The sequence below is a fragment of the Streptomyces pactum genome (assembly GCF_002005225.1).
Lineage (GTDB): Bacteria > Actinomycetota > Actinomycetes > Streptomycetales > Streptomycetaceae > Streptomyces > Streptomyces pactum_A.
In genome coordinates this window covers 8,129,231-8,185,638 of record NZ_CP019724.1, presented here as the reverse complement: position 1 = coordinate 8,185,638, position 56,408 = coordinate 8,129,231, and the positions used below count along the sequence as shown (strand labels likewise).

Here is a 56,408-nt window from a genome sequence, read left to right as displayed (position 1 = left end):
CAGCAGGCGTTCCCGTACCGCACGGTCGGTCGCGGCCGTCAGTTCTCGCGAGTCGAGTGCGAGGGGCAACGCGAAGGCGCTGTTGGGGTGGTTGCCGTGGCGTACGGGATACGTCGCCTTGGGCAGCCAGTCGGCCAGCAGCCGGTCGACGGCTGCGACGGCCGGTGCCAGGGCCGCGGTCCAGCGCGCACCCGCCTCGCCCGCGAAGGCCCTGCGCGCACCCGCCTCGCCCGCGAGGGCCCGGCACTCGGCGGCGAGCGCGAGCAGCCAGGCCCAGCCGTAGGGCCGCTCGAACGAGGGGTGGTCACGGAGGTAGGCGGCTTCCGCGGCGAGTTTGGCGGGGGTCAGGTGCCGGTCGAGTACGTCGACGGCCGGCCCGGTGTCCGGCAGGGCGGGTGTTCCGCCGTGGCGGCGGAGCAGCCGGACCAGGAGCCAGTGCATGTGGACGGAGGAATGCCAGTCGTAGGCACCGTAGAAGGCCGGGTGGAGGGCGCGGGGAGCGCGTGGCTCGTCGGGAGAGGCGATCAGGTGGGCGGGGAAGTTGGGGTACTCGCGGGTGATGTTGGCGAGGGCGAGCCCGGCGAAGGGGGCCGCGTAGGTACCGAGCGGCATCAGTGGGTGGCTCCTTCGGTGACCTTCAGGTCCTGGTCCGCCGGTGTGCGGGCGGCGGTGGCCAGCAGGGCGCGCAGGCCGTGGGCGACGGTGGCGGGCGGCAGGGACGGCGCGGTGCCGTCGGTGACCTGTTCCGGGGCCCAGGGGACGTGCGCGAAGCCGCCTCGTGTGTGCGGGAACTCGGTGGCGATGAGATGGCCGAGGCCGTAGGCCACGTGGTTGCAGACGAAGGTGCCGGCGGTGTTGGAGAGGGCGGCGGGGACTCCGGCCTCGCGCATCGCGGCGACACAAGCCTTGACGGGGAGGGTGGAGAAGTACGCGGCGGGGCCGCCGGGGACCACCGGTTCGTCGACGGGCCGCCGGCCGGCGTTGTCGGGGATGCGAGCGTCGTCGACGTTGAGGCCGACGCGTTCGACGGTGACGCCGGGGCGTCCGCCCGCCTGGCCGAGGCACAGCACCAGGTCGGGGCCTTCGGCGCGGACGGCGTCGCGCAGTACGTCGAGGGACTGCCCGAAGACGCAGGGGAGTTCGGTGGCGGTGACGCTGAGTCCGGTCGGCGGTTCGGCGGCGACCAGAGAGGCCGCCTGCCAGGACGGGTTCACGCTCGCGCCGCCGAAGGGCGCGAAGCCGGTGATGAGGACACGGGTCATGGACATTCCTTGCGGGTCGGGCGTACGCCGGTGCGGAGGAGGGGGCCGCGGTGGCGGCTCAGAAGGCGAAGAGCGACATGATGACGGTGCAGCAGCCCAGTAGCGCGATGCCCGTCGGGAGCTGTGCCTTGATCGGCCCGTACTGGTCCTTGAGCTCGAGCAGGGTGGCCGGGACGATGTTGAAGTTGGCGGCCATCGGGGTGCAGAGCGTGCCGCTGAACCCGGCCAGCATGCCGATCGCGAGGACGGCGGGCTCGTTGCCGTGCATCTGCTGGATGAGCACGGGCCAGCCGATCGCCGCCGTCATCACGGGGAAGGCGGCGAAGGCGTTGCCCATGATGACGGTGAACAGGAACATGCCGACGCAGTACGTGATGACGGCGAGGTACTTGGAGTCGTCCGGCAGGACGTCGTTCACGATGTCGCCGACCTGGGTGCCGACTCCGGCGGCGGCGAAGATCGAGCCGAGTACGGCCAGGAGCTGCGGCAGCACCAGGGCGGAGCCCATCGCCTCCAGCATGGAGCGGCCGGAGTGGATCGGGACGGAGAGCCTCTTCTCACCGGTGACCAGCATGCCGACGACGAGTGCGACGACGCATCCGAGGCCGAGCCCGAGCAGCGTGGCCTTGCCCGACTCGAACAGGCCGGACTCGTCGAGCACGGAGGCGCAGACGATGGCGACGAGCGGGATGGTGAGGGCGGGAACGAAGATCTTGCTCCCGAGCCTTTTGGCGGAGGCGTCGCGCTGCTCGGCGGTCGTGGTGACCGGGACGCCCTTGCCGAGGAAGTTGAACCCGGCGAGTCCGATCAGGGCGAGGACCGCGACGCCGAGCGGTTCGGCGGGCAGGGTCCAGTCGCCGTTGTGGGCCGTGGCGTTGGCGACACCGGTGCCGTAGGGGAAGGTGAGCCCGAGCAGGCCCCAGAACGCGGCGGACGTCCACCGCTTGGGGTTGCTGCGGTCGGCGGCCATCTGCACGGCCATGACGACGAAGACGAGGCCTATCAGCCAGTACAGCCATTCGACCTTGATCACTTGTCGGCCCCCTCGGGAAGCGGCAGGTCGTGCTCGGCGGCGGCGAGCGCCATCTCGCGCTCCAGTTGCCTGTCCAGGAGCAGCAGCCGGGCACCGTGGATGACGAAGGCGCAGACGGCGAGCGGGATCGCCCACAGGGCGAGCTGGGTCGGTTCGATGTGCTGCTGGTAGGTGGAGTTCACGAAGCCGGTGATCAGCAGGATGGAGCCGATCGCGATGAAGCAGTCCTCGCCGAAGAAGACGCCCACGGTGTCGGCCGACGCCGAGTAGGAGCGCACCTTCTCGCGCAGGCGGTCGGGCAGCTTGGCCCCCGCGGAGCGTTCGGCGGCGGCCTCGGCCATGGGGGCCACCAGGGGCCGTACGGTCTGTGCCGGGCCGCCGATGCTGTTCAGACCGAAGGCCGCGGTGACCTGCCGGACCAGCAGGTAGACGGTGAGGAACCGGCCGGCGCTGAGCCTGCCCAGGCGGCCGATGAGGTGGCGGGCCTGTTCGCGCAGTCCGTAGCGCTCCAGCAGGCCGATCACCGGGAGCACGATGGCGAAGACGGTGACCGAGCGGCTGTCGGCGAAGGACCGGCCGAAGGCCGCGAGGACCTCCGGCGGGCTCATCTTGCCGAGCAGTCCGGTGACGATACCGGCGACACCCACCACGAGGACGGGGTTGCGGCGCGTGACGAATCCGAGGATCACCACGACCACACCGAGGAGAACGATCATTCGGTGGCCTTCTTCAGGCAGGAGGGGGCAGGGCACGGATCCGGGAGCTTCGGAGCCGTGACCTCACAGGTCCCGGGACCATAGCTCCAGATGCGTGACAGATGCATGGCAGATGCACGGACCCTAGCGATCGTTGAACGATCTAACAAGGGGTGGATTTCCGGGCGCCGCCGTGACCCGAGAACACGACCTCTTGTCGGATCGTTCAACAATCGTCTACGTTCAGGATGTGATCGACCTCAACGCAGATCTCGGTGAGGGCTTCGGCCGCTGGACCCTCACCGACGACGACGCCCTGCTCGCCGTCGTCACCAGCGCCAACGTCGCCTGCGGTTTCCACGCGGGCGACCCCTCGGTGATGCGTCGCGTCTGCGAGCTCGCCGCCGAGCGCGGGGTGCGGATCGGGGCGCAGGTGTCCTACCGCGACCTGGCGGGCTTCGGACGGCGGGCCATGGACGTGCCCGCCGGTGAACTGGCGGCCGAGGTGGCGTACCAGATCGGCGCGCTGCGGGTGTTCGCCGAGGCCGCCGGGGCCGAGGTGGCCTACGTGAAGCCGCACGGCGCGCTCTACAACCGCACCGTCCACGATGCCGAGCAGGCCCGTGCCGTCGTGGCCGGGGTGCGGCTCGCGGGCGGTGCGCTGCCCGTGCTCGGCCTTCCCGGCTCGCGGCTGCTCGACGCCGCCGGGGAGGCGGGGCTCACCGGGGTTCCCGAGGCCTTCGCGGACCGCGCCTACACCGCGCGGGGCACCCTCGTCCCCCGCCGCGAGGCGAACTCCGTGGTGACGGACGAGGACGCGGTGGTACGGCAGGCACTGGCGTTCGCCGTGCGGGGCGCGGTCGAGGCCGTGGACGGTACGACCGTCACGGTCGCCGCCCGTTCCCTCTGCGTGCACGGCGACACCCCCGGCGCAGCCGGGATCGCGGCGCGGGTGCGTGCGGCGCTGGAGGCGTCGGGGGTCGGGATCGGGGCGTTCGCGTGACGCGGAGCCGGTCCCTCACGGTCCGTCCCGCCGGCCGCCGCGCGCTCCTCGTCGAACTTCCCGACGCCGAGCGCACCGCGGCCTTCCACGCCGAAGTGCTGCGCCGGCGCGCCGCCGGGACCATGCCGCCCGTGGAGGAGATCGTGCCGGGAGCCCGGACCGTCCTACTGGACGGCGTGCCGGACCCGCAGGCCCTGGCCCGCGGGCTCACCGAATGGGAGGTACCGCGGGGAGCCCCCGACGACGGGGAGGTCGTGGACATCGCGGTGCGCTACGACGGGCCGGACCTGGAACACGTGGCGGCACTGTGGGGGATCGCCCCGGAAGAGGTCGCCGCACGCCACACCTCCCGCACCTACCGTGTCGGGTTCTGCGGTTTCGCACCCGGCTTCGCCTACCTCACCGGACTTCCCGCGGAGTTGCACGTGCCCCGCAGGACCACGCCGAGGACCCGGGTCCCGGCCGGCGCGGTCGCACTCGCCGGCCCCTACAGCGCCGTCTATCCCCGCGCCACGCCGGGCGGCTGGCAACTGATCGGCACCATGCCGGACCCGGGACCGCTGTGGGACCCCACCCGGGAGCGGGCGGCGCTCCTCACCCCGGGGGCGCGCGTGCGCTTCGTGACGGCGGACGCCCTGACCGCGGCGGGGGGCACGACATGACGGCCAAGCTCACGACCGTGCGGGCCGGCGCGCTCACCACGGTGCAGGACTCGGGCCGGCGCGGCCACGCACACCTGGGAGTGCCGCGCTCCGGGGCACTGGACGCGACCGCGATGCGGCTCGCCAACCGGCTGCTCGGCAACGATCCGGACGCCGCCGTCCTGGAGACCACCCTGACCGGCTGCGCGCTGCGGCCCGACCACCCCGTCACCGCCGTGGTCGGCGGTGCGCACTGCCCGGTGACCGTCGACGGGCGGCCGGTGGCCTGGGGCGCTCCGGTGCGGGTACCGGCGGGCGCGGTCCTGAACGTGGGCACGGCTACCGCGGGCGTGCGCTCGTACGTGGCGGTGGCGGGGGGCATCACCACCGAACCCGTCCTCGGCAGCCGCTCGACGGACCTGCTCTCGGGGCTGGGCCCCGGGCCCCTGCGGGCCGGGCACGTCGTCCGGGTGGGCACCCCGGCACGGCCGGTGGCGCCGGCCGTCGCCGTCCCCTGGCCCGGACCGCCCGGCGAACTGGTCCTGCCGGTACGCCTGGGCCCCCGTGCCGACTGGTTCACCCCGTCCGCACTGCGCACCCTCACCTCGGTCACCTACCGGGTCTCCCCGCACAGCAACCGCATCGGGCTGCGCACCGAGGGACCGCCACTGGAACGGGCGACGACGGGGGAACTGCCCAGTGAGGGCATCGTCCTGGGAGCCGTGCAGGTTCCGCCGGACGGGCGCCCCGTGATCTTCCTGCACGACCATCCGACGACGGGGGGTTACCCGGTCGTCGCGGTCGTCGCGGAACCCGCCCTGGCGGCGGCCGCCCAGGCCACGGCCGGGACACCGGTGCGCTTCACACCAGGCTGACGCCGCGGGGAGGACCGGGGACGCCGCACGCGCCGCTGCAGGTCACCGGGAACTCCAGGCGTGATCACCCCACCCGTCGGTACGCCGGCCGCCCCACCCGGGCACACACGCCGGAACGCACCCAGAGAGTCGCCCAGGAGTCGGACCTGCTGCTCTTGGACGAGCCGACCACGACGCTCGGCCCAGAGGCCAGGGATTGCACAGCGACGCTGCTGACCGAACCGGCGGGCGAGGGCGTGACCGTCGTCCACGCCACGCACGACCTCGACGCCGCCCGCTCGGCCGACGCCTGCCTCCCGCTGCGCGAGGGCCGACCGGTGCGCCAGGGGCACCCCGGGCACCTCCCCACCCCCTCGACGCTCGCCAGGGTCCGGCAACCGGCCTGAGGCGCCGTCGGTGACGGCCGTCCGTCCGGCCCGCTGGAGACGGAAACCGTCATCGCACATGAAAACCGTTATCGTATGCTGGTGTCCCGCCCTCCCGTCGGCGGCGCACATCGCGCCGCGTGACGTGACAACCGAGAGGAACGACCCATGGCCGTGCCCAAGCGCAAGATGTCCCGCAGCAACACCCGCCACCGCCGCGCCCAGTGGAAGGCGAGCACCCCGAACCTGGTGCCGGTCACGGTCGACGGAGTGACCTACCGGGTGCCGCAGCACCTCGTGCCCGCCTACCGGCGCGGCCTCATGCGTCCGGAGGGCTGACCCCGATGCCCTCGCAGCGCCTGCCCGTCACCGTGCTGTCGGGCTTCCTCGGCGCCGGCAAGACGACGCTCCTCAACCATGTCCTCACCAACCGCGAGGGCCTGCGGGTGGCGGTGATCGTCAACGACATGAGCGAGATCAACATCGACGCCACCCTCGTACGCGGGGGCGAGGCGGCGCTCTCCCGGACCGAGGAACGTCTGGTGGAGATGACCAACGGCTGCATCTGCTGCACGCTGCGGGACGACCTGCTGGAAGAGGTCGACCGTCTCGCCCGGGACGGCCGCTTCGACTACCTGCTCATCGAGTCGAGCGGTATCTCGGAGCCGATGCCCGTGGCCGCCACCTTCGCCTTCGCCCGCGACGACGGGGCCACGCTGGACGCGGTGGCCCGGCTGGACACCATGGTCACGGTGGTGGACGCCGCGAACTTCCTCGACGAACTGGGCACCGGCGACGACCTGGCCGAGCGGGGGCTGGCTCCCTACGAGGACGACGAGCGCACCGTGAGCGACCTGCTGATCGACCAGGTCGAGTTCGCCGACGTGCTCGTGCTGAACAAGCTGGACCTGGTCCGCGAAGCCGACGCCGACCGGGTGCGCGGGGTGCTGGCACGTCTCAATCCGACGGCCCGCCTGGTCCCCTCGGTGCACGGCCGGGTCGGCGTCCGCGAGGTCCTGGAAACCGGCCGGTTCGACCTGGAGCGCGCGCAGCAGGCGCCGGGCTGGGTCCGGGAACTCAACGGCGACCGTGTTCCGGAGACCGAGGAGTACGGCATTTCGTCCCTGGTCTTCCGGTCCTCCGCTCCGTTCCATCCCGGACGTCTGTGGGACTTCGTCACCGAGGACCTGGACAGCGGAACGTACGGCCACGTGCTGCGTTCCAAGGGTTTCTTCACGCTCGCCGGCCGCGCGGGCGTGACCGGCCTGTGGTCGCAGGCCGGGTCCGTGGCCCGCTTCGAGCCCTCCGGGATCAGGGACTCCGACGCCTCCCACGCACAGGAGTTGGTGTTCATCGGTGTCGGCCTGCGGGAGCCGGGGCTGCGCACCGCCCTCGCCGCATGCCTGCTGACCGAGGGCGAACAGGTACCCGTCGAGGACCCCTTCCCCGCCTGGGACACGGGGCGGGTGTGCGAGCTGGAGCACGACCACCGGAGCCCGGCGGCGGTCGTCTAGCCGCAGCGCCGGGGCGTCCGGGCCTGCCGAGCGGGCCCGGACGGCCTTCCGGACGCGAGACGAGGAGTGTTCCCGTCCGCGTCCCCGAGAAGCGGGGCCGGGCTCTCGGCTCTCCCTCCCCCGCGGAGTCAGTCCACCACCAGCACGACCTCCAGAGTGCGAGGCCCGTGGACTCCTTCCACCCGGTCGAGTTCGATGTCGCTCGTGGCGGAGGGCCCGGAGATCCAGGTGGTCGGGCGAGCCGGGTCGAGGCGCGGCAGGGCCCGCGGCAGGGAGGCGACCACCTGCCCGGGGACGTCGACTACGCAGATGTGCAGGTCGGGGATGAGAGTGAGGGCACGCCTGCCCTGCCCCGGGCCGGCGTCGAGTACGACGGTGCCGGTCTCGGCCACGGCGAGGGCGCAGCCGGTCACCACGGCGTCGGCGGAGTCGAGCTCGTGCGGGGTCAGGGGGACGTCGTCGAGTCGTTGCCGGGCGTCCGAGTCGGCGAGCCAGGCTCCGGGAAGGCCGGGCGGTACGACGACGGTGGCCGCGTCGTGGGCGGCGAGAAGCTTCCCGATGAGTGCCGGAAGGCCGTCCCGGGTGCTGCGGTGCACGCCCGCCCGGTAGTCGGCCAGGTTCTCGTGGAGGAGGTCGACCACCGCGGCGGGGTCGTCGGGGGTGTGGCTCACGAGGTAGTCGCGCGTGACCTCGGAGGGCTCGGGCGCCTCGGCGAGGGCCGCGCGCACTCGGCCCAGAACACGGTCGCGGGAGGAGGACGGAGACGTCATGCGTGATTCTTCTTCCACCAGTCACGGAACGGCTCGGCCGGCAGGTCCGGCAGGTCACGGCTGTTGGTCCACTGGCGAGCTCCGGGCCCGGGGAGCCGCTTGGGATGCAGCTTCCGCGTGCTGGAGGCGAGTCGTTCAGCGGCGTTGAGGGCGGCCGGGTGGTCGAGGAGCCAGGTCGCCGTCCGCATCGCGGCCCGTTCCAGGCGGTGCCCTGCGCCGCCCTGGTCGGCCACCTTCTCGCGCAGGTGGACCAGGACTTCCGGGATGTCGATGGCGACGGGGCACACCTCGTAGCAGGCGCCGCACAGCGAGGACGCGTACGGCAGGGAGGCGTCGATCTCGCTGCCCGTGCCCCGCAGTTGGGGGCTGAGGATGGCGCCGATCGGGCCCGGGTAGACCGAACCGTAGGCGTGTCCGCCCGCCCGCTCGTAGACGGGGCAGACGTTCAGGCACGCCGAGCAGCGGATGCAGCGCAGCGCCTGGCGGCCGACCTCGTCGGCGAGGGTGTCGGTACGGCCGTTGTCGAGCAGCACCAGGTGGAAGGCGCGCGGGCCGTCGCCGTCGGTGGTGCCGGTCCACATGGACGTGTAGGGGTTCATCCGCTCGGCCGTCGAGGAGCGGGGCAGGAGCTGGAGGAACACCTCGAGGTCGCGCCAGGTGGGGATCACCTTCTCGATGCCGACGACCGAGATCAGGGTCTCGGGCAGGGTCAGGCACATCCGGCCGTTGCCCTCGGACTCCACGACGACGAGGGTGCCGGTCTCGGCGACCATGAAGTTGGCGCCGGAGATGCCGACCTTGGCGCGCAGGAACTTCTCCCGCAGGTGCAGCCGGGCCGCCTCGGCGAGTTCGGCGGGCGTGTCGGTCAGGCCCTCGGGTGCCGGGCGGCCCCACTCGCCCATCTCGGAGCGGAAGATGTCCCGGATCTCGCCGCGGTTGCGGTGGATCGCCGGGACCAGGATGTGCGAGGGCCGGTCCTTGCCCAACTGCACGATCAGCTCGGCGAGATCGGTCTCGTAGGCGCGGATGCCCTCCGCCTCCAGCGCCTCGTTGAGACCGGTCTCCTGCGTCGCCATCGACTTGACCTTGACGACCTCGGACTCGCCTGTCGCCTTCACCAGGTCCGCGACGATCCGGTTGGCCTCCTCGGCGTCGGCGGCCCAGTGCACCGTCCCGCCGGCCGCCGTGACCGCCTCCTCCACCCGTACCAGATACCGGTCCAGATGACGCAGCGTGTGGTCCTTGATCCGCTTCCCCGCCTCGCGCAGCGCCGCCCAGTCGTCCAGCTCCGCCACCGCGCGGGCCCGCTTGTCCCGGATGGTGTGCGTGGCGTGCCGCAGATTCCCGCGCAGCGTCGTGTCCCGCACGGCGTCCCGTGCCGCCCGGGGGAAGGCCGGCATGCCCAGATACGTCCCGCTCATCGCAGCGGCTCCTCTTCCGTGCTCGCGAGGATCTCCGCGAGGTGCAGTGCCCGCTGTGGTGCGTCCTGGCGGCGCAGCATGCCGCCGATGTGCATGAGGCACGAGTTGTCGGCGCCGCACAGCACGTCCGCGCCCGTGGACATGGCGTTGCGGATCTTGTCTTCGCCCATCGCCTCGGACACGTCGGCGTTCTTCACGGCGAACGTTCCGCCGAAGCCGCAGCACTCCTCGGCGCCCGGCAGCTCGACGAGTTCCAGACCTCTGACCGCTTCCAGCAGCCGGCGGGGCCGGTCACCCAGGCCGAGCATGCGCAGCCCGTGGCAGGAGGGGTGGTAGGTGACGGTGTGGGGGAAGCAGGCGCCCACGTCCGTCACTCCGAGCACGTCGACGAGGAACTCGGTCAGCTCGTAGACGTGCGGAACGAGGGACGCGGCGGCGCCGGCCAGTTCCCGGCCCCGGCCCTCGGCCACCGCCTTGGCGCCGATCCGGGGGTAGTTGTCGCGGACCATGGCGACGCAGGAGCCGGAGGGCGTGACGACGTGGTCGTAACCCTCGAAGGCGCGGGCCGTGCGGAGTACCAGTGGTTCGGTCGCGCGGCGGTAGCCGGTGTTGTACTGCGGCTGGCCGCAGCAGGTCTGGGCGGCGGGGAAGTCCACCTCGACCCCGAGGCGCTCGAGCACCTTGACGGTCGCGATCGCCGTCGACGGGTAGAGGGCGTCGTTGACGCAGGTGGCGAAGAGGGCTACGCGCATCAGGGCTCCGTTCGGGCAGGGGTGAGCCTGGCGGCTGCCGCGTCCCAGGCGGCGCTGTCGCCACGTGGGGTGTAGCGCCTGAGGTGTTGGGTCGAGGCGACGAGCCGGCGCATCGCCGCCAGGTCGGCGACCAGCCCGGCGGCTCTGGCCTGGACGAGGATGTTGCCGAGGGCGGTGGCCTCGGTGGGCCCGGCGATGACGGGCAGCCCGGTGGCGTCGGCGGTGAGCTGGCAGAGCAGGTCGTTGCGGGAACCGCCGCCGACGAGGTGGATGTGGGTGATGTCGCGCCCGGCCAGTTCGGCCGCCTGCCGCAGGGTGCGGCGGTGGGCCAGTGCCAGGCTCTCCAGGATGCAGCGGACGACGGCACCCCGGCCGTCGGGGACCGGCTGGTCCGTACGGCGGCAGTGCTCGCGGATCCGTTCCGGCATGTCGCCCGGGGCGAGGAACACGGGGTCGTCCGGGTCGATGACCGCGCCGAACGCCGTGGACCGGGCGGCCTCGGCGAGGAGTACGGGGATGTGTGCGGGCAGCCCCCGCGCTTCCCAGATCCGGCGGCACTCCTCCAGCAGCCACATGCCCATGATGTTGCGGAGGTAGCGGACGGTGCCGTCCACGCCGAGTTCGTTGGTGAAGTTCGCGGCCCGGGAGTCCTCGGTCAGCACCGGGGCGTCCAGTTCGAGGCCGGCCAGGGACCAGGTGCCGCACGAGATGTAGGCGAAGTGCGGTTCGGTGGCCGGGACGGCGGCGACGGCGGAGGCGGTGTCGTGCGAGGCGACGGTGATGACCGGGGTGCTCGCGTCGAGACCGGTGTGGGCGGCGACGTGCGGCAGGAGGGTTCCCGCCGGGTCGCCGGGGTGGCGCAGGGGTGGCAGCAGGGCCGGGTCGATGGAGAGCCGGTCGAGGAGTGCGCCGGCCCAGGTGCCCGTGCGGGCGTCGAAGAGGCCGGTGGTGGAGGCGTTGGTCGCTTCCGTGCCGATGGTTCCGGTCAGCCAGTGGACCAGCAGGTCCGGAATCAGCAGCAGGGTGCGGGCGGCGTCCGACTGGCTGCTGCCCGCTGCCGAGGCCAGTTGGAAGACGGTGTTGAACGACAGGTGCTGCAGCCCGGTGATCCGGTACAGCTCCTCGGGTCCGACGCGCGGCCAGACCCGCTGGGCGGCGTCGTCGGTGCGGCTGTCCCGGTAGTGGTACGGGGTGCCGAGGAGTACGCCGTCGGCGTCGAGGAGCCCGTAGTCCACCGCCCACGTGTCCACTCCGATGGAGGCGACCGATCCGGTCCGGGCGGCCTCCCGCAGACCATCGAGCGTCTCCTGGAAGAGCGCGAGCATGTTCCAGTGCAGTCCGTCGGGCAGGCGTACGGGAGTGTTGGCGAACCGGTGGGCCTCGGTCAGGTCGAGGTTGTCCGGCCCTACCCGGCCGAGGATCACCCGGCCGCTGGTGGCCCCGAGGTCGACCGCGGCGAACGCCGAGGGGAAGGCCGAGGAGGCCGGGGTGGTGGTCACGTGGTGTTACCTCCGCTGTGCGCGGCGAGGAGTGGTGAGGGTCGAGGTGATGAGGGCGGCGGTGATGCGGGCGGCGGTGAAGAGGGGTGAGCTGACGAGAGGTGAGCTGACGAGGGGTGAGGTGATGAGGGGCCGGGCGGTTGATAAGTGCGGCGACGGCCGGTGGTGCGAACGGGCGCCAGAGCGCGGTCGGCGGGCGGGCCGGCTCGCGCCGGCGCGCACGCGCCCGCGGCGCCGGGTCACCGGCGGCCACGCTCGCCGACGCGCTCGGCGCGGTGCGCGAGCGGCACCCCGGCCAACTGGCGACGCGCCCTGACGCCGCCGCGCGGGTGGCACCGGCATCAGGGCGGGCTCGCGGTCAGCGCAGGAAGGCGGCGGCGACACCCGCGTCCACCGGGACGTGCAGGCCGGTGGTGTGGGTCAGGTCGCCGCCGGTGAGCGCGAAGACGGCGTTGGCCACGTGCTCGGGCAGCACCTCGCGCTTGAGCAGCGTGCGCTGGGCGTAGAACTCGCCGAGCTTCTCCTCCGCCACGCCGTACACGGCGGCCCGCTTGGCGCCCCAGCCGCCGGCGAAGATGCCGGAACCGCGCACGACTCCGTCGGGGTTGACGCCGTTGACGCGGATGCCGTGCTCACCGAGCTCGGCCGCCAGCAGCCGTACCTGGTGGGCCTGGTCGGCCTTGGTCGCACCGTAGGCGATGTTGTTGGGGCCCGCGAAGACACCGTTCTTGGAAGCGATGTAGACGATGTCGCCGCCGAGCTTCTGCGCGGTCATCACCCGGGCGGCCTCGCGGGAGACCAGGAAGGAGCCCCGGGCCATGATGTCGTGCTGGAGGTCCCAGTCCTTGGCCGTCGTCTCCAGCAGCGGCTTGGAGATGGAGATGCCGGCGTTGTTGACGACGAGGTCGACGCCTCCGAAGGCGAGGACGGCCGCGGCGAACGCGGCGGCGATCTGCTCCTCGCTGGTGACGTCCACGGCCACGGCCACGGCCCGGTCCGGGCCGCCGAGTTCCTCGGCGACGGCCGCCGCGTTCGTGGCGTCGAGGTCGGCGACCACGACGCAGGCACCCTCGGCGGCGAGCCGGTGGGCGATGGCCTTGCCGATGCCGGAGCCGGCGCCCGTGACGAGCGCGACCCGGGTGGCCAGCGGCTTGGGCGCGGGCATCCGCCGCAGCTTGGCCTCCTCCAGCTCCCAGTACTCGATGCGGAACTTCTCCGACTCCTCGATGGGGCTGTAGGAGGAGACGGCCTCGGCACCGCGCATCACGTTGATCGCGTTGACGTAGAACTCGCCGGCGACCCGGGCGGTCTGCTTGTCCTTGCCGAAGGAGAACATGCCCACGCCCGGCACCAGGACGATCGCCGGGTCGGCCCCGCGCATGGCCGGCGAGTCCGGGACGGCGTGCCGCTCGTAGTACGCCTGGTACTCGGCGCGGTACTCGGTGTGCAGCTCCGTCAGCCGGGCGATCGCCCGCTCCAGCGGCGTGCCGGCCGGCAGGTCCAGGACCAGCGGGCGGACCTTGGTGCGCAGGAAGTGGTCGGGGCAGGACGTGCCGAGGGCCGCGAGACGCGGGTGCTCGGTGCGGGAGAGGAAGTCCAGCACCGCCTCGGAGTCCGTGAAGTGGCCGACCTGCGGCAGGTCGGCGGACGCGATCGCGCGGACGTGCGGGGCGAGCGCGGCGGCACGGGCGCGCCGCTCCTCGTCGGGCAGCGGCTCGTAGCCGTCCCGCACCGGGCCGAACGGTTCGGGGCGGCCCTTCTCGGCGAGGAAGGCCTCGGCGGTGCGGATGATGTGCAGCGAGTTGGCCTCGCACTCCTCGGAGGTGGCGCCCCACGCGGTGACACCGTGGCCGCCGAGGACGCAGCCGACGGCCTGCGGGTTGTCCTGCTTGATCGCGGCGATGTCCAGCCCGAGCTGGAACCCGGGCCGCCGCCACGGCACCCACACGACCTTGTCACCGAAGCATTCGGCGGTCAGTTTCTCGCCGTCGGCCGCGCAGGCCAGCGCGATACCGGAGTCGGGGTGCAGGTGGTCCACATGCGCCGCGTCGACCAGGGCGTGCATGGCCGTGTCGATGGACGGCGCGGCGCCGCCCTTGCCGTGCAGGCAGTAGTCGAACGCGGCGACCATCTCGTCCTCGCGCTCCACGCCCGGGTAGACGCCCTTCAGGGCGTGCAGCCGGTCCAGGCGCAGCGCCGCCAGCCCGCCGGCCTTCAGCGTGCCCAGGTCCCCGCCTGAGCCCTTGACCCACAGCAGCTCCAGCTCACCACCGGTGACGGGGTCGGTGGTGGTGCCCTTGGCGGACGTGTTCCCGCCCGCGTAATTGGTGTTGCGCGGGTCCGAGCCCAGCCGGTGCGAGCGCGCCAGGAGCCCGGCGACTTCGGGGTGAATGGCGGAGGCCATGGTGATCTTTCCTTCGGGATGAGTTGACGACGGAGGATGCCCGAGGCCGCGCGGCGCCCCGGAACGGCAGGTCCCGGGTCGTGTCGGCCTAGGTCGTGTCCTTCGCGGACACGGCCTAGGCGCCCCAGCCGGCCTGCTCGCCGCCCACGCGTTCGGCGGTGATCCGCTCCTGCCAGCCGCTGGCGCGGTAGGCGGCGACCGGGTCGGGGTTCAGGCCCTTCTCCTCGCGGACCTGAGCCAGCAGCGGCCGGACGTCGGTGTTGTACGCGTCCATCAGGACGGCGTTGGCCGCCAGGACGTCGCCCTCCTCCTGGGCCGCGGCCAGCGCCTCGTCATCGACCAGCAGCGCCTTGGCGGTGGCTTCCTGGACGTTCATCACCGAACGGATGATCGCCGGGATCTTCGCCTCGATGTTGTGGCACTGGTCGAGCATGAAGGCCACGCCGGCGGCGGGATCCAGGCCGCCGTTCTTGACGACCTCGCGGAGGATCCGGAAGAGCTGGAAGGGATCGGCGGCGCCGACCATCAGGTCGTCGTCCGCGTAGAAGCGGGAGTTGAAGTCGAACCCGCCGAGCTTTCCCTCGCGGAGCAGGACGGCCACGATGAACTCGATGTTGGTGCCGGGCGCGTGATGGCCGGTGTCCACGACGACCTGCGCCTTGTCACCGAGCTTGAGACAGTGCGCGTAGGCCGTGCCCCAGTCGGGGACGTCGGTCGTGTAGAACGCGGGCTCGAAGAACTTGTACTCCAGGAGCATCCGCTGGCCCTCGCCCAGGCGCTCGTAGACGGCCCCGAGGGCCTCGGCGAGCCGGTCCTGGCGGGCCGTGATGTCGTCCTGGCCGGGATAGTTGGTGCCGTCGGCGAACCACAGCTTCAGGTCGCGGGAACCGGTGGCGTCCATGATGTCGACGCACTCCATGAGGTGCGCGAGCGCCTTGCGCCGCACCGCCGCGTCCGGGTGGCAGACACTGCCGAGCCGGTAGTCGTCCTCCTGGAAGACGTTGGCGTTGATGGCGCCCAGTTCCAGGCCCCGGTCCTTGGCGTGCGCGGCCAGCGCGGCGTAGTCGTCCACCCTGTCCCAGGGGATGTGCAGCGCGACCCGGGGGGTGACACCGGTGAACTCGTGCACCTTGGCCGCGTCGTCCAGCTTCTCACGCGGGGTCCGCGGCACGCCGGGCTGCGCGAACACCTTGAAACGCGTTCCGGAGTTGCCGTAGCCCCAGGAAGGCGTCTCGACCCGCTGTTCGGCGAGTGCGGTTCTCACGGCAGTAATGTCAGGCATGTCCACCTCTGGATGCGCAAGTTGCCCCGTCACGGGGGACCCGAACGACCTGTCGTATGAATCGATTCAGGCTGCGCCGAAACTAACCCGTGACACCACCCCCGTCAAGGGCCCCGACAGGGCCTGGCTCACCTGTTTCCTGCGCCGCCACCGCGAGATTCCGGCGATCGCGCACGCCCCGGACCCTTGACGCCCCGGACGGGCTGAAGCTAGCTTCCCGGCAACCCCATTTGAAACATTTCACAGCGGGGTTCCGGCTCGGCACACGTACTGGAGAGAACCCATGACCCATCCCGAACCGGGGGCCGCTCCGGTGCTCGCCCTGGAGGGAGTGAGTAAATCCTTCGGCGCCGTCCGGGCCCTGCGTGAGGTCTCCCTGCGGCTGTACGCCGGCGAGGCCCATGCGCTGGCGGGCGAGAACGGCGCCGGCAAGTCCACTCTGATCAAGACTCTCGCGGGCGTGCACCGTCCGGACACCGGCACGGTCCTCCTCGACGGCGAGCCGGTGGACTTCCACAGCCCGGCGGACGCCCGCGACGCGGGGATCGCCGTGATCTACCAGGAGCCGACGCTCTTCCCCGACCTGTCCGTCGCGGAGAACATCTACATCGGACGGCAGCCCCGGCGCTCCCTGGGCAGGGTGGACCACCGTACGGTCAGGACGGCCGCGGCCGAACTCTTCGCCCGCCTCGGTGTCGCCCTCGACCCGGACCAGCCGGCCCGCGGCCTCTCCATCGCCGACCAGCAACTGGTGGAGATCGCCAAGGCTCTGTCCTTCGACGCCCGCGTCCTGATCATGGACGAGCCGACGGCGGCGCTCACCGGCAGCGAGGTGGCCCGGCTGTTCGGCGTGGTCAGGACGCTGCGCGAGCAGGGGTCGGCGGTGCTGTTCATCTCGCACCGCCTGGAGGAGATCTTCGAGTTGTGCCAGCGGGTCACCACCCTCCGGGACGGTGCCTGGATCGCCAGTGAGCCCCTCTCCGACCTCGACGAGGACGGCCTGGTGCGCCGCATGGTCGGCCGCGATCTGGAGGAGCTCTACCCCAAGCAGGAGACCCGGATCGGCGAGGTCGCCCTCAGCGTGCGCCGGCTGACGCGCGAAGGCGTCTTCACCGACGTCTCCTTCGACGTCCGGCGCGGCGAGATCCTCGGCCTCGCCGGTCTGGTCGGGGCGGGGCGCAGCGAGGTGGCCCGGGCCGTCTTCGGCGTCGACGGGTTCGACGGCGGTGAGGTCGAGGTGCTCGGCCGGAAGCTTCCTCCGGGGGCTCCGAGCCTGGCCATGGCCGCCGGTCTCGCCCTGGTGCCCGAGGACCGCCGCGCCCAGGGCCTGGTGATGGACATGTCCATCGAGCGGAACATCGGCCTCACCGGGTTCGCGGCCACCTCCAGGGCCGGGCTGATGAACCGGCGGGCCGAGCGCAGCCGCGCCGTGGACTGGGCGACCAGGCTCCAGGTGAAGTACGCGCGCCTGGGCGATGTCGTGGGGACGCTGTCGGGCGGCAACCAGCAGAAGGTCGTCCTGGCCAAGTGGCTCGCCACGGCTCCCCAGGTGCTGATCGTGGACGAGCCGACCCGCGGTATCGACGTGGGGACGAAGGCGGAGGTGCACCGTCTGCTGTCCTCGCTCGCCGCCGACGGCGTGGCGGTGCTGATGATCTCGTCCGACCTGCCGGAGATCCTCGGTATGGCCGACCGGGTCCTGGTGATGCACGAGGGCCGGCTGACCGCGGAGATCCCCCGGGCGGAAGCGACCGAGGAGACCGTGATGGCAGCCGCCACCGGCCGCGCCGACCGAGAGGGGAAGGCGGCATGACCACGACCGTGGAGCCGGTGCGGCAGGAGGTCCCACCGGAGTCCGTCGCCGCGCGGCGGCTCATGGACAAGATATTCAAGGCCCGCGAACTGGCCGTGATCGCCGTGCTGGTGGTGATGCTCGGCGCGACCCAACTGTCCAACTCCGAGTTCCTGTCGCAGCAGGGCATCAGGGACCTGATGCTGAACGCGACCATTCTCGTGCTGGTCGCGATCGGCCAGGCGATGGTGGTGATCACCCGCAACGTCGACCTGTCGGTCGGTTCCGTGCTGGGCATCTCCGCCTTCGCCGCGGGGCTCTACCTCAAGGACGGCGGCCACCCGCTCGTCGCCGTGCTGCTGGCCGTGGGGGTCGGCGCGCTGTTCGGCGTGGTCAACGGCGCACTGGTGAGTCTGGGCAAGGTGCCCGCGCTGGTGGTGACCCTGGGCACCCTCTACGTCATCCGCGGCATCGACTCGATCTGGGTCGGCTCCCGCCAGATCACGGCGAGCGCCCTGCCCGACGGCTTCGTGGACTTCGGCAGCGACGGCATCTCCGTGGTGCCCTACCTCGCCCTGCTCACCCTGGCCGTCCTGGTCGTCGTGGCCTACTACCTCCGCAGTTACCGCAGCGGACGGGACATGTACGCCCTGGGGTCCAATCCGGAGGCCGCCCGGCTCGCCGGTGTCCCGGTCCGGGCCCGCATCATGACGGCCTACGTGGTCTGCGGAGGGCTCGCCGGGCTCGCCGGCGCCCTGTACCTGGCCAGGTTCGGCAACGTCGACTCCAACACCGGCAACGGGTACGAGCTCATCGTGGTCAGCGCCGTGGTCGTCGGCGGTGTCGCCTTCACCGGCGGATCGGGCACCGTGTACGGCGCCGCGCTCGGCGCCGTACTGCTGACCTCCATCAACGGTGTGCTCCCCGCCCTCGGCGTGAGTTCGGTCTGGGTCACCGCCATCAACGGCTTCCTGCTGCTGCTCGCCATCGCCGTCGACCGGATCCTGGCGCTCAGAGTCTCCGGAGCCCTGCGCAAGAAGGCCGCACAGTCGAGGAGTGCCCGTCATGCCTGACACCTCCGTCAAGTCTCCCGTGCTCTCCCGTCTCGGCGGGGCGGTGCGCTGGGACACCTCGGTCGGCGCTCTGCTGGTCGTCCTGCTGATCTGCTCGTTCTCCTTCGTGGAGAACTTCGGCAACGCCCTGAACGTGTCGTTCCTCATCGGCAACACCCTGCCCATCGCCCTGATCGCCCTGCCCATGGCGATGCTCGTGGTCTCCGGCGAGGTGGACCTCTCGGTGGCCTCCACGGCCGGCCTCTCCAGTGCCGTGATGGGCGCCCTGTGGAACGCCGGCATGGCGATCGAGACGATCATTCCGCTCTGCGTTCTGCTCGGAGTGGTGTGCGGCCTGGTCAACGGCCTGCTCGTCACCCGGCTCGGACTGCCCTCGCTGGCCGTCACCATCGGCACGCTCGGCGCCTACCGGGGCATCGCGCAGATCGTGCTCGGCTCCGACTCCGTGACCGACTTCCCGGCCCAGTACCTGGACTTCGGCGCCGGCCGGTTCGGGGACACGTTCCTCCCGTACGCCGTCGTCCCCTTCGTCATCCTGCTGGCGATCGCCGTCGTCGTCCTGCACGCCACCCGCTTCGGCCGCTCGCTGTTCGCCGTCGGCGCCTCCGAGGAGGCCGCCCGCTTCGCCGGTGTCCGCGTCAAGCGGCTCAAGCTGGCCATGTTCGTGTCCACGGGTGTCGTCTCCGCTCTGACCGGTGTCTTCTGGACCCTGCACTACGCCAGCGCCCGCTACGACAACGCCACCGGACTGGAACTGTCCGTGATCGCGGCGGTGCTGCTCGGCGGCATCGACTTCGACGGCGGCAAGGGCACCCTCGGCGGCGCCGTCGCCGGTGTGTTCCTGCTCGGCACGATGCAGAACGTCATGAGTCTGCTGAACGTCTCCGCCCAGTCCCAGACCGTGGCCACCGGCGTCCTGTTGGTGGTCTCGGTTCTCGCCCCGCGCATCGGCCGGCGGATCTCCCAGGCACGGGCCAGGGGGAGGACGGCCGCTCCCCCACCTCTCACGGCCCCTTCCCCGTAGTCCTTGCGCCCGGCTCCTTCGGCCCTCCCCGGCCGCCCTCCAGGCCGGGACGGGCCGGCCACCCCCTCCCACCTTCCCGCACAGGTAAAGGAACTTCCCATGCCCGCCACCACCGCCGGATCACGTCGACTGACCCTCGCACTCGCCACTGTCACCGCCCTCGCGCTCGGCGCCACCGCCTGCGGCGGCACCACCAAGGACGACGCGTCCAAGGACAGCGGCAGCGCGGCCGTCGGCAAGGCCGACCCCGACGCGAAGACGAAGAAGGGGCTCACCGTCGCCTTCCTGCCCAAGCAGGTCAACAACCCCTACTTCACCACCGCCGACAAGGGCGGCGAGAAGGCGCTGCGGGAGCTGGGCTCCACCTACAAGGAGGTCGGCACCAGCAGCGGCACCGACACCGCCGGCCAGGTCAGCTACGTCAACACCCTGACCCAGCAGCAGGTCGACGCCATGGCGGTCTCCGCGCAGGACCCCGGCGCCCTGTGCACCGCCCTCAAGCAGGCCATGCGCAACGGCGTCAGTGTCGTCACCTACGACTCCGACACCAACAAGGACTGCCGCCAGGTGTTCGTCTCCCCGGCTTCCGCCGAGGACCTCGGGCGCACCCAGGTCGAGTTGCTGGCCAAGCAGATCGGTGGCAAGGGCGAGATCGCGATCCTGTCCGCGGCGCAGACCGCGACGAACCAGAACACCTGGATCGACTTCATGAAGAAGGAGCTGGAGAAGCCCGCCTACAAGGACATCAAGCTCGTCAAGGTCGCCTACGGGGACGACGACGCCCAGAAGTCCTTCCAGCAGACCCAGGGCCTGCTGCAGGAGTACCCGAACCTGAAGGGCATCATCTCCCCCACCACCGTCGGCATCAAGGCCGCCGCCCAGTACCTGTCCGGCTCCAAGTACAAGGGCAAGGTCAAGCTCACGGGCCTCGGCACCCCGAACGACATGCGCGCCTACGTCAAGAACGGCACCGTCGAGGAGTTCGAGCTGTGGGAGCCGGCCAAGCTCGGCGCGCTCGCCGCCCACGCCGCGGTCGCCCTCGAATCCGGTCAGATCACCGGCCGGAAGGGCGAGACCTTCACCGCCGGCGACCTCGGCACCGTGACCATCGGAGCGGACGGTGTCGTCTCCCCGGGTGAGCCGACCGTATTCGACAAGGCCAACATCGACGAGTACGACTTCTGATCCGCACGACAGTCGTGGGGCCCCGGCGATCGCCGGGGCCCCACCTTCGGCAACAGGGTGATCCGATGCGACGTGTCTGCTTTCTTCTCAAGGTCCGCTCCGAGATGGTCGCCGAATACCGCGAGCGCCATCAGCACGTGTGGGCCGACATGCTCGCCGCGCTCTCCGAGGCCGGCTGGCACAACTACTCCCTCTTCCTGCGCAAGGACGGTCTGCTCGTCGGCTATCTCGAAACCGACGACTTCGAGGCGGCCCGGGCCGCCATGGACGCGAGCGAGGTGAACGCGCGTTGGCAGGCCGAGATGGCGGAGTTCTTCGAGGAACTGGACGGCCAAGCGCCCGACGCCGCCATGCGCCCGCTCACCGAGGTCTTCCACCTGGCGTGAACGGCCGGTCCCGGCTTCGTACGATGAACGCTTCCCGGACCGGCTCGATGGGCGGGGGCAGAACAGCGGGAGACAGACACACATGACGCGCTCCACGCCGGTCGTCGGCATCAAGGACGTGGCACGGGAGGCCGGCGTCTCCGTGGGCACCGTCTCCAATGTGCTCAACCAGCCCGGCCGGGTCTCGCAGCGGACACGACATCACGTGGAGCAGGTGATCGCACGCCTGGGTTACGTGCGCAGCGAGTCCGCCCGGCAACTACGGGCGGGCCGCAGCCGTGTGATGGCACTGCTCGTCCTCGACATGGGCAATCCGTTCTTCGTCGACCTGGCCCAGGGAGCCGAGCGCACGGCCCGGGACGCGGGACTCGCCGTCACCCTGTGCAACAGCGCGCAGAGCGCGCGGAAGGAGGCGGAGTACCTCGAACTCTTCGCCGAACAGCGGGTCCGCGGGGTGCTGGTCACGCCCGCCGATCCGAGTGGGCGCAGTCTGGGCGAGTTCCGGCGGCACGGCATCCCGTACGTTCTCGTGGACCGGGTGGCGGACGACACGGAGGGCTGCTCCGTCTCGGTCGACGACGTCACCGGCGGTGCCCTGGCGATCCGCCACCTCACCGGTGCCGGGCACAGCTCCCTCGCCTACGTCAGCGGACCGTCCCACCTCAGGCAGGTGCAGGACCGCAGGACCGGGGCGCTGGCCGCCGTCGCCCAGGCCGGCCTGCCCCCCGCGGCGCTGCGGGAGATCCCCACCGACCGCCTGGACGTGTCCGCCGGACGTGACGCCGGAGCCAGACTGCTGGGCCTGGCGGAGCGGCCCACCGCCGTCTTCTGCGCCAACGACCTGCTGGCCCTCGGGATACTCCAGTTCATGTACACGGCCGGCGTCAAGGTCCCCGACGACCTGGCGATCGTCGGGTACGACGACATCGAGTTCGCCGCCGCGGCGACCGTGCCCCTGACCTCCGTCCGCCAGCCCGCACGCACGATGGGCGCCATGGCAGCCGATCTGCTTCTCCAGGAAGCCGGTGACCGGGCGGACGAGCACCGTCACGAGCACGTGGTGCTCCAGCCCGAGCTGGTCGTCCGCGGCTCGAGCCTGTCCAGGCGCTGAGGCCGGCCCCGCCGCACCCCGCGGGGGCGCCGGTCGCTCTCGGCCCGAGTCGCGGCCGACTATGTCCACCGAAGGGGAAACCCGGCCGGAGATCCGCGTTCTTCACCCGTCGACGAACAGAGTTTGTACTCACTGATGACAAACTTATAGACGCAGCGAGCAAAAGGCTCCTATGGTGTCCGACGCCCGGTGGAATCCAGGCATCTCACGCACACCACGCGTCACTTCGGTCGGCAGGACGCCGGCCGCACCACCTCGTCGTCCCGTACCACCGTCATGGGCGGCCCCGCCACGGGGTCGCCCCGGGGAGGATGCATGAGTCCACGGTCCCGCTCCAGATCCCGCGGACGGCTGGCCGGTCTGGTCGCCGTCTCGGTCCTGTTCGGCTGCTTCACCTCGGCGCCCGCCGGCGCCGCCGACACCGCCGACGACCTGCCACCGCAGGAACCGGGCGTCACACTGCGCGTCTTCGACATCGGACAGCCGATGAACGAGATCTGCGTGCTCAAGCCCGGACAGACCCCGAACGTCGACAAACTGATGCCCGTCATCGACTTCTCCACGACCGAGGACTTCGGCGTCGGTGACCACTTCGTCTCGCAGGTCATCGCGAACATCGAGGTTCCCGAAGACGGGGCCTACACCTTCCGGCTGACCAGCGACGACGGCTCACGCCTGACCATCGACGACCGGACGGTCATCGATCACGACGGCCTCCACGCGGCGGAGCCCAAGGAGGGCACGGTCACCCTGACGTCCGGTCACCACGCCCTGCGCGTGGACCACTTCGACCGGACGAACGACCAGCGGGTGACGCTGGAGTGGAAGCCGCCCGGCGCCGCCGGCTTCTCCCTCGTGCCGAACTCCGCCCTGAGCACCGACGCCGACGTCGTACGGGTCACGGCCCCCGGCCGCAAGCAGTGCGAGAGCGGCACCGACACGCCGGGCGACGGACTGCCGCTCGACGGCGTGCACCCCGACTACACACTGACGGACCTGCGGCCCGACGGTTTCGAGCCCCAGGTCACCGGCATGGACTGGCTCCCGGACGGCCGAATGGCCATCACCACGTGGGGCGGCACCGACAAGACCGAGGGCGAGGTGTACCTCCTCGACGACGTCACCGGCGCGACCGGCCCCGACAAGGTGACGGTGAAGAAGGTGGCGAGCGGCCTCAAGGAACCCATGGGCATCAAGGTGCTCGACGGGGCCCTGTACGTGTCGCAGAAGCACGAACTCACCGAGCTGCGCGACACCGACGGCGACGACGTCACCGACGCGCGGCGTACCGTGGCGACCTGGCCGTACGGCGGAAACTTCCACGAGTTCGCCTTCGGCCTGCTCTACCGCGACGGTCACTTCTACCTGAACCTCTCCGTCGCGATCAACTACGGGGGCGCGACGACGGACCCGCAGCCGGCACCGAACCGCGGCACCACGATCAAGGTGAACCGCAAGACCGGCAAGGTGACCTACCTCGCCGGCGGACTGCGCACCCCGAACGGCATCGGCTGGGGCCCCGGCGGCGACCTCTTCGTCGCCGACAACCAGGGCGGCTGGCTCCCCGCGTCGAAGCTGGTCCGCATCAAGCCCGACCGCTTCTTCAACCACTACACCAACCCGGCCGGCCCGTTCGACGACCAGCCGGTGACCGAACCGGTGCTGTGGCTGCCGCAGAACGAGATCGCCAACTCCCCCAGCACACCGATCCTGTTGAAGAAGGGCCCGTACGCCGGCCAGATGCTGTTCGGTGACGTGACCTACGGCGGACTGCAGCGTGCCTTCCTGGAGAAGGTGAAGGGCAAGGACCAGGGTGCGGTCTTCCGGCACACCCAGGGTCTCGAGGCGGGCGTCAACCGCATCACCCAGGGCCCGGACGGCGCGATCTACGCGGGCGGCCTGGGCGCCGGGGGCAACTGGGGCCAGGAGGGCAAACTGACCCACGGTCTGCAGAAGCTGACCCCGAACGGCGGCAAGGCGTTCGACATCCGGGCCATGCGCGCCAAGCGGGGCGGTTTCGAGCTGGAGTACACCCAGCCGCTGTCCCAGGAGACTGCGGACAGGCTCGCCGAGAGCTACCAGGTCGAGCAGTGGCGCTACGTGCCGACACCGTCCTACGGCGGACCCAAGGTCGACGAGGAGACCCTCGCCGTGACCTCCGCACGGCTGTCCGAGGACCGGAAGAAGGTCACGCTGCGGATCACGGGACTCAAGCCCGACCGGGTGGTGCACGTCCGCTCACCGCGTCCGTTCAGCTCGGCCGGGGGCGAGACGCTGTGGAGCACCGAGGCCTGGTACACGCTCAACGCCATGCCGGGCAAGCGTCCCCCGACGACGTCGTACGAGGCGGAGGAGGCCGAGCGATCCGGCGGCGCCGGCGTCAACACCGACCACACCGGCTACTCCGGCAGCGGCTTCGTGGACGGCTACGGCACCCAGGGCGCGGCCACCTCGTTCACCGTCGACGTGGACAAGAAGGGCACCTACGACGTGGCCCTGCGGTACGCGAACGGGCCGAACCCCTTCACCGGCACCAAGACGGTGAGCGTGTACGTGGACGGCACGAAGGTGAAGCAGTCGAGCCTGCTCAGTACGGGCGGCTGGGACGACTGGTCCACGCGGACCGAGTCGCTGAGGCTGCGCAAGGGCGCCAACACCATCACCTACCGGGTGGACGAGGGCGACACCGGTCACGTCAACCTCGACATGATCAGCGTGCATCCCAAGGGCGAGCGCATCGTCCTGTTCGACGGCGCCGACCGCGCGGCCTGGCAGCAGACGGACGGCCGCACCGCGCAGTGGCCGCTGACGGACGGCGGGATGGAGGTCTGCTGCGGCGACCTGCGCACGAAGCAGGCGTTCGGTGACTTCAAGCTCCACGCCGAGTTCTGGCTGCCCGAGCTGCCCCCGGACGTCACGGGCCAGGACCGTGCCAACAGCGGCATCTACCTTCAGGACCGCTACGAGATCCAGATCCTGGACTCGTTCGGTGACACCACGCCCGCGGACAACGAGGCGGCCGCGATCTACCAGCAGAAGGCCGCCGACGAGAACGCGGCCCGCCCGCCGGGCACGTGGCAGACGTACGACATCACCTTCCGTGCGGCGCGCTTCGACGACCAGGGCGCCAAGACGGAGGACGCGCGTGTCACCGTGGTGTGGAACGGCGTGACCGTGCACAAGGACGTGGCGCTGAGCGGCGCGACCGCCGGGGGCGCCCAGGAGGCCCCGACGGCCGGTGCGCTCCGGCTGCAGGACCACGGCAACAAGGTGCGGTACCGCGACATCTGGATCGAGCCGCTGTCGTAGCGGCTCACGAGGCGGTGGCCGGCCCGGACACCCCCGGGCCGGCCACCGTCGTCCGTGGTCTGTGTCGACCTGCCGGTCACGGGCGCATCCGGTGTACGACGAGCCAGCCGGTCGCCGCGCCGACCGCGTACCAGAAGAGGTCCGGCGCGTTGAATGTCGAACCGAGGACCAGACGGGCAGCCGTGCTCTGCTGTGAGAGGTGTGCCGGCAGGCCAGTGAGCTGCAAGAACTCGACACCCCAACTGACGGCCAGGGCGACCGCGGCGGCTGTCGGCGGCGTCACCCGCGGCGCCACCAGGATGACCAGGGCGAACATCAGAAGGCAGTAGAGGGCGTCTCCGCCGTACTTGGCCACGTCTCCCGACGCCACGGCCCTGAGCCCCGTTCCGGCACCGACGATCGCCAAGGCGGCCACCGTCGCCGCGAGACGAATCCGTATCGGGGCGCGCTCGGCGCCGGCGTGGGTTCTGGGAGCGGAGGCCATGCGGTCATTGTGCTGGGCACGGCGGGCGGCGGGGTGGCCGGGGCCGCCGGCGCCGCTCGCGACGCGCCGGGGCGTACCCGCGCAGACCTCGGGCGCCGTCGTCCCGCACCGCGTGCTCGACCACCCCGAGGGCGGCATGACGCACGGTGTGGGAGAGGCGAAGCCGCGCGCCGGCCCGATCGGGCGGGGCACGCGATGACAACGAGGGTGCCGGCGAAGGCACAGCGCCGGGCGCCGTCCGCGGCGAGCCGGCACGCCGCCGGCCGCCCGCCGGAGCCGTCCGCGGGCTCAGCAGGCGGGGACGCCCGGGAGCCGGGATTCGGCGACGTCGATGAAGATGTTGGTGGCACCGCCGGGAGGCCGGAGCGTCACGCTCGGGTGGAGTGGCTTTCGGACGGGCCGGCCAGGGAACACGGTCGCTGACTTCGCCCCGCGAGACACAGGAGGCCGACATGGCGGACGACCGGCGTGACCAGCAGGATCCGACCGATCAGTATCCCCGCCCCGACTTCGCCGCCCAGGACCAGCCGCACCCCGGCTGGACCGGGCCGATGGATCCGCCGCCCGACCACGGAGAGGAGTCCTACCGCGGGTCGGGCCGTCTGGCGGGCCGCAGGACCGTCGTCACGGGCGGTGACTCCGGCATCGGCCGAGCGGTGGCCCTGGCCTTCGCACGCGAGGGCGCCGATGTGCTGTTCACCCACCTCGCGGAGGAAGAGGGCGAGGCACGGGAAACCTCCCGCCTGGTGGAGGACGCCGGGCAGAAGGCCGTCGCCGTCTCCTGCGACATCCGTGAGGAGCGGAACTGCCGGGCGCTGATCGACCGGGCCGTGGCGGAGTTCGGCGGCATCGACGTCCTGGTGAACAACGCGGCCTATCAGATGGCTCAGCCGGACGGCATCGAGGCGATCCCGACCGAGCAGTTCGACCGGGTCGTGCGGACGAACCTCTACGGCATGTTCTGGCTGACGAAGTTCGCCCTGCCGCACATCCCCGCGGGTGGCAGTGTCATCAACACCACCTCGGTCCAGGCGTACAAGCCCAGCCCGCACCTGCTGGACTACGCGATGACCAAGGGCGCGATCGTGACCTTCACCCAGGGGCTCGCCCAGATGGTCGCGGAGCGCGGCATCCGGGTGAACGCCGTGGCCCCGGGGCCGGTGTGGACTCCGCTGATCCCTGCGACGCTGCCGGACACGGCCGAGTTCGGCAAGCAGAGCCCACTGGGCCGCCCCGCGCAGCCGGCCGAGCTGGCGCCGGCGTACGTCTATCTCGCCTCGCAGGAGGCCGGCTACGTCACGGCGGAAATCCTGAACGCGACCGGTGGCACGCCCCTGCCGTGACCCCGACGGTCGGGGGCCCGGCAGGGGGACGACGGCGCCACCGTGGTCGGCCTCCGTCCGGCTGCCGTCCGCCGTCCGCCGTCCGCCACGAGGCGGTCGCGGTCCGGGCCGGTCCGGGCCGCGAGCAGCCTGTTCCGTACCGCGGCGGCACGCGCATGTCCGTACCCTGGCGGCATGCGCATGCGCCCCACTCTGAGCTGGACCCCTGCCGAGGACCTGCCGCCGGGCACCACCGACCCGGAGCCGGTCGCCGACGCGCTGGACACCGGCGGCGTGCTGGTGCTCAGCGGGGCGGGGATCTCCACGGAGTCGGGCATCCCCGACTACCGGGGCGAGGGCGGGAGCCTGAGCCGGCACGTCCCGATGACCTACCAGGACTTCACCGCCGATCCCCGGGCTCGCCGCCGGTACTGGGCGCGCAGCCACCTCGGCTGGCGCACCTTCGGCCGCGCCCGCCCCAACGCCGGGCACCGGGCCGTCGCCGCGTTCGCACGGCACGGCCTGCTCACGGGAGTGATCACCCAGAACGTCGACGGTCTGCACCAGGCCGCCGGCAGCGAGGACGTCGTGGAACTCCACGGAAGCCTGGACCGGGTCGTCTGCCTGTCCTGCGGTGCCTCCAGTCCGCGCCGGGTACTCGCCCAGCGGCTCGAGGAGGCCAATCCGGGCTTCGAGCCGGTCGCCGCCGGAATCAACCCGGACGGTGACGCCGACCTCACCGACGAACAGGTCGGAGACTTCCGTGTGGTGCCCTGCACCGTCTGCGGCGGCATCCTCAAACCGGACGTGGTGTTCTTCGGCGAGGCCGTTCCTCCGCGACGGGTCGAGCAATGCCGCGCACTGGTCCGCGAGTCGGCCTCGCTGCTGGTACTGGGGTCCTCCCTGACGGTGATGTCCGGCCTCCGGTTCGTCCGTCAGGCGGCCCAGGACGGGAAGCCGGTGCTGATCGTCAACCGGGACCCGACGCGCGGCGACCGGCACGCCCTCACCCGGGTCGCGCTCCCGCTGGGACCGACTCTCACCACCGTGGCCGAACGGCTGGGCATCCCGGTCGACGGCCGACCGCCGGCGCCTCTTGATCATCCCTTGCGAGGTGCTTAGGCTCCCGGCCATGGAGTCGGGGGGAGTGGATCGCGGTCGGCGGCCATGGCGCCGCAGGCTGGTCAGGCGGCGGCGAGTCGCGGCCGTGGTGGTCGGGACGGTGGGGCTGGTCGTTCTGGGCGTGGTGTTCGTCGTCCTGCCCGCTGTGGTGGTCGATCACGATATCGCCGGATCGAGCGTGGCCGCGCAGGACCGGCTGAAGGCGGTGAACGATGTCCGCACGACGCTTCTGCAGGTACTCGCCGGTCTCGTCGTACTCTTCGGCGCGTACGCCACGTGGCGGCAGGTGCGGGTGAGCCAGGAAAGTCTGCGCGCCACCCAGGAGGGCTACGTCACGGATCGGTTCAGCCGGGCGGTCGACCAGCTCGGCAGCGACAAGGTGGACGTCCGCATCGGCGGGTTGCACGCCCTGCGGCGGATCGCGGAGCAGTCCGCGCGCGACCGGGACGCCATCGTCTCGATCCAGGCCGCGTACCTGCGTACTCGCCTGCCCTGGCCGCCCACCGGGCCCGAATCGCCGGCGGACGTGGCCATCAACGACGTGGCACCGCTGGAGACCCGCGTCGCCGACGCTCAGGTGGCGCTGACCGGGCTCGGCGCCGTGTGCCGGTACCGGGAGGAGTCCTGGGTCAACCTCAGCGTCACCGACCTACGCCGGGCCGACTGCGACGGGCTGCGGTTGCCCGAGGTCAACCTCGACCGCGCCTGCATGGAGGCGGCGGGCCTGTACCACGCCGATCTGACCCAGGCCTCCCTGGTCTCGGTCAATCTGCGGCACGCCGATCTCACGACGGCGATTCTGCGGCGGGTTCGTTGCGTTCTGGCGGACCTGCGGGGTGCGAAACTGGTCGAAACCGATCTGCGTGACGCCGACTTCACCGAGACCGACCTGCGCGAGGCCAACCTGCGCAAGGCCGACGCGCGTGGCGCCGTCTTCCACCGCGCCGACCTCCGCATGACCGACCTGCGGGGAAGCGACCTGAGCACGGCCGACCTCGCCGAAGCGCGGCTGACCGGTGCCCTGGCCAGCGAACACACGCGGTGGCCCACAGGTTTCGACCGCTCGGCCGCCGGGGTCGTCCACGCCGACGACCCCGGCCCCGAGCCCTCGCCCCTTCTTCAGCCGCCGGGCATGACGTGGCAGGCGCCGCCGCTGCGGTCGACACCGTGACCGGGCACGCGGCCATCACCGTCCCGAAAGGCCGTTCCCGTCCCCGGCCGCGGCGATGCCCGTACGGGAGCCGACGTTGAGTTCGCGCGCGGTGCGCGCCACGCGGTGCTCCCCGGACCGGGTGGCGGGTCGAGGAGGCGGCAGCGCACCCCGGTTCTCCCGTCGAGGTCCGTCGGTCCGGCGTGCCCGCGTGGCCCGGCCGCTGCCGCACAGCGCTTCGACGGCCGAAGTGGCTGGTCGACCCGGCACCGGCGGCCCGTGTCCTGGGTGAGCTCGCCGCTCACCATCCAGAAGGCCCGACCACGCGCGGACGACTTCGGCACCGGGGCGGCTCGGGAACCTTCTCCGCGCCGGTGACCACCTGGGAGCGCCGGGGGCTGGACGGCCGGGACCGTCCCCGGCCCGGTGGGCGAGGAAGCCTGCCACGGGCCCGACGACCCGCTCGAAGCCCGGCCCGCCGCCGCCCCGGACGAAGCCGGTGACAGCCCGTCGGCACCGAACCGCCCGTGTGTGCGGAGTCACCGGACCCACCCTGCGCTGCCGCGCCCGGCACCGCACCCGTGCCGTGGTGAGGCTGTGCTGACCCGGACCGCGCGCCACGCCCGCCGGGCGAAGTTACCTGTGCGTTCCGCACGTCGGAGAGGTGACAGCGGTGACTGTCCGGGGCCCTGCGGCGCATGACAGCGTCGTGTCCGCAACGACGGGTGGACCGGATGGAGGGAGAAGGCGTGAACAAGGGCTACGCCGTGTACTGCGACGCGGACCCGCACTTCTACGACGCGCCGCATCGCACCGGCCCCGGCACCCGAGCGGCCGACACCCGGTACGCCGCGGCCGGCCTGCCCGTACCTGCGGGATGGCAGCGCGGGGAGAGCGGCGACTGGCTCGCTCTGCGCCCGCTGGACGCCGTACTGCCGCCGCAGGGTTGGAAGATCCACGTCTCCGCCTGCCTGGAGAACGCCGAATCCGTCCTGGAGCGCGTACGGCACCACTGCGTCGAGCGCGGCGTCGCGTTCAAGTTCGTGCCGAGCCGCTATCTGCTGCACCAGCGCAACGCCAAGTACGCGGACCGGGCCGGCAGCGGCAAGTTCATCACCGTGTACCCGGCGGACGAGGAGCAGTTCGAACACCTCGTGGGCGAGTTGGCCGCGCTGCTGGACGGCGAGCCCGGCCCGCACATCCTGAGCGACCTCAGGATCGGTGCCGGCCCGGTGCACGTGCGCTACGGCAGCTTCACCCGCCGCAACTGCTACGACGAGAACGGGGAGCTGCGGCCGGCCGTCGCGGACCCCGAGGGAGTACTCGTCCCCGACTTCCGCGGTCCGGTGTTCCGCGTCCCCGACTGGGTGGACGTGCCCGCCTTCCTGCGGCCCCACGTCGAGGCGCGGGCGACGGTGACGCTGACCGACATCCCGTACACCGTCGAGTCGGCGCTGCACTTCTCCAACGGCGGCGGTGTCTACCGGGCGCGGGACACCCGTACCGGTGCGGTCGTGGTCCTCAAGGAGGCCCGCCCGTACGCCGGTCTGGCGGCCGACGGTGCCGACGCGGTGACCCGGCTGCACCGCGAACGCCGGGCCCTGGAGCAGTTGTCGGGCCTGTCCTGTACGCCCGAGGTGCTGGACAGCTTCACCGTCGGGGACCACCACTTCCTGGTGCTGGAGTATCTCGACGGCAAGCCTCTCAACACCTTCTTCGCCCGTCGGCATCCGCTCATCGAGGCCGATCCCGACGACCGGCGGCTGACCGGGTACACCGAGTGGGCGCTCGATGTCCACGCCCGGGTCGAGCGAGCCGTCGAGGAGGTGCACGCACGCGGCGTGGTCTTCAACGACCTGCATCTCTTCAACATCATGATCCGCGACGACGGGCGGGTGGCCCTGCTGGACTTCGAGGCCGCCCACCGCGTGGACGAGCCGGGCCGGCAGACGGTCGCCCATCCCGGGTTCGTGGCACCGCCCGGCCGACGGGGCACCGCTGTGGACCGTTACGCGCTGGCCTGCCTGCGCCTGGCCCTGTTCCTGCCGCTGACCAGTCTGCTTGCCCTGGACCGGCGCAAGGCGGAGCACCTCGCCGACGTGGTGGCACGGCAGTTCCCCGTGGACCGCGCCTTCCTGGACGCGGCGCTCGACGAGATCGCCGACGCTTCCGGTCGGCGACCGGCGGCACGACCGGCGACCGAGCACTTCGTCCCCGTGGCACCGGGTGACTGGCCCCGCAGCCGGGACTCGATGACGGCGGCCGTCCGCGCGGCGGCCACTCCTTCGCGCGAGGACCGCCTCTTCCCCGGCGACGTCGCTCAGTTCGCCACCGCGGGCGGAGGGCTCTCGTTCGGATACGGAGCGGCCGGTGTGCTGTACGCCCTGGCCGAGAGCGGGGCGGAGCGCGACGAGGGCGAGGAGCAGTGGCTGCTCGACCGGACCAAGGAACCGCCCTCGGGGATGCCGCTCGGCTTCCACGACGGGATCGCGGGAGTCGCCTGGACCCTGGACCACCTCGGTCATCGGGCCCGGGCGCTCGACCTCACCCGGTTGCTCCTCGAGCATCCCTTCGACGACCTCGCCGCGGACCTCCACAGCGGGACGGCCGGAGTGGGCCTGGCGCTGGACTCCCTGGCCGCCTCCACCGGCGACGCCGCCCTGCACCACGCGGCCGTGCGGTGTGCCGAGCTGAGCGCCCGGTGCCTGCGGGCCGGCACTCCGGGCCGGGGGCCCGAAGGCCGGGCCCGGGCCGGTCTGCTGCACGGCGCGACGGGCAGCGCCCTGTTGTTCCTGCGCCTGTACGAACGCACCGGTGACACCGGTCTGCTGGACCTCGCGGGCGTCGCACTGCGCCAGGACCTCGCGCGCTGCGTCCGTGGCGCGGGGGGTGCCCTCCAGGTGGACGAGGGCTGGCGCACCATGCCGTACCTCGGTGCCGGCAGCGTGGGCATCGGCATGGTGCTCGACGACTACCTGGCACACCGCGCCGACGAGCGGTTCGAGCGGGCCCGGGACGAGATCGTGCGCGCGGCCCAGGCCATGTTCTACGCCCAGCCGGGGCTCTACCGCGGTGTGGCCGGCATGGTGCTGTACCTCGGCCGTACGACGGCCACCGGGCCGGGCACGGGGGCAGCGGCCGTCCGGCGCCAGATCGACGCGCTGACCTGGCACGCCATGTCCTACCGCGGCCACCTCGCCTTCCCTGGCGAGCAGATGATGCGCCTGTCCATGGACCTCTCCACCGGAACGGCCGGATGCCTGCTGGCCGTCGCGTCCGTCCACGGCGACCGGCCCGCCGGCCTGCCGTTCCTCCCACCGCCGCGGCAGGAGCCGCGGCCCACGAGCCGGTCCCGTACGGGGCCGTGAAGAGAACACCCGTTGCCGTACGAAGGGAAGAGCACATGAACCTGTTCGAGATGCAGTCGATGGAGACCCCCAAGGAAGAGGCCATGGGCGACGTGGAGACCGGCAGCCGCGCGAGCCTGCTGCTCTGCGGCGACAGCAGCCTCAGCGTCACGACGTGTAACTGACGTCGCAGCCGGCCCGCCGCGAGTATCGCGGCGGGCCGCACGCTTGGGTACCGGCGCCCGGCCGCACCGCCCGGGCGCCGGTACCGCGCCTCGTCGCCGCCCGCGGACGGCACGACCACGAGGAGGGGGAGCCGGTGGGAACCACCCCGGACCGACGGCAACCGACGCGTCCGACGCACGGCTCGCCCGGCACCGGCCCAGGACGGGTGCCCGAACTGCTGGTCCTGGTGTGCTCGGTGGCGGCGGCAGCGGTCGCCGTCGTCCAGCCCCTCGTCCTGGGCCGCACTCTGGACCTGCTGCTGCACGACGGCGCCGCCGGCCGCTGGCTCGCGGCGAGCGCCGCACTGCTCGTCGGCGAGGTTCTCCTCGACGGTCTCACCGCGCTGCTCACCGGCCGGTGCACCGCCGACTGGACGGCCTCGATCCGCTCGCGTGCTCTCAGCGGTCTGCTGCACGCCGTGCCGGAACTGGCCCGCCCCTATTCTCCCGGAGACGTCGCGACCCGGCTGACGCTCAACGCCTCCGACGCGGGCGCCGCGCCGGCTGCCAGGGCGGCACTCGCGGCCTCGCTCCTGACTCCGTCCGGCGCGCTGGTCGCACTGGCCGTCGTCGACGTGTGGGTCGCCGTATGTGTGCTGGCCGGACTACCGGCCCTGGTACTGGTGTTGCGGGCGTTCGCGCGAGACACGGGGGTTTCGGTCGGGGCCTATCAGCGGGTCCAGTCGGACATCGCCTCCCGGCTGCTGGAGACGATGGAGGGCGCGGAAACCATCGCCGCCGCCGGGACCGCCGCGCGCGAACGCGAGCGCGTGCTCCGCCCACTGGCCGAACTCGGCACGCTGGGCGCACGCATGTGGAAACTGCACGGAAAGGCGTTGGCCACCGGCGGTGTCCTCGTCCCGCTGCTGACGGTGGCCGCCACCGCGGTGGGTGGCCTGCGGCTCGGCTCGGGTGCCCTGAGCGTCGGCGAACTGCTGGCGGTGTGCCGGTACGCGCAGTTGGCCGCGGGGTTCGGCGGGGCCGCCACTCTGGTCGGCGCGCTGGTGCGGGGCCGCGCGGCGCGCGAGCGCACCACGACGCTGGAACGCCTGCCCGCCCTGTCCTACGGAACCCGGTCCCTGCCGCCGGGAGGCCCGGGTGCCCTCGAACTGCGCGGGGTACGGGTCCAGCGGGAGGGAACGGAAGTCCTGCGGGCGGACCACGTGGCGGTGCCGGGCGGCCTGACCGCCGCGGTCGTGGGGCGCAGCGGCGCCGGCAAGTCCGTCCTGGCCGCCGTCGCCGGCCGGCTGATCGATCCCGACCAGGGCCAGGTCCTGCTGGACGGCACGCCTCTCGATCTTCTGACCCGCTCCTGCCTGCGTGCCGAGGTCGGTTTCGCCTTCGCGCGTCCGGTACTGGGCGACCGCACCGTCGCCGAGGCCGTGGCGGCCGGACCGCGCACCGTGTCACCCCACCAGGTTCAGGAGGCGATTCGCCTCGCGGACGCCGAAGCCTTCGTACGCCGGCTTCCGCGGGCCTACGACACCCCGCTCGCCGACACGCCCCTTTCCGGCGGCGAGTACCAGCGGCTGGGCCTGGCGCGGGCCTTCGCCCACGCGGGCAGGCTGCTGGTGATGGACGACGCGACCTCCAGCCTCGACACGGCCACGGAGCACGCGGTGGAACAGGCTCAGCGCCGCTCGCCCCAAGCCGCCACACGACTGGTCGTGGCGCACCGCCCGTCGGTCGCGGCCCGGGCCGATCTCGTGATCTGGCTGGACGACGGCCGGGTGCGGGCGGTGGACACCCATCGGCGCCTGTGGGAGGAGGCGGCCTACCGGGCGGTGTTCGGTACGAGGGAGAACGGTGTCGGGCCGTCGCCCACCGAGGACCGCCCTGACGGGCGCCGTGGCGGACGGACCGCCGTTCTGCGCGAAGGGACACGACCGTGACATCCACCGACGAACGGCGTGCGGGGAAGCGCCGGCGTGGCTCGGGGCCCGGGCCCCTGCGCCGGGTCGGCCCGTCCGCCCGCCGTTTCCTGGCCGGACGCAAGACGGTCCTCGTGCGGCTCGCGGGATGGTCACTGGCCGAGTCGGCACAGACGTTCGTGGTCGGTTACGGCGTCGCCCAGGCCGTCGACCGGGGGTTCCTCGCCGGTGACACCCTCACGGGTCTCGGCTGGCTCGGGGTGGCCGCCTGCGCCGTGGTGCTCGGCGCGCCCGTGGTCAGGGGCGTCTTCGCGCAACTGGCCGGGCTGACGGAACCGCTGCGCGACGGGCTCGTGCGGCGGGCGGTCGACCAGTCCATGGCCCGCGCCCTGTCCCGCCCCGGCGGCGGGGACCGCGCCGCCGTCTCACGGCTCACGAACCAGGTCGAGATCGTGCGGGACAGCTTCGCCGGGCTCGTCCTCACCGTCCGCTCGTTCGTGTTCACCGCGGCCGGAGCGCTCGTGGGGCTGTTCTCGCTGGACCCGGCGCTCCTGGTCGTCGTCCTGCCGCCACTCGCCGGCGGCCTGGCCCTGTTCCTGGCGACGCTGCGGCCCATGGCGGCGGCGCAGCGGCGGGCTCTCACCGCGGACGAGGCACTGGGCGATCACGTCACCCGGACCCGTGGAGCGCTGCGTGACCTCACCGCCTGCGGCACCCAGCCGGAGGCGGCACGAAGCGGAGCACGACTCGTGGCGGACGCCGCCGCCGCGTCCCGGGTCCTCGCCCGCTGGGCCGCGGTGCGCACCCTCGCCCTCGGCGTCTCGGGACAGCTCCCCGTACTGCTCCTGCTGGTCGCCGTGCCCTGGCTGCGCGACAGGGGGGTCACGACCGGCGCCCTGCTCGGAGCGTTCACCTACCTCGCCCAGGCTCTGCTGCCCGCCCTGCACACCCTCATGACCGCGATCGGCGCTGCCGGCACCCGGCTGCTCGTGGTCCTGGACCGCTTCACCGCGCCGCAGGCGCACCCGTCCGTCACCGGTGCGGCGCCGCGTACGCCCCTGCCCGGGCGTGCCGGGCCGCCGCAGCAGGGCCGCTCCTCGCTCCCGCCGGCTCCGCCGCCGTCGCGGCAGGTCCCCGCCGTGGAACTGAGCGCGGTGACCGCGGGCTACGGCGCCCGGACGGAGCCGGTCCTCGACGCGCTGGATCTGCGCGTCGAGGAAGGCGAGCACCTGGCCGTCGTCGGTCCCAGCGGCATCGGCAAGTCGACCCTCACCCGCCTCGTCGCCGGGATGTTCGCGCCGAGGAGCGGAGTGGTTCGGGTGAACGGCCGAACGGTCGCCGGCCGCAGTGCGGCGGAACTCGCCGCACTGCGCGTCCTGGTGCCCCAGCAGGCGTACGTCTTCACGGGTTCGGTCCGGGACAACCTCGCCTACCTGCGGCCGGACGCCTCCGCGGCGGACGTCGAGGCCGCCGTGCGAGACCTCGGAGCGGCCCCTCTCGTCGAGCGTCTGGGAGGGCTCGACGCGCCGCTGCGCCCCGACGACCTCTCGCAGGGCGAGCGGCAACTGATCGTCCTGGCGCGCGCTCACCTGTCCACGGCTCGACTGCTCCTGCTCGACGAGGCGACCTGCCATCTCGACGCGGCGTCCGAGGCACGTGCCGAGGCGGCGCTCGCACGGCGGCCCGGAACGCTTCTCGTCGTGGCGCACCGCATGTCGTCCGCGGTCCGGGCCGACCGGATTCTGGTGCTGGACGGCGTCCGGGCGGCCCACGGAACGCACCGGGAACTCCTGGAGCGGTCCCCCCTCTACCGCGACCTGGTGGGGCACTGGAGCCGGACCCGGGCATGACCCGCGAGCCGTGCTCTCGCGCACGCGTGCCCCGCCGCCGTCACATCCAGCCGGAGTTCTGCACGATGCGGATCGCGTCCACGCGGTTGCGCGCCCCGACCTTCCGGATCGCGCTGGCCAGGTAGTTGCGGACGGTCCCCCGGGACAGATGCAGGCACGCGGCGATCTCGGCGACGGAGGCCCCCTGCGACGCCTGGAACACGACGCTCAGCTCACGGGCCGTCAGCGGCATCTCGGAGGCCCGCAGCAGTGCGACGGTGAGCCGCTCGTCGAGGAACCGCTCCCCCTTGGCCACCGTGTGCACCGCGGTGATCAGCCGCTCCGAGGAGGCGTCCTTGTCCACGAAGCCGAGCGCTCCGGCGTCGAACGCCTTGCGCAGCACACCCGGCCGCTCCGGTGCGGCGAGGACGACCAGCCGCGCCCCGCACCGGTCCCAGAAGGGTGCTGGGCCGGCGTCGCTCGGCGATCCTTCCAGACAGTCGCCGTCGACCACGCACACTTCCGCGGGTAAGTCGTTGCCGTCCGGGTCCTCACCGCGGGAGGGCATGGACGACACCTCGAGTCCGTCGGCGGACCGCAGCAGTTGCACCAGCGCCGACCGCAGCAGCGTCGCGTCGTGCACCACAAGAACACGGACCATCTACAACCCCCTACTTTCCCCGGCCGCCCCCGGGCCGCCGGGCTCGTCCCCCAGTCAGTCCCCAGCCGTCTGCCCCCGGGCGCCGCGGAGGAAGCACGGCACTCGATCACGCCGGGACCGCACCGACGTCAACGCGCCGTTCTCAGCGCCGTCAGGAGGGGGAGGCCGATGCGGAACCCGGGCCGGAACACGTCCGTGGCCCGTGCGCGGTCCCGCGGCGCCGCTCCGTTGAGAGTGCGCCCATGGGCTGTTCACATCACGCTTGGCGGTACCGGACGGCCGGCGGACAGCGCGGTGCGGCGAGCCGACGCCTTGCGTCACGGGAGTGTCACAGACCGAAAACAGGCGAAGTGAATGTGGCCCGAATGTCCCGCTCGTCTCCCCGCCGCGCGGCCGTCCGGCGCAGCGGTGCCGCGGCGTTTCGGGGGCGGGGCCATAAGGGTGGCCGGAGGCCGTGTCGAACGGCCGCCGCGGACCCGGTCGGCCATCCTGAGCCGGAAGCGGCGCCCTTCCCCACGATGACACGATGAGGAGCATGGCCATGCCGACGGACCCGGTTGCACGTTTCCTGGCGGCTCTGGACCCGGATCACCGGGACGCCGTAAGCGCGAGGCCTCGCGAGGAACAGGAACGACTGGCGGAGGACTGGGAACGGGAGCTCTCGACGGACACCGATCTCGACACCCTCGACGAGTTGTCCCCGTCGGCGGCGGAGGCAGAGGCCGCCCGGCGTGTCCTGGGCGAGCGCTGATCCCGTCCTGCCACCGCCTTCGCTCACCCGGCGCCCCGGCCGGGCGGCCCCGTGTTCCCGGAACCCCCGGCGTTCAGATGCTGCAACGCCTCGACCAGTTCGTGGCAGGCCCGTTCCACCGACCGTCTGGTGTTGATCTGTTCCGTGATCACGGCGGACAGCAGGAGGGCGGTCAGGCCCAGGGTCCCGTTGAACGCCTGAAGCTTCATCATCGTCTCGATGTCGGTCAGCGCGCCGAAGGAACCGGCCTCGTCCCTGGCGGCGACGGTGGTCATCACGGAGGCGTACAGGGCGCACGGCATGCCGCCGGCGAGCTGGAAACGCAGCGCGGCCCAGATCAGCAGCGGATACACCAGGAACAGGACGCTGATCGAGCTGTACGTGACGACCGGCACCAGGACGCACACGACGAGGGCGAGACCCACGGCCTCGCCCCATCGGCCGGACGGGGGTGACCGGCGGGCCCGGTGCAGCAGAAGCAGCAGCGGAGTGACGAGCACGACGCCCATGGCGTCACCCACCCACCACGCCAGCCAGACGAGCCAGAAGTCGTCGGCGGCGAGTTTGTCCGTGAGGACGAGCATGCCGACGCCCACGCCCGAGCTGATCAGCATGGCGGTCAGCGCTCCGAGGAACACGAGCGCCACACCGTCGCGCAAGCGGCTCAGGCTCACCCGGAACCCCACCGCGCGCAGCATCAGAAGGGCGCACACGGGCGCGATGGTGTTGCCGAGCACGATCCCGGCGGCGGACAGGCGGGGAGCGGTCAGCGACGCGACCACCAGCAGGGCACCGAGGGCGATACCGGGTGCGCACCGCAGTCCGAACAGCAGCAGACAGGCCACCGCGACACCGGTCGGCGGCCAGATGGGCGTGACCACCGCGCCGTCCGCGACCAGTTGCTGCGAGAGCCCCAGTCGTCCCGCCACGTAGTAGCAGACGGAGACGAGCAACGTCTCGCCGACGAAGACGACCGGTCGCGGCCAAGCCCGGATACCCACCACAGCAGCCATCAGACACCGGCGCCGGCGCATCAGCGAGGTGAGCCGTGCGTCGTCCCGCCCTACGGCGTAACAGCACGCCCGTCGTGGCCGACGACGAGCACGGCCGCGTCGTCCTCGTGTCCCACCAGCTCGGCGTTCTTGAGCACGGCGGCCGCGAGCGAGTGCGCGTCCATTCCGGCGACGGCGGCGACGCCCGCCAGCCGCACGACCCTTTCGAGCCCTTCGTCGACGCTCAGGGAAGGCCCCTCCACCACGCCGTCCGTGAGCAGCACGAAGACCCCGCCCGTCGTGAGCCGGTACCGGGTCACGGGATACTCGGCCCCCTCCAGGACGCCCAGCGGTGGCCCCCCTTCGTCCTCGGAGACCTCCGCCTTGCCGTCCGCCGTGGCCCACACGCAGGGGACGTGTCCGGCCCGCGCGCTCTCCAGGACGCCGGTGACAGGGTCGAAGCGCATGAAGGTGCAGGTGGCGAAGAGGTCCTTGTCCAGGGTGAGGAGAAGGTCGTTGGTACGGGCGAGCAGGTCGCCGGGCTCACTCGTCACGGAGGCGAGGGCGCGCAGGCCCACGCGGATCTGCCCCATGAAGGCCGCCGCGTCGATGGCGTGGCCCTGGACGTCTCCGACGGAGAGGCCGAGACGGCCGTCGGGGAGCACGAAGGCGTCGTACCAGTCACCGCCCACGTTGAGTCCGGCGTACGCGGGCGAATAGCAGGCGGCCAGGTGGAACCCGGGTACCGCGGGCAGGTCCGCGGGGAGCATGTCACGTTGGAGCGCGATCGCCAGCTCCACCTGGGACCGGCGCAGCTCAGCGAGCTCCCGTGCCTGAGTGGTGAGCGATGCCAGCCGGGCCAGCAGCTCTTCACCGTCGGGTGCGGGACGCTTGCGGAACATCGACCACTCCCGGGCCATCCGATCCGCCGGTCCTCGCGGCGGCGCCTGAGAAGGCGGACAGTCCAAGTCTCTCATTCGCCTCGCAACAGGGCATACCGAACTCGAACCGACCGGAAACAGGGGCTGGTTTCCAGATCAACTGGGTTGGCCTTCCCTCCGGAGACGCACTCGCCGTACTCGACCAGGGCATCCCGTTCGACTGCCCGCACGACGCGCACGAGGCGACTCGGGCCGCCTGATCAGAGACCCGGTACGGAGGGAAGAGACCCGGCCGGCAGCCCACTCACCGCGGCTGCGTCGCGATCTGGATGAGGTTGCCGCAGGTGTCGTCGAGGACGGCGGTGGTGACGGGGCCCATTTCCAGGGGTTCCTGGGTGAAGTGAACGCCCAGGCCGCGCAGGCGCTCGTACTCCGCCCGCACGTCGTCGACGGCGAACTGGGCCAGCGGGATGCCGTCCTCGACGAGCGCGTCGCGGTAGGCCTTGACGGCCGGGTGGCCGGCGGGCTCCAGGAGGAGTTCGGTGCCGTCGGGCTCGTCGGGCGACACGACGGTCAGCCACCGGTCCCGCTCCCCCACCGGCACGTCGTGCTTCTTCACGAAACCGAGAATCTCGGTGTAGAAGTGCAGAGCCTTGGCCTGGTCCTCGACGAAAACGCTGGTCAGATGGATCTTCACGGGGTGCTCTCTTCCGGTGCGGAGGTGTCGGGCATGGTGTCGGGCACGAGCCATCGCTCGGTGATTTGCCGCAGCGGGGCCGTGTTCAGCTCGTGGAACTTGTAGCGGCCCTCCCGCCGGGTCTCGACCAGCCCGGCGGCCTCCAGCACGGCCAGGTGCTGGGAGACCGCCTGACGCGAGATGCCGAGCCGGTGCTTCATGCTCAGTCGCGAACAGATCTCGAACAGTGTCTGTCCGGACTTCTCGGCAAGCTCGTCGAGGATGGTGCGGCGGGTCCGGTCGGCCAAGGCTTTGAAAAGGTCGTCGGCCACGACCACAGGATAGGCAAGCATCCGCTTGCCTATCAAGTCGGGGTTCCGCCCGGGTGTCGGAGGGCGGCGCGCCGGCCGTGGAGCGCCGGCCCGAGGGCTCGGCCGCCGAAGGCGCATCGCGGAAGCGGGGGCGGTCCTGGACCGTCCGAGGGCGCGATATTCAAGTGCCCGGGGTGGGCGGAACACGTTATCTTCCTCGGCATGAACGTCATCGGCCGAAGCGTCTTCGCGACCGCGCGAGCGACCAGCTCGCCGGTTGCCGCCGCCTGACCTTCTCCCCTCCCCCACCGGCGACCGGAAACGGCCCGCCGGTGGTCCCGTGGCGTTCCGACGCCCTCGCTCCAGTGTGACGACCACGCGGTCCGCTCTCCGGTGCCTCTCCCACCGCTACGCGAAGGAGTCACCCTCATGGACACGGAGCGCATCGTCCGCACGTTCGTCGAGTACTACGAGGAACTCGGTCATCGCCGGATCAGCGGTTCGACACTGCTGCCGCCACCCGGCGACACCGTGCTGTTCACCACCTCCGGCATGCATCCGATCACCCCGTATCTGGAGGGCCGCCCACACCCACTGGGCCGGCGGCTGGTCAACGTACAGCGCTGTCTGCGCACCACGGACCTGGACGAGGTCGGCGACAGTACGCACCTGACGGTCTTCGAGATGCTGGGCACCTGGTCGCTGGGCGACTACGGGGGCTCGCGGAGTCTCGACTGGGGCTACCGGCTGCTCACCGAGGGGCTGGGGGTCGATCCGGGCCTGCTGCACGCCACCGTGTACGGCGGTGGTGACCAGGTCGGACCGGACACCGCTTCCCTGCGCCGGTGGCAGGAGCACGGGGTTCCCGTGGAGCTCACGGTGGAGGACAACTGGTGGTCGAACGGGCCGGTCGGCCCGTGTGGGCCCGACTCGGAGATCTTCCTGTGGACCGGTGACACCCCGCCCCGGTCGACACCCACCCGCGACGAGCGCTGGGTGGAGGTGTGGAACCACGTGATGATGCACCATCGCCGACTCGACGACGGCCGCCTCGTGCCGCTCCCCCAGCGCAACGTCGACACCGGGCTCGGCCTCGAGCGCCTCGCCTCACTGCTGCAGGGCAAGTCGTCGGTGTTCGAGTGCGATGTCTTCGAGCCCTGGCGGCGTGTCGTGCCGTCCCTGTGGCCACTGGACGAACCGTCACTCCGCCTGGTCCACGACCACCTCCGCTCGGCCGTCGTGGTCGTCGGCGACGGGGTCCTCCCCGCCAGCACCGGACGGGGTTACGTGTTGCGCCGCCTGGTACGGCGGGTGCTCACCGTGCTGTGGCGGGACGATCCGTCGCGCAGTCTCGGAGACCTGCCGGACGAGTTGGTCTCGCACACCCTCGACCGCTTCCGGCAGGAGGGCGACCCCGGCCACGTGCGTCGGCTGCTGGTGGAGGAGGAAGACCGGTTCGGCCGGCTCATGGAGCGCGGCCGGAAGGTGCTGGCCCGGCTCCGGTTCCGGGGTCCTCTCGGGGATGACGACTTCCATTACCTGCACGACACCCACGGGCTGCCGCGCGACCTGGTGATGCGCCTGCGGGAGGAGTGAGGGTGCGCGCGGCGGGCCCTGGCGCTTCGATGTCGGTGGCCCCGCGTACGGTCTGCGCATGGTTGACCGGACCCTTTCCCCGAGTTCGTTGCACGACTTCTCGACCTGGGAGCCCGTGCTGCGGCTGCTGCGGGACGGCAGCACCCGGGAAGCGACCGCTTCCTCACCCCTGCGGGTGACGGGACGCATCGGTCTGCACGGCTGGAGTCTGCCTCTGCGACGACGGGCGCTCCCGAGCGGGCGGACCGCGCCGGCGGCGGACACGCGGGCCGAGACCGAGGCGGTGGAGCGTGTGCGTGACGCGCTCGCGGACGCCGGACTCGACGACATCTCGTTCACGACGAAGATCACGCCGACCGGGGAGGCGGCGATCCGCCTGCTGGCGCGCAGCCCCGCCGTGGAGTCGGGCCTCGGCCCGCATCCGGGCGCGCTCCTGCTGGTCGAGGGCGCCGTTCCGCAGCCTTGGCGCTGTCTGCCCGAGCCCGTGCCCGGGGCGGTGGCGGCCGCTTCGGCGGACCCCGCCCTGCTGGAGCGGACACTGCGTGAGCGGTTGCCCGACGCCATCGGCGCGTCCGAGACGGAGATGGCGGCCGCGGAAGCACGTCTCGGCGTCGCCCTGCCCGAGGAGCTCAAGGCGCTCTACCGGGTGACACGGTCGCTGTGGGAGGACTGGGGCGACGACCATGAGGCACCGGCACGGGAGTGCGCCGCGGTCGGCTGCGAACTCTTCCCGCTGGACGGCCTGTACATAGCCGACGCGTCGTCACGCCACTGTTCCTGGACGTTCGCGGCGAAGGAGGCGGTCGTCACCCCGCCCGACGCCGCGGTCCAGGGCCTGGTCGGTTCACCCGGCTGGATCGTTTTCGGGGACAACGGCGGCGGCGACCGGCTGGCGGTCGACCTGACGCCCGCCCCGCGCGGACACATCGGGCAGATCATCATGATCGGCCACGAGGAGAACATCGGCGCCGCACTGGTCGCGGACTCGCTCACCGACCTCGTGACGGGCCGGCTCGGCGACCCCCGTGGCGGCGCCCGCGAAGACCGGCCGCCGGCCGTCGCCCACGTCAACGTCCGCAGCCTGCCCAGCATCGAGGCCGCCGCGCACCCCGGTCTGGAGGTGCTGTCCATCGGCGTGTGGGACGCCGAGCCGCTCAGCCTCGCCCCGGTCGTCGGACTGCCCCGGCTGCGGACGCTCGCCGCCTATCCCGGTACGCTCACGGATCCGCTGGAGATCGCCGGACTCACCGCACTGGAGTACCTGGAGGTCGGCCCGGAGGAATGGCGCGTCCTTCTCGACGCGGGAGCCGTGCCACGGGGTCTGTCGGCCGCCGCCGTCAAGGTGCACGGTGACGAGGACGTGGTGCCCGTCGGGGCCGTCGTCAACGAACTCCTGGCCCTCTGGGGCCGGCCCCAGATCATCCGCACCCTCCTCCGGGGCGACCTCGGCCCCGTGCCATAGCCGCTCCCGTCACCGCCGTGGCCGGAGAGCGCTCCGACCGTGGCCTCGGCGAAGCGGTGCGGAGGGGCGTTGTCAGACCTGTCTGCGAGTGTGTGGGGTGGGAGGGCTCGGGTGCGGCCCTCGGACCGGTGCTGGAGGGGGCATGGTGACGACGCAGGGTGACGGCTGGGCAGGCGTGGGATGGGACTGGAAGGACTACGACGACATCCGTCGTCGCCTGGACCGGGGCGCCGACCCGGAGACGTGGAGCGGGGGCCGCCCCCTGCACCGGGCGGCGGACTACGGCTCCCCGGAGGTGGTGGCGGAGCTGGCCCGGCGGGTCGCGGACGTGGACGCGCTGGAGAACGGTGTGACGGCGTTGTGGGAGGCCGTCGTGAACGGCAGGCCGGACAACGCGCGTGCCCTGGCCGCCGCCGGGGCCGATCCGTGGCGGCGGTCGCTCGGCGGCTGGTCACCGGGGCGGCTGAGTCTGGCAGGGCCGACTCCGGACCTGTTCACCGTGCCGCCCGGTGAGCGCCTGACCGACGCGGAGCGTGCGGCGGCCGAGGAGGGCCGGCGGCTCGTCGAGGCACTGGGCACCTTCCACTACGACGGCACGGGTCTGGCCTGCGTGGCAGGGATCGACGCGGCGGAGGCGGTGCGCCGTCTGGGAGCCACGCCGGCGCGGAGCGAGGTGATCGACGAACTGCTGGAGGACCCGTACGCGTACGACATGGACGAGAGCTTGCGGATCGTCGGAGTGACTTCCGTACCGGGTGGCTGCGTCGTCACCCAGCCGTGGGGGTACGCACCGCAGATGCCGGGCGTGCTGACCCGGCTGTCCGCCGGAACCGTCTGCTACGGCCTGTACGCGAACCCCAAGAGCGGCAACCAGGGCAGCATCGCCCGCGACGGGTCCGTCGAGGGCTGGGATCTGCACCCGGGGGGTGGACCGTACGAGAACGACACGTCCGAGGAGGTCCTGGCCTCCTACCTGTACCGGTACAACGCGGTGGCCTTCTCGTGTTCCTTCGCCGGGCTGCGCCTGACCGACGCGCGCGCGGTCACCGGGCCCGCCGATCTCTGGGTCCGACTGCCGCACCGCGGCTACTGGCAACGGTGACCGGCGGGACCGGCCGCCGCGCCACCGGCCTCGCTGCCGCCGGCGTACCTTCACCGGGGCGACGCCGGCGGGGTTCCCAGGTCCTCCGACCGCATCAGCCGCAGGAACGCCCTCACCCCGCTGATGATCTCCTCGTTCGTCGTCAGCCGGTTCACCGTGGACTCGAACTCCCGGCCGAGGGCGGTGATCCTGCGGTCGGTGTCATCGGCCCGGGCGTACACCGACGCGGTCAACGCGTCCATGGTGCGGCGCAGTTCGGCGAGAACGCGATACTGCTCCTCCGCCTTTCCCTGCAGCACCTCCGCGCCCCGTGCCACCCGGTCCACCTCGCCCTTGAGCCGCACCACGTCGTCCCGGGGGTACGTCACATCCCGCAACAGCGTCCCGAGCCGCCGCCGTACCTGCCCGAACCACGCGCCCGCGGGCCGGAAAACCGTGCTGAGCAGGAACAGCCCGGCGGTCCAGTAGCCCAGTCGCTCCCCCGTCGCGCTCGCGACGGCCAGCACCGCCCCCGCGGTGACCAGGTGTCCCGCCACGGCCGTCCGCAGCATGATGCGGGCGATCCGGGACGCCTCCGTGTCGCGCACGGGCGACACGTCGATTCCCCTCTCCCGGCTGACCGTGATCTCGGCCAGCACCGAGTGCGCCCGGAAGTACATGTTCCACGGAAGGGTGAGCAGCACCAGCAACCACAGCAGCGCCAGCACTCCCGCCGCCGCCGTCAGTACGGTCGCCAACGGCGCGCCCACCGCGTAGGCGAGCACGAGCGCCCCGGTGATTGTCCCGACGGCCACCGCGCCGGCCACGACCTTCCCCACATCGGCCCCCAACTCTCGTAAGCCCGGGCGTCCATGGTCGGGGCACGGGATTTCCTGGACCTGAGTACGCGTACTCATTTCCCGGGAATCCCGTGGTCCGCAGTCGCGTTCGGCCAACAGACAGCTTCCCGCCCCCGCTCAGCACAGGAGACGCCGCCATGTCAGAGCCGGAGATCGATGCCGTCGTGTTCGACGTGCTCGGCACCCTCGTCGACGAACCCGGCGGCATCCGCGCCGGTATTCGTGCGCTCGACCCGTCTCTCGACGACTCCGGGGTCGAACAGCTTCTGTCGCTGTGGCAGCGGCACATCGACCGCGAGCAACGTCGCATCGTCGCCGGGGTGCGCCCCTACCTCACGAGCGACCTCCTCGACCTGGAGGCCGCCCGGCTCGTCGCCGATGCCGTCGGAGTCGGCGACCCGGCCGCCGTAGCGGCGCTGGCCCGGGCGGGTCGCAGGCTCACGCCGTGGCCCGACACCGTGGCGGGGCTCGCCCGACTCGCCGAACGGTTCCCGCTGATCGGGCTCTCCAACGCGAGCCGGGCGGCGCTGCTGGACATCAACGCCCATGCCGGACTGCGCTGGCACCAGGCCCTGTCCGCCGAGGACGCCCGGACCTACAAGCCGGACCCGGCGGTCTACCGACTGGCCGTCTCCGTTTCGGGACGACCGCCCGAGCGACTCCTGATGGTGGCGGCCCACGCCTGGGATCTGCGCGCGGCACAGGAGCTCGGCCTGCGCACCGCCTACGTCGCCCGTCCCGTCGGCGACCCACCCGCGCCCTCGGACCGCTTCGACCTGCGCGCCGACGGCCTCGCCGCCCTGGCCGACCTGCTCGATCAGGCCCGGGGACGGGGTCGGCGGGGCCCGCGGTCGTAGAATCCGCGTGTTCCGGGGCCGGGGGGCCTCGATCGGGACTCGTGATGCTCACCGACGACGACTGCGGCGTCACCGAGGAGTGAATGCGTGGCTGGAACGACGCCAGGCAGCGGCTGGGGTCCCGCGTCTTCGGCTTGGCCCTCGGCGCCCCACGGGTCGCCGAGGCCGACTCGGTCCTCGACGCCCTGTGTGACACCCTCCGCTCCGTCGAGGACCTCACCGACGTCCACGCCACCGCCGACCTCTTCCGTGTGATCTGACAGGCGGGCGCGGGCCCGCGGCGGGGGACGGGACTTTCCGCTGAGTCGAACGTCCCGCGCGCACGTAGGTAGTACGGGAGGACTCCCGCCCTCCCGGCCCACGTCGCCCGAGGCCGCACCGACCGATTCGAGGAGAGCGCACCGATGAGCACCGCACGCCTGAACGACCGGCTGACCAGACACCAGCCCCTGGTTCTCGGCCTGTTCCGCATCGTCCTGGGTCTGCTGTTCACCAGCGAGGGCGCCGCCACGGTCTTCGGGCTGCTGGACCGGCGGGCGAGCCCCGCGGGTGACTGGCCGTTCTGGTACGCCGGGGTGATCGAGCTGGTCGCCGGTTCCCTGGTGCTCGTCGGCGCGGTGCCGCGCGGCGCGGCGTTCCTCTGCTCGGGAATCATGGCCTTCGCCTACTTCACCGAGCATCAGCGGGACGGCCTCTTCCCCCTGCAGAACGGCGGCCTGTCACCGGCGCTGTTCTGCTGGGGATTCCTGCTGCTGGTCTTCTTCGGACCGGGCGCCCTGTCCCTGCCGGGGCTGATCCGTCGTGGCGGCACCGCCGCGGGCGCCGCACGGCCGGTGGCCGGCCGCGCCTCGTGACCGTACGGCACGTCCCTCGCCCGGTGCCGCCACGGGGCTCGGCATCACCGGCCGGCCACCGGTCGCCGCCGGACACGTCGCGGGATGTGTTCAGGACGACCGTCCGCCGAACTGCCAGTCGTGCACCTCGATGTCGGCGTACCGGTCGGCGGTGAGGACGGCGCGCGCCGTTTCCGGGTCCGGCGCCCGCATCAGCACCGCCGTGCCGAGCCAGGTGGCACCGTCGTCGGACAGCAGGGGGCCGTAGGCGATCAGCTCGTCCTGGTCGGGCGGCACCGCCAGGTCGGCGGCCCGCCCCGCGCCGAGGCCGAGCACCAGGTATCTGCTGCCACCGCTCCGGCCGCCGTGGAAATCCCACATGGTGCGCCCCAGGGTGTTGCGCCACCGGCGCAGCAGTACGTCGCGGTATACGCCCGCCTGGTATCCGGGCTCCCCGAAGGCGAAGTCACGGGCGGCCGCGGGGTCCGGGAGATCGAGGATGTGCACACTGCCCGTGGGCTCGGCCTCGTCGCCCGTGCCGTCGCCGGTGAGGGTCGGACCGCGGGCGATCATCTCCTCGGAGTAGCGGTCCATGTAGGACAAGTGGTCCTCCAGCAACTCATGGCGGAGCGTCAGCGATCCGGGCCTGTCGCGGTGGTAGCAGAAGAACTCCATGGCCTCAGTCTTCTGCACACGGAGAACCCGCTTCTCCGCGACCCCCATCTCCCCATCCCCACCCCCCGTTTCCCGTTTCCGCCTCTTTCCGTTGGCCCGTCCTCCCCGCTCTCCCCGCCTCCCCGCCTCCCCGCCGACGGATCGGTGCGCGCCGGGCCGGACGCCCACCTCACGTGGCGGTTGAGTCTCCCGTGGGGGGGGAGAGACGTGACGCTGAGTGCATGGACAGCGGCGCGCTCCACCCCATCGGCGAACTGTCCCGGCGGACCGACCTGACGGTGAAAGTTATCCGCTTCCACTCCGACCAGGGCATCGTCCCGCCGACCGGCCGGAGCGCCGCCGGCTACCGGCTCTACGGGAGGTCGAAGCCTGGGTGAAACTCGCCGAACTTCGCCAGAACTCGGACTTCCGCACCACGCTGCGGCGTATCGCCGAGGACCAGGCGGTGGAACCGGCCGCGCGGGACATCGACCGCCTGCACGACGACTCGGACCAAGTGATGCGTGAACGAATCGGCGAGGCCCTCTCGGTCGGCGGCCTCGCCGACCTCGCCGCAACCGCACCGTCCCTCACCGGCTCACCGGCCTGCCTCCACGGGCACGCGTTCGACCGTGTCGGCGGCGGTGATCTGCGCCGATGGCTCCTAGGGACCGTATTGAGTTCCGATCAATGGGTGGCTCGGGTGAGGTCCTTGAGCCAGATCATCGAGGCGCATAGGAGGCGCATAGGTGGAGGCCGGCGAGGTAGCTGTCGGGAGACTTGTCGTACCGGGTGGCGATACCACGCCAGGCCTTCATCTTGTTGATCAGCCGCTCGACGGTGTTCCTCTCCTTGTAGAGCTCGGCGTCGAAGTCGACGGGCCTACCGCCCTGGGAGCCCTTCTTCTTGCGGTTGGCCAGCTGGTCCTTCCTCTCCGGGATGACCGCACGGATGCGGCGTTTGCGCAGGTGGGCGCCGTTGGCACGGGCGGAATAGGCCTTGTCGCCCGCCACGGCGTCCGGCCGGGTGCGCGGACGGCCCACGGGCAGACGGACGCGCATCTGGTTCAGGACGGGGATGAACTGAGGGCTGTCGGCGGCCTGCCCGGCGGTCAGGAGCAGCACCAGCGGGCGGCACCTGCGGTCGCCGGCGAGGTGGATCTTGCTGGTCTGCCCGCCCCGGGAGCGGCCCAGCGAAGCGGCCTTCAGCCGCAGCCGGTGCCGGCGCCGGACGCGGCGCCGCTCCTGCCGTCCGGGGTCGGTGTCGATGTCCTGTCCGGTTCGTCCGTTGTTGTCGCCCCCTTTGACCTGGCTTTTTCTTCGGCCGCGGCCTTCTCCAGCGCGGTGAGGACGTCTGGGCTCAGGTGCGTGCCGACCGCGTCCTGGTGGGCGCGCACGGTGGTGGAGTCGATACTGACCAGGGACAGGTCCACCTCGTCCCGCCGGGCCGCCTCCGCGATCAGCCCCTCCAGCAGGGCCTGGAAGACGCCCGCGTCGCGCCACTGCCTAAAGCGAGCCTAAAGCGGTTGTGCACGGTGGGCCAGGCACCGAACTCAGCCGGCATCTCCCGCCACTGCCCACCGGTCCTGAACCGCCAGATCACCCCCTCGAACTGCTGCCGCAACCGCTCGGGATTGATACGGACCGAACCGGCCGATCGGCAGATAGGACTCGATGAACTCCCATTCAGCGTTGCTCAGTTGCACCTGCGTCATGACACCAGGTCTACCGGCTCACGCCGTGCCGCGAGGTCGAATCCCGCAGATTGATCACAACTGGATACGGTCCCTAACGAAAAACTCAGTAATCACTCGTCCGGTCACAGGCCCAGGACCGTCGCCACCAGTTCGCTGCGGCTGCGGACACCGGTCTTCGCGAACACACTCTTCAGATGGTCCTGCACGGTCGCCGCGGTGATGTGCAGTTCCACGGCGATGGTCCGCGACGGCAGACCGGCGACGACTCGCGCCAGCACGTCCCGCTCGCGCGGTGTAAGCCCGTACGCGAGCAGCAGTATCTCGGCCACGTCGGCGGCCGGCGCCGGATGTACCGTCACGGCGATGGCCGCCGGGTGCGGGCCACCACTCAGCGGCGAGGCCTGGACGGAGAGCCACCGGCCCGAGCGGCCGCGGATGCGTCCGTACGCCGGCAGCTCAGCGCCTCTTCCCCGTGCGGCCACCTCCAGGATCGCGGACGGCAGTTCCGCCTGCGACGGGCCCAGCTCGTCCCGCCAGAGTTTCGCGGCCAGGTTCTCCGAAAACAGTCGCAAGTCCTGGTCGAGCAGGAGCACTCCGGCCTCGGACGGGCCCGCAGCGGTGTCGTCGGGTGCCCGGTGGGCGGCCCGGCGCAGGGCCGCACCGACCGGGGCGGACAGCCGCCGCAGGACGCCGACGTCGGCCGGGGTGAAGTCGGGCCGCCGGCCGCCGCGGAAGAGGGCGACGACGCCCCAGCAGCGGCCGTCCACCACGAAGCCCGCCCGCAGCTCGTGCCGTGCGTCGATCATCGGCAGCACGGTCCGGTAGCGGTGGCTGGATTCCGGATCACCGCCGGTGGCCGCACCGAGCGTGCCCGCGGACACCTCGGAGCGGGCCAGCGCCGCGAACTTCAGGACGTCGTCCACCAGGTACTCGTTGTGCGCGGCGGCCGCGGCCGCCTCCGGTACGAGCCCGGCGCTGACTTGGTCGGCGGTCAGCAGCGTCATCGGGTCGATCGTGCTGAAGCAGTAGGAGTCGGCCGGGATGAGGCGTGTCAGCCGGTCGGCGATCCGGCGGCGCAGTATTCGGGAGTCGAGGTCGAGACGGCAGATCGCCTCGATGTCGCGCACGGTCTCGCGCCGGACCATCGGGGAACTCACCCTTGCCACGGTATCCCAGAAATGTGGGAGGGCCGCCCGACCTCCAGGCGCCTACCGTGGGTCCGAGAAACCCCAGGTCACCGGAGGTACACCGACATGTCCCCGTCCATGCTCAACGTCGGACTGGATCCAGCGCTGGTGGACGACGCGCCCTCGTCACGGGCGGCGTTCCCTGAAATCGACGCCGAGGCGGTCCGGGCCGGAATGGCCGCGGGCCGGGCTCGGCTCGAGGAGCTCGGCCTCAGTGTCGATGTCTGCCTGCTCGACTACGGCCGCACGGCCGAGGCGGTCTTTCGCGCCGCGTTGACCGCCAAGGACTACGACATCGTGCTGATCGGCGCCGGCGTCCGGCTGGACCCGGAGCTGACCCCGCTGTTGGAGGTGCTGGTCAACACCACCCACGAGCTGGCACCCGGCGCGAAGCTCTGCTTCAACGTCAGCCCGACGACGGCTGTCGAAGCCGTCCAGCGGTGGTGGCCCGAACACAAGCCGCTGGTCTGCGCTCCATAGCACTCAAGAGACGATTCGATGAACGGGAGGCGGTCTTCCGCCATGTCTGCAAGAGCACTCGAGGACAAGGTCGCACTGGTCACCGGCGGCAGCCGGGGCATCGGCCGGGCGATCGCGGAGCGGCTCGCCCAGGACGGCGCCGCCGTCGGCGTCACCTACGCCCGCGACGAGACGGCGGCGAGCGAGACCGTCGAAAACATCCGCAAGAACGGAGGACGGGCCTTCGCACTCCAGGCGGGGCTGGGCGAACGCGGCGACGCGGCCCGCCTCTGGGCCGCCTTCGACGCCGCGGGCACGGAGCACGTGCCCGACGGGAAGCTCGACATCATCGTCAACAACGTCGGCATCGGGGATTTCGCATCCCTGGAGTCGTTGACCGAGGACGCCTTCGACAAGGTCTTCGCCGTGAACGTGCGTGCACCGTTCTTCGTCACGCAGCAGGGACTGCCGCGCCTGCGCGACGGGGGCCGGATCATCAACATCTCCAGCTCCGTGGCCCGCCTGGCCACGCCGGGAATGATCGCCTACGGCGCCACCAAGGGAGCCCTGGACAACTTCAGTCTCGCCCTCGCCAAGGAGCTGGGCCCCCGGGGCATCACGGTCAACTCGGTGGCCCCCGGAACCGTACTCACCGATGCCAGCGCGGCCACCCTGCTGGGCGATCCGCATGCCGAGGCGGAAGCGGCGTCTCTTGCCGCCCTCGGCCGGATCGGGCGGCCGGAAGACATGGCCGACATCGTGGCCTTCCTCGCCTCCGACGACGCACGCTGGGTAACCGGCCAGGTCATCGACGCAACGGGAGGCATGGCCCTCTGACGTGCTAAGGAGAGGAACACCGTCGAGCGGCTGATCAACAAGATGAAGGCCTGGCGTGGCATCGCCACCCGGTACGACAAGTCTCCCGACAGCTACCTCGCCGGCCTCCACCTACGCGCCTCGATGATCTGGCTCAAGGACCTCACCCGAGCCACCCATTGATCGGAACTCAATACGGTCCCTAGCTGTATTGACCTGAAGCGTTGTTCACGCGGCTGATGGGTGGGTGGCCGCCGAGTGCGGTGTGGCAACGGTGGTGGTTGTAGGTGTGCAGGAAGTCTGCCAGGGCGGCGGTGCGTTCAGCGTTGCTGGTGTAGGGCCGCAGGTAGGCCCATTCGTCGAGCAGGGTGCGGTTGAAGCGTTCGACCTTGCCGTTGGTCTGCGGCCGGTAGATGCGCGTGAGCTTGCCGGACGCGCCGAGGTCGGCAAGCGCCTGCCGCCAGGCGAAGCTCTTGCGGTAGGGCCAGGCATTGTCTGTCAGGACGCGTTCGACGCGGAGGATGCCACAGGTGGCGAAGAAGGCTGCGGCCCGCTGCAGGAAGGCCGCGCAGGTGGCGGCCTTCTCGTCCGGGTGGACTTCGCTGTAGGCGAGGCGGCTGTGGTCGTCGACTGCGGAGTGGATGTAGTCGAAGCCGGTGGTGCGGCGGCGGTCGGGGCAGGCGGCACGGCCGTGGATGCGCCATCCGCCGCCGTCGGGGATGCGGCCGAGTTTCTTGACGTCGACGTGGACGAGCTCGCCGGGCCGGCTGCGTTCGTAGCGGCGGATGACCTGTCCGGTGGGGCGGTCCAGGAAGGCCAGACGGTTCAGGCCGTGTCGGGCCAGGACCCGGTGGACGGTGGAGGCGGGCAGGCCCAGGATCGGTCCGATGCGGGCCGGGCCCAGCTTGCGTTCTTGCCGCAGTCGGCAGACCCGGTCCTCCAGCGCGGCCGGGGTCCGGTGCGGCGTCCTGCGGGGCTGGCTGGAACGGTCGTGCAGGCCGGACTCGCCCTCTGCTCGCCAGCGCAGCAGCCATTTGTGAGCCGTGGGCCGTGAGACGCCCATCTCGGCCGCGACATGCGCTACCGGACGGCCGGAACGGACACGCTCGACCAGCAGCCGCCTGCCGTGAACGGTCAGCCGGGCATTACGGTGGGACATGAAGACCTCCGTGTGGTGCGTTCCTAGACAGCTTCACCACACCGGAGGTCTTCGCCGTGATCAAGCCCCGCCGGCGTTAACAAGGCTCGTGATCAATACACCTAGCCCGCCTGCGGACGAACCTCCGACCCGCACGCCGAGCGCTACTGGCAGCTCCTGACGACGGTCAACGGGGGCCGGCCTCCGCCACCCTCGTTCCCGTTCACACCTGGGTTCACCACGGTCCTCAGCGGTGGTTCCGCCTCCGCCGTGACGGCGCAGGCGACGGACGGAGCGACGTGAACGGAGCGACGTACATCGGCCCCCGTCGGCAGGCCGGGCGCTCGTGGCCGAAGAACGACGCACCCCCTGGGATGCCTTCTTGACTGGTGACCCGGCGCCCCCCATATTCACCAACACCCCGTCATTCACTGCCATAGAGGTGACCAGTGAGAAGCCTCAGAGCCTGGGCCGCCCTGTACGCGGCCACCGCCCTCGTCCTTCTCACCACGGCCCTGAGCCCCGTCTCCTCCGCGGTGGCCTCCCCGGCGGGCGAACCGGCCTTCGCCACCCGTCCCGCCCGGGCCGCGCTCGCCCGGCTGCTGCCGCGTCACGTCTCGCAGTTCACCCTCGTCGCGGCGGGTCGTCCGGCGTCCGGGGACTACTTCAGCGTCTCCGGCCGGGCCGGCCACATACGCGTTCAGGGCACCAGCCCCGCCGTGATCCTCAGCGGCGTCAACTGGTACCTCAAGTACACCGCCAAGGTGGACATCGGGTGGCCCGGGCAGAGCACCGCGAAGCTGCCCCGCACCCTGCCCACGCCCGCGGGCACCGTGCGCAAGCACGCTTCGGTCCCGCACCGCTTCGCGCTCAACGACACCGACGACGGCTACTCCGGTGCCTACCGCGACTGGGAGTCCTACGAGAAGCAGATCGACCTCCTCGCCCTGCACGGTGTGAACGAGGTCTTCGTCCAGATGGGTGCCGACGCCGTCTACTACGAGACGCTGCGGGAATTCGGCTACTCCGAGGACGAGCTCAGGTCCTGGATCCCCGGCCCGGCGCACCAGCCGTGGTGGCTGATGCAGAACATGTCCGGCTTCGGCGGCCCGGTCTCCGTGCGGCTGATCGAGGAGCGGGCGGAGCTCGGCCGCAAAATCGCCGACCGGCTGCGCCGACTCGGCATGACTCCGGTACTGCCCGGCTACTACGGCACCGTGCCTCCGGGTTTCACGGAGCGCAACCCCACCGGACCGGTCGTCCCGCAGGGTGACTGGGTCGGATTCGAGCGACCCGACTGGCTCGACCCGCGCAGCGAGGTGTTCGGCAGGGTCGCCGCCTCGTTCTACCGCCACCAGCGTGAGCTGTTCGGCGACTCCACCATGTACAAGATGGACCTGCTGCACGAGGGCGGGCGGCCGGGGAACGTGCCGGTCGGGGACGCGGCAAAGGCCGTGATGAACGCTCTGCAGACCGCGCGCCCCGGCGCCGTGTGGACCCTTATCGGCTGGCAGAACAATCCCTCGACGCAGATCATCGACGCCGTCGACAAGAGCAGGCTGCTCATCGTCGACGGACTGTCCGACCGCTACGACGGCCTCGACCGGGAAGCCACCTGGCACGGCGCCCCCTACGCGTTCGGTACGATCCCCAACTTCGGCGGTCACACCACTGTCGGTGCCAACACCGCCGTCTGGACCGAGCGCTTCGACCAGTGGCGCACCAAGCCCGGCAGCGCGCTGTCGGGCATCGCCTACCTGCCGGAAGGCTCCGGCGGCAACCCGGTCGCCTACGAGTTGTTCATCGAACTGGCCTGGCGCACGGGCCCGCTGGATCACCGGGCGTGGTTCGCCGCGTACGCGGAACGCCGCTACGGCGGTGCCGACCCGCACGCCGCCCGGGCATGGGAGCTGTTGCGCGGCGGCCCCTACAGCACGCCGTCCGGCACCTGGAGCGAGTCCCAGGACGGCCTCTTCACCGCCCGCCCCGCACTGACGGCCACCAAGGCGGCCAGTTGGAGTCCCGGTGCGATGCGCTACGACCCGAGCACGGTGCGCCGGGCACTGGCCGAGCTGCTGCGGGTCGCACCGGCACTGCGCACCACAGACGCCTACCGCTTCGACCTGGTCGACGTCGCCCGCCAGGCCCTGGCCAACCACAGCCGGACCCTGCTGCCGCAGATCAAGGCGGCCTACGACGCCAAGGACCTGCCCCGCTTTCGCGAGCGGGCCGCCGAGTGGAAGAGCGACCTGGCGCTGCTGGACCGGCTGCTCGCCACCGACACGCGGTTCCTCCTCGGCCCGTGGCTGGAGGACGCCAAGTCCTGGGGCCGTACGAAGGCGGAGAGGGCCGCTGCCGAGTTCGACGCCCGCTCGATCCTCACCACCTGGGGCCACCGCATGGGCAGCGACGCGGGAGGCCTGCGGGACTACGCGAACCGGGAGTGGTCCGGCCTGGTCTCCGACTTCTACGCGATGCGCTGGACGACGTACCTCGACTCCCTCGACACGGCGCTGGCCACCGGCCGGGCGCCCGTCGCCATCGACTGGTTCGCGCTCGAGAACGCCTGGAACCAGGAGAGCGACGGCTACCCCGTGCGAGCGTCGGGCGACCCGGTGGCACTGGCCACCGCGGTCCTGGACGCCCTGCCCACGCCTGCCCCGACCGGGCCGCCCGCCGGGTGAGGAGTCCGGCCCCGGCACGGTGGGCCTGCGGGGCCGGGCGGGCCCCGGACAGCGCCTGACGGGACGCC

General features: G+C 71.7%; 49 protein-coding genes and 3 pseudogenes (1 of these 52 cut by a window edge). 31 read left to right on the top strand and 21 right to left on the bottom strand.

Features of this window, described 5'->3' with window-relative positions; translation table 11 throughout:
• The 4 genes in view from B1H29_RS35495 to B1H29_RS35480 are tightly spaced (at most 58 nt apart) and all read right to left on the bottom strand, a layout consistent with a single transcriptional unit that may run on beyond the window.
• On the bottom strand, positions 1–612 hold the 5' portion of the coding sequence (locus tag B1H29_RS35495; RefSeq protein WP_055420076.1) for a DUF2891 domain-containing protein. It extends 432 nt beyond the left edge of the window; the window shows 612 of its 1,044 coding nt (coding positions 1–612); it begins with the start codon at positions 610–612; its stop codon lies beyond the left edge, outside the window.
• On the bottom strand, positions 612–1,262 hold the full coding sequence (gene pcp / locus B1H29_RS35490; RefSeq protein WP_055420077.1) for a pyroglutamyl-peptidase I: 651 nt from the start codon (positions 1,260–1,262) through the stop codon (positions 612–614). Before pcp ends, B1H29_RS35495 begins: the two co-directional genes overlap by 1 nt.
• Positions 1,263–1,320: 58 nt before the next feature.
• Positions 1,321–2,295 carry a DUF979 domain-containing protein gene (locus B1H29_RS35485; protein ID WP_055420078.1) on the bottom strand — a complete coding sequence of 325 codons (975 nt, stop codon included), beginning with the start codon at positions 2,293–2,295 and terminating at the stop codon, positions 1,321–1,323.
• Positions 2,292–3,011, bottom strand: a complete 720-nt coding sequence (locus B1H29_RS35480) for a DUF969 domain-containing protein (protein ID WP_055420079.1) — start codon at positions 3,009–3,011, stop codon at positions 2,292–2,294. The genes B1H29_RS35485 and B1H29_RS35480 overlap by 4 nt, the downstream gene beginning before the upstream one ends.
• 229 nt (positions 3,012–3,240) lie before the next feature.
• Between B1H29_RS35480 and B1H29_RS35475 the strand changes: the two genes are divergently transcribed.
• From B1H29_RS35475 to B1H29_RS35450, 6 genes and pseudogenes are all read left to right on the top strand, one after another.
• Positions 3,241–3,993 carry a LamB/YcsF family protein gene (locus B1H29_RS35475; RefSeq protein WP_055420080.1) on the top strand — a complete coding sequence of 251 codons (753 nt, stop codon included), beginning with the start codon at positions 3,241–3,243 and terminating at the stop codon, positions 3,991–3,993.
• Entirely contained in the window at positions 3,990–4,655 is a 666-nt protein-coding gene (locus tag B1H29_RS35470; RefSeq protein ID WP_055420081.1) for a 5-oxoprolinase subunit B family protein, read from the top strand. The genes B1H29_RS35475 and B1H29_RS35470 overlap by 4 nt, the downstream gene beginning before the upstream one ends.
• On the top strand, positions 4,652–5,509 hold the full coding sequence (locus B1H29_RS35465) for a biotin-dependent carboxyltransferase family protein (RefSeq protein ID WP_055420082.1): 858 nt from the start codon (positions 4,652–4,654) through the stop codon (positions 5,507–5,509). The genes B1H29_RS35470 and B1H29_RS35465 overlap by 4 nt, the downstream gene beginning before the upstream one ends.
• 122 nt (positions 5,510–5,631) lie before the next feature.
• Positions 5,632–5,895 (top strand): annotated as a pseudogene (locus tag B1H29_RS35460) (ABC transporter ATP-binding protein); the annotation flags it as partial.
• Positions 5,896–6,042: 147 nt separating this feature from the next.
• Positions 6,043–6,213, top strand: coding sequence for a 50S ribosomal protein L32 (rpmF, locus tag B1H29_RS35455; RefSeq protein WP_055420083.1), 171 nt, complete (start codon positions 6,043–6,045; stop codon positions 6,211–6,213).
• Positions 6,214–6,218: 5 nt separating this feature from the next.
• Positions 6,219–7,388 carry a GTP-binding protein gene (locus B1H29_RS35450; RefSeq protein WP_055420084.1) on the top strand — a complete coding sequence of 390 codons (1,170 nt, stop codon included), beginning with the start codon at positions 6,219–6,221 and terminating at the stop codon, positions 7,386–7,388.
• 128 nt (positions 7,389–7,516) lie between these two features.
• Here B1H29_RS35450 and B1H29_RS35445 read toward each other — a convergent pair whose 3' ends face one another.
• The 6 genes from B1H29_RS35445 to rhaI form a co-directional block, all read right to left on the bottom strand.
• Complete coding sequence (locus B1H29_RS35445; RefSeq protein ID WP_055420085.1) at positions 7,517–8,158, bottom strand: LutC/YkgG family protein; 642 nt, start codon at positions 8,156–8,158, stop codon at positions 7,517–7,519.
• Entirely contained in the window at positions 8,155–9,579 is a 1,425-nt protein-coding gene (locus B1H29_RS35440) for a LutB/LldF family L-lactate oxidation iron-sulfur protein (protein ID WP_079160649.1), read from the bottom strand. The genes B1H29_RS35445 and B1H29_RS35440 overlap by 4 nt, the downstream gene beginning before the upstream one ends.
• The gene (locus B1H29_RS35435; protein ID WP_055420088.1) at positions 9,576–10,331 is read right to left on the bottom strand and encodes a (Fe-S)-binding protein; all 756 of its coding nucleotides are present in this window, start codon (positions 10,329–10,331) and stop codon (positions 9,576–9,578) included. Before B1H29_RS35435 ends, B1H29_RS35440 begins: the two co-directional genes overlap by 4 nt.
• Positions 10,331–11,830, bottom strand: coding sequence for a rhamnulokinase (locus B1H29_RS35430; RefSeq protein WP_055420089.1), 1,500 nt, complete (start codon positions 11,828–11,830; stop codon positions 10,331–10,333). The genes B1H29_RS35435 and B1H29_RS35430 overlap by 1 nt, the downstream gene beginning before the upstream one ends.
• 358 nt (positions 11,831–12,188) lie before the next feature.
• On the bottom strand, positions 12,189–14,234 hold the full coding sequence (locus B1H29_RS35425) for a bifunctional rhamnulose-1-phosphate aldolase/short-chain dehydrogenase (RefSeq protein ID WP_055420090.1): 2,046 nt from the start codon (positions 14,232–14,234) through the stop codon (positions 12,189–12,191).
• A gap of 115 nt (positions 14,235–14,349) precedes the next feature.
• A complete protein-coding gene (gene rhaI, locus B1H29_RS35420) occupies positions 14,350–15,516 on the bottom strand; it encodes an L-rhamnose isomerase (protein WP_055420091.1) in 1,167 nt (388 codons plus the stop codon).
• A gap of 283 nt (positions 15,517–15,799) precedes the next feature.
• On the opposite strand from rhaI, the gene B1H29_RS35415 reads away from it, so the two are divergent.
• The 7 genes from B1H29_RS35415 (at position 15,800) to B1H29_RS35385 (ending at position 25,396) form a co-directional block, all read left to right on the top strand.
• On the top strand, positions 15,800–17,329 hold the full coding sequence (locus tag B1H29_RS35415) for a sugar ABC transporter ATP-binding protein (protein ID WP_055420092.1): 1,530 nt from the start codon (positions 15,800–15,802) through the stop codon (positions 17,327–17,329).
• The gene (locus B1H29_RS35410) at positions 17,326–18,381 is read left to right on the top strand and encodes an ABC transporter permease (RefSeq protein WP_055420093.1); all 1,056 of its coding nucleotides are present in this window, start codon (positions 17,326–17,328) and stop codon (positions 18,379–18,381) included. Before B1H29_RS35415 ends, B1H29_RS35410 begins: the two co-directional genes overlap by 4 nt.
• Positions 18,374–19,405, top strand: a complete 1,032-nt coding sequence (locus B1H29_RS35405; RefSeq protein WP_055420094.1) for an ABC transporter permease — start codon at positions 18,374–18,376, stop codon at positions 19,403–19,405. Before B1H29_RS35410 ends, B1H29_RS35405 begins: the two co-directional genes overlap by 8 nt.
• Positions 19,406–19,504: 99 nt before the next feature.
• Positions 19,505–20,590, top strand: coding sequence for a rhamnose ABC transporter substrate-binding protein (gene rhaS, locus B1H29_RS35400; RefSeq protein WP_055420095.1), 1,086 nt, complete (start codon positions 19,505–19,507; stop codon positions 20,588–20,590).
• 65 nt (positions 20,591–20,655) lie between these two features.
• A complete protein-coding gene (locus tag B1H29_RS35395; RefSeq protein WP_055420096.1) occupies positions 20,656–20,976 on the top strand; it encodes an L-rhamnose mutarotase in 321 nt (106 codons plus the stop codon).
• Between the two features lie 82 nt (positions 20,977–21,058).
• Positions 21,059–22,087 carry a LacI family DNA-binding transcriptional regulator gene (locus B1H29_RS35390; protein WP_055420097.1) on the top strand — a complete coding sequence of 343 codons (1,029 nt, stop codon included), beginning with the start codon at positions 21,059–21,061 and terminating at the stop codon, positions 22,085–22,087.
• Positions 22,088–22,402: 315 nt separating this feature from the next.
• A complete protein-coding gene (locus tag B1H29_RS35385; protein WP_055420098.1) occupies positions 22,403–25,396 on the top strand; it encodes a family 16 glycoside hydrolase in 2,994 nt (997 codons plus the stop codon).
• A 76-nt stretch (positions 25,397–25,472) separates the two neighbouring features.
• On the opposite strand, the gene B1H29_RS35380 is transcribed toward B1H29_RS35385, so the two are convergent.
• Entirely contained in the window at positions 25,473–25,880 is a 408-nt protein-coding gene (locus tag B1H29_RS35380; RefSeq protein WP_055420099.1) for a DUF2809 domain-containing protein, read from the bottom strand.
• Positions 25,881–26,332: 452 nt separating this feature from the next.
• On the opposite strand from B1H29_RS35380, the gene B1H29_RS35375 reads away from it, so the two are divergent.
• From B1H29_RS35375 to B1H29_RS35345, 7 genes are all read left to right on the top strand, one after another.
• Complete coding sequence (locus B1H29_RS35375; protein WP_055420100.1) at positions 26,333–27,223, top strand: SDR family oxidoreductase; 891 nt, start codon at positions 26,333–26,335, stop codon at positions 27,221–27,223.
• A gap of 174 nt (positions 27,224–27,397) precedes the next feature.
• Positions 27,398–28,324 (top strand): NAD-dependent protein deacetylase, encoded by a 927-nt coding sequence (locus tag B1H29_RS35370; RefSeq protein ID WP_055420101.1) that lies wholly within the window; start codon positions 27,398–27,400, stop codon positions 28,322–28,324.
• Positions 28,325–28,430: 106 nt separating this feature from the next.
• Positions 28,431–29,495, top strand: coding sequence for a pentapeptide repeat-containing protein (locus tag B1H29_RS35365; RefSeq protein ID WP_055420858.1), 1,065 nt, complete (start codon positions 28,431–28,433; stop codon positions 29,493–29,495).
• Between the two features lie 728 nt (positions 29,496–30,223).
• Positions 30,224–32,842, top strand: coding sequence for a class III lanthionine synthetase LanKC (lanKC, locus tag B1H29_RS35360; RefSeq protein WP_055420102.1), 2,619 nt, complete (start codon positions 30,224–30,226; stop codon positions 32,840–32,842).
• A 35-nt stretch (positions 32,843–32,877) separates the two neighbouring features.
• Positions 32,878–33,006 carry a SapB/AmfS family lanthipeptide gene (locus tag B1H29_RS35355; protein WP_055420103.1) on the top strand — a complete coding sequence of 43 codons (129 nt, stop codon included), beginning with the start codon at positions 32,878–32,880 and terminating at the stop codon, positions 33,004–33,006.
• 134 nt (positions 33,007–33,140) lie between these two features.
• Positions 33,141–34,937: an ATP-binding cassette domain-containing protein gene (locus B1H29_RS35350; protein ID WP_055420104.1), complete on the top strand. Its 1,797-nt coding sequence runs from the start codon at positions 33,141–33,143 to the stop codon at positions 34,935–34,937.
• Complete coding sequence (locus tag B1H29_RS35345) at positions 34,934–36,766, top strand: ATP-binding cassette domain-containing protein (protein ID WP_079160647.1); 1,833 nt, start codon at positions 34,934–34,936, stop codon at positions 36,764–36,766. The genes B1H29_RS35350 and B1H29_RS35345 overlap by 4 nt, the downstream gene beginning before the upstream one ends.
• 40 nt (positions 36,767–36,806) lie before the next feature.
• Here the strand turns inward: B1H29_RS35345 and B1H29_RS35340 are convergent, their stop codons facing one another.
• Positions 36,807–37,406: a response regulator transcription factor gene (locus B1H29_RS35340; protein ID WP_055420105.1), complete on the bottom strand. Its 600-nt coding sequence runs from the start codon at positions 37,404–37,406 to the stop codon at positions 36,807–36,809.
• A gap of 541 nt (positions 37,407–37,947) precedes the next feature.
• Here B1H29_RS35340 and B1H29_RS35335 point away from each other — a divergent pair.
• Positions 37,948–38,157 (top strand): hypothetical protein, encoded by a 210-nt coding sequence (locus B1H29_RS35335; RefSeq protein ID WP_055420860.1) that lies wholly within the window; start codon positions 37,948–37,950, stop codon positions 38,155–38,157.
• 23 nt (positions 38,158–38,180) lie between these two features.
• On the opposite strand, the gene B1H29_RS35330 is transcribed toward B1H29_RS35335, so the two are convergent.
• From B1H29_RS35330 to B1H29_RS35315, 4 genes are all read right to left on the bottom strand, one after another.
• Positions 38,181–39,170 carry an MASE1 domain-containing protein gene (locus B1H29_RS35330; protein WP_055420106.1) on the bottom strand — a complete coding sequence of 330 codons (990 nt, stop codon included), beginning with the start codon at positions 39,168–39,170 and terminating at the stop codon, positions 38,181–38,183.
• Positions 39,171–39,220: 50 nt separating this feature from the next.
• Positions 39,221–40,051 (bottom strand): PP2C family protein-serine/threonine phosphatase, encoded by an 831-nt coding sequence (locus B1H29_RS35325; protein ID WP_055420861.1) that lies wholly within the window; start codon positions 40,049–40,051, stop codon positions 39,221–39,223.
• Positions 40,052–40,334: 283 nt separating this feature from the next.
• The gene (locus B1H29_RS35320) at positions 40,335–40,727 is read right to left on the bottom strand and encodes a VOC family protein (RefSeq protein WP_055420107.1); all 393 of its coding nucleotides are present in this window, start codon (positions 40,725–40,727) and stop codon (positions 40,335–40,337) included.
• Positions 40,724–41,038 carry an ArsR/SmtB family transcription factor gene (locus B1H29_RS35315; RefSeq protein WP_199832402.1) on the bottom strand — a complete coding sequence of 105 codons (315 nt, stop codon included), beginning with the start codon at positions 41,036–41,038 and terminating at the stop codon, positions 40,724–40,726. Before B1H29_RS35315 ends, B1H29_RS35320 begins: the two co-directional genes overlap by 4 nt.
• A gap of 408 nt (positions 41,039–41,446) precedes the next feature.
• Here B1H29_RS35315 and B1H29_RS35310 point away from each other — a divergent pair, with 408 nt between their 5' ends.
• The 3 genes from B1H29_RS35310 to B1H29_RS35300 all read left to right on the top strand — a co-directional run bounded on the left by B1H29_RS35310 (position 41,447) and on the right by B1H29_RS35300 (position 45,177).
• Positions 41,447–42,613: an alanine--tRNA ligase-related protein gene (locus B1H29_RS35310; protein ID WP_055420109.1), complete on the top strand. Its 1,167-nt coding sequence runs from the start codon at positions 41,447–41,449 to the stop codon at positions 42,611–42,613.
• A gap of 58 nt (positions 42,614–42,671) precedes the next feature.
• Complete coding sequence (locus tag B1H29_RS35305; RefSeq protein ID WP_055420110.1) at positions 42,672–44,075, top strand: SMI1/KNR4 family protein; 1,404 nt, start codon at positions 42,672–42,674, stop codon at positions 44,073–44,075.
• Positions 44,076–44,217: 142 nt separating this feature from the next.
• Positions 44,218–45,177, top strand: a complete 960-nt coding sequence (locus B1H29_RS35300; protein ID WP_055420111.1) for an ankyrin repeat domain-containing protein — start codon at positions 44,218–44,220, stop codon at positions 45,175–45,177.
• Positions 45,178–45,227: 50 nt separating this feature from the next.
• On the opposite strand, the gene B1H29_RS35295 is transcribed toward B1H29_RS35300, so the two are convergent.
• Complete coding sequence (locus tag B1H29_RS35295; protein ID WP_234393111.1) at positions 45,228–45,971, bottom strand: hypothetical protein; 744 nt, start codon at positions 45,969–45,971, stop codon at positions 45,228–45,230.
• Between the two features lie 182 nt (positions 45,972–46,153).
• Here B1H29_RS35295 and B1H29_RS35290 point away from each other — a divergent pair, with 182 nt between their 5' ends.
• From B1H29_RS35290 to B1H29_RS35280, 3 genes and pseudogenes are all read left to right on the top strand, one after another.
• Positions 46,154–46,873, top strand: coding sequence for a haloacid dehalogenase type II (locus B1H29_RS35290; RefSeq protein ID WP_055420113.1), 720 nt, complete (start codon positions 46,154–46,156; stop codon positions 46,871–46,873).
• Positions 46,874–46,908: 35 nt separating this feature from the next.
• A pseudogene (locus tag B1H29_RS35285) lies at positions 46,909–47,133 on the top strand (hypothetical protein); the annotation flags it as partial.
• A 144-nt stretch (positions 47,134–47,277) separates the two neighbouring features.
• On the top strand, positions 47,278–47,727 hold the full coding sequence (locus B1H29_RS35280; RefSeq protein WP_055420114.1) for a DoxX family protein: 450 nt from the start codon (positions 47,278–47,280) through the stop codon (positions 47,725–47,727).
• A 90-nt stretch (positions 47,728–47,817) separates the two neighbouring features.
• On the opposite strand, the gene B1H29_RS35275 is transcribed toward B1H29_RS35280, so the two are convergent.
• The gene (locus B1H29_RS35275) at positions 47,818–48,381 is read right to left on the bottom strand and encodes a YciI family protein (RefSeq protein ID WP_055420862.1); all 564 of its coding nucleotides are present in this window, start codon (positions 48,379–48,381) and stop codon (positions 47,818–47,820) included.
• 221 nt (positions 48,382–48,602) lie between these two features.
• Here B1H29_RS35275 and B1H29_RS35270 point away from each other — a divergent pair, with 221 nt between their 5' ends.
• Positions 48,603–48,758, top strand: coding sequence for a MerR family DNA-binding transcriptional regulator (locus tag B1H29_RS35270; RefSeq protein WP_079160645.1), 156 nt, complete (start codon positions 48,603–48,605; stop codon positions 48,756–48,758).
• A 289-nt stretch (positions 48,759–49,047) separates the two neighbouring features.
• Here B1H29_RS35270 and B1H29_RS35265 read toward each other — a convergent pair.
• Positions 49,048–50,074 (bottom strand): annotated as a pseudogene (locus B1H29_RS35265) (IS5 family transposase).
• A gap of 104 nt (positions 50,075–50,178) precedes the next feature.
• Positions 50,179–51,213 (bottom strand): helix-turn-helix transcriptional regulator, encoded by a 1,035-nt coding sequence (locus B1H29_RS35260; RefSeq protein WP_159027877.1) that lies wholly within the window; start codon positions 51,211–51,213, stop codon positions 50,179–50,181.
• 96 nt (positions 51,214–51,309) lie between these two features.
• Between B1H29_RS35260 and B1H29_RS35255 the strand changes: the two genes are divergently transcribed.
• Together B1H29_RS35255 and B1H29_RS35250 are read left to right on the top strand one after the other, a co-directional pair.
• Entirely contained in the window at positions 51,310–51,723 is a 414-nt protein-coding gene (locus B1H29_RS35255; protein ID WP_055420117.1) for a hypothetical protein, read from the top strand.
• Positions 51,724–51,765: 42 nt separating this feature from the next.
• A complete protein-coding gene (locus B1H29_RS35250; RefSeq protein WP_055420118.1) occupies positions 51,766–52,539 on the top strand; it encodes a glucose 1-dehydrogenase in 774 nt (257 codons plus the stop codon).
• 181 nt (positions 52,540–52,720) lie between these two features.
• Here the strand turns inward: B1H29_RS35250 and B1H29_RS35240 are convergent, their stop codons facing one another.
• On the bottom strand, positions 52,721–53,677 hold the full coding sequence (locus B1H29_RS35240) for an IS481 family transposase (RefSeq protein WP_055420119.1): 957 nt from the start codon (positions 53,675–53,677) through the stop codon (positions 52,721–52,723).
• A gap of 428 nt (positions 53,678–54,105) precedes the next feature.
• On the opposite strand from B1H29_RS35240, the gene B1H29_RS35235 reads away from it, so the two are divergent.
• Complete coding sequence (locus B1H29_RS35235; RefSeq protein ID WP_063787525.1) at positions 54,106–56,340, top strand: alpha-N-acetylglucosaminidase; 2,235 nt, start codon at positions 54,106–54,108, stop codon at positions 56,338–56,340.
• Positions 56,341–56,408 lie beyond the last annotated feature (68 nt).

What these genes read in the sequence shown, in the direction of transcription:
- B1H29_RS35280 (WP_055420114.1), top strand. Translation starts at nt 47,278, where the DNA reads ATGAGCACCGCACGCCTGAACGACCGGCTGACCAGACACCAGCCCCTG.
- B1H29_RS35250 (WP_055420118.1), top strand. Translation starts at nt 51,766, where the DNA reads ATGTCTGCAAGAGCACTCGAGGACAAGGTCGCACTGGTCACCGGCGGC.
- B1H29_RS35480 (WP_055420079.1), bottom strand. Translation starts at nt 3,011, where the DNA reads ATGATCGTTCTCCTCGGTGTGGTCGTGGTGATCCTCGGATTCGTCACG.
- B1H29_RS35255 (WP_055420117.1), top strand. Translation starts at nt 51,310, where the DNA reads ATGTCCCCGTCCATGCTCAACGTCGGACTGGATCCAGCGCTGGTGGAC.
- B1H29_RS35405 (WP_055420094.1), top strand. Translation starts at nt 18,374, where the DNA reads ATGCCTGACACCTCCGTCAAGTCTCCCGTGCTCTCCCGTCTCGGCGGG.
- B1H29_RS35380 (WP_055420099.1), bottom strand. Translation starts at nt 25,880, where the DNA reads ATGGCCTCCGCTCCCAGAACCCACGCCGGCGCCGAGCGCGCCCCGATA.
- B1H29_RS35305 (WP_055420110.1), top strand. Translation starts at nt 42,672, where the DNA reads ATGGTTGACCGGACCCTTTCCCCGAGTTCGTTGCACGACTTCTCGACC.
- B1H29_RS35240 (WP_055420119.1), bottom strand. Translation starts at nt 53,677, where the DNA reads ATGTCCCACCGTAATGCCCGGCTGACCGTTCACGGCAGGCGGCTGCTG.
- B1H29_RS35300 (WP_055420111.1), top strand. Translation starts at nt 44,218, where the DNA reads ATGGTGACGACGCAGGGTGACGGCTGGGCAGGCGTGGGATGGGACTGG.
- B1H29_RS35390 (WP_055420097.1), top strand. Translation starts at nt 21,059, where the DNA reads ATGACGCGCTCCACGCCGGTCGTCGGCATCAAGGACGTGGCACGGGAG.
- B1H29_RS35335 (WP_055420860.1), top strand. Translation starts at nt 37,948, where the DNA reads ATGCCGACGGACCCGGTTGCACGTTTCCTGGCGGCTCTGGACCCGGAT.
- B1H29_RS35330 (WP_055420106.1), bottom strand. Translation starts at nt 39,170, where the DNA reads ATGGCTGCTGTGGTGGGTATCCGGGCTTGGCCGCGACCGGTCGTCTTC.
- B1H29_RS35375 (WP_055420100.1), top strand. Translation starts at nt 26,333, where the DNA reads ATGGCGGACGACCGGCGTGACCAGCAGGATCCGACCGATCAGTATCCC.
- B1H29_RS35385 (WP_055420098.1), top strand. Translation starts at nt 22,403, where the DNA reads ATGAGTCCACGGTCCCGCTCCAGATCCCGCGGACGGCTGGCCGGTCTG.
- B1H29_RS35425 (WP_055420090.1), bottom strand. Translation starts at nt 14,234, where the DNA reads ATGGCCTCCGCCATTCACCCCGAAGTCGCCGGGCTCCTGGCGCGCTCG.
- rpmF (WP_055420083.1), top strand. Translation starts at nt 6,043, where the DNA reads ATGGCCGTGCCCAAGCGCAAGATGTCCCGCAGCAACACCCGCCACCGC.
- B1H29_RS35410 (WP_055420093.1), top strand. Translation starts at nt 17,326, where the DNA reads ATGACCACGACCGTGGAGCCGGTGCGGCAGGAGGTCCCACCGGAGTCC.
- B1H29_RS35340 (WP_055420105.1), bottom strand. Translation starts at nt 37,406, where the DNA reads ATGGTCCGTGTTCTTGTGGTGCACGACGCGACGCTGCTGCGGTCGGCG.
- B1H29_RS35445 (WP_055420085.1), bottom strand. Translation starts at nt 8,158, where the DNA reads ATGACGTCTCCGTCCTCCTCCCGCGACCGTGTTCTGGGCCGAGTGCGC.
- B1H29_RS35370 (WP_055420101.1), top strand. Translation starts at nt 27,398, where the DNA reads ATGCGCATGCGCCCCACTCTGAGCTGGACCCCTGCCGAGGACCTGCCG.
- rhaI (WP_055420091.1), bottom strand. Translation starts at nt 15,516, where the DNA reads ATGCCTGACATTACTGCCGTGAGAACCGCACTCGCCGAACAGCGGGTC.
- B1H29_RS35310 (WP_055420109.1), top strand. Translation starts at nt 41,447, where the DNA reads ATGGACACGGAGCGCATCGTCCGCACGTTCGTCGAGTACTACGAGGAA.
- B1H29_RS35395 (WP_055420096.1), top strand. Translation starts at nt 20,656, where the DNA reads ATGCGACGTGTCTGCTTTCTTCTCAAGGTCCGCTCCGAGATGGTCGCC.
- B1H29_RS35355 (WP_055420103.1), top strand. Translation starts at nt 32,878, where the DNA reads ATGAACCTGTTCGAGATGCAGTCGATGGAGACCCCCAAGGAAGAGGCC.
- B1H29_RS35270 (WP_079160645.1), top strand. Translation starts at nt 48,603, where the DNA reads ATGGACAGCGGCGCGCTCCACCCCATCGGCGAACTGTCCCGGCGGACC.
- B1H29_RS35465 (WP_055420082.1), top strand. Translation starts at nt 4,652, where the DNA reads ATGACGGCCAAGCTCACGACCGTGCGGGCCGGCGCGCTCACCACGGTG.
- rhaS (WP_055420095.1), top strand. Translation starts at nt 19,505, where the DNA reads ATGCCCGCCACCACCGCCGGATCACGTCGACTGACCCTCGCACTCGCC.
- B1H29_RS35440 (WP_079160649.1), bottom strand. Translation starts at nt 9,579, where the DNA reads ATGAGCGGGACGTATCTGGGCATGCCGGCCTTCCCCCGGGCGGCACGG.
- B1H29_RS35415 (WP_055420092.1), top strand. Translation starts at nt 15,800, where the DNA reads ATGACCCATCCCGAACCGGGGGCCGCTCCGGTGCTCGCCCTGGAGGGA.
- B1H29_RS35435 (WP_055420088.1), bottom strand. Translation starts at nt 10,331, where the DNA reads ATGCGCGTAGCCCTCTTCGCCACCTGCGTCAACGACGCCCTCTACCCG.
- B1H29_RS35290 (WP_055420113.1), top strand. Translation starts at nt 46,154, where the DNA reads ATGTCAGAGCCGGAGATCGATGCCGTCGTGTTCGACGTGCTCGGCACC.
- B1H29_RS35450 (WP_055420084.1), top strand. Translation starts at nt 6,219, where the DNA reads ATGCCCTCGCAGCGCCTGCCCGTCACCGTGCTGTCGGGCTTCCTCGGC.
- pcp (WP_055420077.1), bottom strand. Translation starts at nt 1,262, where the DNA reads ATGACCCGTGTCCTCATCACCGGCTTCGCGCCCTTCGGCGGCGCGAGC.
- B1H29_RS35325 (WP_055420861.1), bottom strand. Translation starts at nt 40,051, where the DNA reads ATGTTCCGCAAGCGTCCCGCACCCGACGGTGAAGAGCTGCTGGCCCGG.
- B1H29_RS35275 (WP_055420862.1), bottom strand. Translation starts at nt 48,381, where the DNA reads ATGGAGTTCTTCTGCTACCACCGCGACAGGCCCGGATCGCTGACGCTC.